Annotated in this window: 45 protein-coding genes, 3 rRNA genes and 5 pseudogenes (1 of these 53 cut by a window edge); 30 read left to right on the top strand and 23 right to left on the bottom strand. The window is 72.8% G+C overall.

The annotated features are described in order from the left end of the window. Positions 1–40: 40 nt before the first annotated feature. The 4 genes and pseudogenes from DMP15_RS00005 to DMP15_RS00020 all read left to right on the top strand — a co-directional run. A pseudogene (locus tag DMP15_RS00005) lies at positions 41–644 on the top strand (DUF3418 domain-containing protein); the annotation flags it as partial. 76 nt (positions 645–720) lie between these two features. Further along, positions 721–1,255: pseudogene (locus DMP15_RS00010) on the top strand (DUF3418 domain-containing protein). A gap of 36 nt (positions 1,256–1,291) precedes the next feature. Continuing rightward, positions 1,292–1,681 (top strand): VOC family protein, encoded by a 390-nt coding sequence (locus DMP15_RS00015; RefSeq protein ID WP_073577908.1) that lies wholly within the window; start codon positions 1,292–1,294, stop codon positions 1,679–1,681. 70 nt (positions 1,682–1,751) lie between these two features. Continuing rightward, entirely contained in the window at positions 1,752–2,954 is a 1,203-nt protein-coding gene (locus tag DMP15_RS00020; protein WP_073577909.1) for an acyl-CoA dehydrogenase family protein, read from the top strand. Positions 2,955–2,969: 15 nt separating this feature from the next. On the opposite strand, the gene DMP15_RS00025 is transcribed toward DMP15_RS00020, so the two are convergent. After that, positions 2,970–3,806 (bottom strand): oxygenase MpaB family protein, encoded by an 837-nt coding sequence (locus tag DMP15_RS00025; protein ID WP_337825313.1) that lies wholly within the window; start codon positions 3,804–3,806, stop codon positions 2,970–2,972. 512 nt (positions 3,807–4,318) lie between these two features. Here DMP15_RS00025 and DMP15_RS00030 point away from each other — a divergent pair. Next, positions 4,319–4,411, top strand: a pseudogene (locus tag DMP15_RS00030) (TetR family transcriptional regulator); the annotation flags it as partial. 453 nt (positions 4,412–4,864) lie between these two features. Here DMP15_RS00030 and DMP15_RS00035 read toward each other — a convergent pair. The 6 genes and pseudogenes from DMP15_RS00035 to DMP15_RS00055 form a co-directional block, all read right to left on the bottom strand. Continuing rightward, positions 4,865–5,299, bottom strand: coding sequence for a rhodanese-like domain-containing protein (locus DMP15_RS00035; protein WP_073577912.1), 435 nt, complete (start codon positions 5,297–5,299; stop codon positions 4,865–4,867). A 288-nt stretch (positions 5,300–5,587) separates the two neighbouring features. Continuing rightward, positions 5,588–5,860 (bottom strand): annotated as a pseudogene (locus DMP15_RS00040) (cysteine dioxygenase); the annotation flags it as partial. Continuing rightward, entirely contained in the window at positions 5,749–7,293 is a 1,545-nt protein-coding gene (locus DMP15_RS30235; RefSeq protein WP_443217687.1) for a SpoIIE family protein phosphatase, read from the bottom strand. The pseudogene DMP15_RS00040 and the gene DMP15_RS30235, both read right to left, overlap by 112 nt. 58 nt (positions 7,294–7,351) lie before the next feature. Beyond that, positions 7,352–11,416: pseudogene (locus tag DMP15_RS00045) on the bottom strand (GAF domain-containing protein); the annotation flags it as partial. Positions 11,417–11,748: 332 nt separating this feature from the next. Beyond that, positions 11,749–12,609, bottom strand: coding sequence for an alpha/beta hydrolase (locus tag DMP15_RS00050; RefSeq protein ID WP_073577915.1), 861 nt, complete (start codon positions 12,607–12,609; stop codon positions 11,749–11,751). Further along, the gene (locus tag DMP15_RS00055; RefSeq protein WP_337825315.1) at positions 12,606–14,891 is read right to left on the bottom strand and encodes a carboxypeptidase-like regulatory domain-containing protein; all 2,286 of its coding nucleotides are present in this window, start codon (positions 14,889–14,891) and stop codon (positions 12,606–12,608) included. The genes DMP15_RS00050 and DMP15_RS00055 overlap by 4 nt, the downstream gene beginning before the upstream one ends. Positions 14,892–15,144: 253 nt before the next feature. On the opposite strand from DMP15_RS00055, the gene malQ reads away from it, so the two are divergent. Together malQ and DMP15_RS00065 are read left to right on the top strand one after the other, a co-directional pair. Further along, a complete protein-coding gene (gene malQ / locus DMP15_RS00060; protein ID WP_161151222.1) occupies positions 15,145–17,145 on the top strand; it encodes a 4-alpha-glucanotransferase in 2,001 nt (666 codons plus the stop codon). Between the two features lie 28 nt (positions 17,146–17,173). Further along, a complete protein-coding gene (locus tag DMP15_RS00065) occupies positions 17,174–17,989 on the top strand; it encodes a 2-keto-4-pentenoate hydratase (protein ID WP_237453419.1) in 816 nt (271 codons plus the stop codon). An 11-nt stretch (positions 17,990–18,000) separates the two neighbouring features. Here the strand turns inward: DMP15_RS00065 and DMP15_RS00070 are convergent, their stop codons facing one another. Beyond that, positions 18,001–18,879 carry a diacylglycerol/lipid kinase family protein gene (locus DMP15_RS00070; protein ID WP_073577949.1) on the bottom strand — a complete coding sequence of 293 codons (879 nt, stop codon included), beginning with the start codon at positions 18,877–18,879 and terminating at the stop codon, positions 18,001–18,003. A gap of 53 nt (positions 18,880–18,932) precedes the next feature. Between DMP15_RS00070 and DMP15_RS00075 the strand changes: the two genes are divergently transcribed. From DMP15_RS00075 to DMP15_RS00085, 3 genes are read left to right on the top strand one after another with little or no spacing between them, the layout of a single operon-like run. Further along, positions 18,933–19,733, top strand: coding sequence for an SDR family NAD(P)-dependent oxidoreductase (locus DMP15_RS00075; RefSeq protein WP_073577918.1), 801 nt, complete (start codon positions 18,933–18,935; stop codon positions 19,731–19,733). Between the two features lie 36 nt (positions 19,734–19,769). Beyond that, the gene (locus DMP15_RS00080; RefSeq protein WP_161151880.1) at positions 19,770–20,144 is read left to right on the top strand and encodes an RNA-binding S4 domain-containing protein; all 375 of its coding nucleotides are present in this window, start codon (positions 19,770–19,772) and stop codon (positions 20,142–20,144) included. Positions 20,145–20,164: 20 nt separating this feature from the next. Beyond that, entirely contained in the window at positions 20,165–21,268 is a 1,104-nt protein-coding gene (locus tag DMP15_RS00085) for a quinone-dependent dihydroorotate dehydrogenase (RefSeq protein WP_073577920.1), read from the top strand. A 326-nt stretch (positions 21,269–21,594) separates the two neighbouring features. Here the strand turns inward: DMP15_RS00085 and rrf are convergent. The 5 genes from rrf to DMP15_RS00110 all read right to left on the bottom strand — a co-directional run bounded on the left by rrf (position 21,595) and on the right by DMP15_RS00110 (position 29,277). Next, positions 21,595–21,711 (bottom strand): 5S ribosomal RNA (gene rrf / locus DMP15_RS00090). 143 nt (positions 21,712–21,854) lie between these two features. Further along, positions 21,855–24,937, bottom strand: a 23S ribosomal RNA gene (locus DMP15_RS00095). Between the two features lie 315 nt (positions 24,938–25,252). After that, a 16S ribosomal RNA gene (locus tag DMP15_RS00100) occupies positions 25,253–26,772 on the bottom strand. The 16S, 23S and 5S rRNA genes sit together here, the layout of an rRNA operon. Before the next feature lie 1,221 nt (positions 26,773–27,993). Then, positions 27,994–28,671, bottom strand: a complete 678-nt coding sequence (locus tag DMP15_RS00105) for a hypothetical protein (RefSeq protein ID WP_337825316.1) — start codon at positions 28,669–28,671, stop codon at positions 27,994–27,996. Between the two features lie 87 nt (positions 28,672–28,758). Then, a complete protein-coding gene (locus DMP15_RS00110) occupies positions 28,759–29,277 on the bottom strand; it encodes a CvpA family protein (protein ID WP_062399769.1) in 519 nt (172 codons plus the stop codon). A gap of 136 nt (positions 29,278–29,413) precedes the next feature. Here DMP15_RS00110 and DMP15_RS00115 point away from each other — a divergent pair, with 136 nt between their 5' ends. From DMP15_RS00115 to DMP15_RS00150, 8 genes are all read left to right on the top strand, one after another. Further along, complete coding sequence (locus DMP15_RS00115) at positions 29,414–30,118, top strand: response regulator transcription factor (RefSeq protein ID WP_073575899.1); 705 nt, start codon at positions 29,414–29,416, stop codon at positions 30,116–30,118. Next, the gene (locus DMP15_RS00120; protein ID WP_073575898.1) at positions 30,115–31,584 is read left to right on the top strand and encodes a HAMP domain-containing sensor histidine kinase; all 1,470 of its coding nucleotides are present in this window, start codon (positions 30,115–30,117) and stop codon (positions 31,582–31,584) included. Before DMP15_RS00115 ends, DMP15_RS00120 begins: the two co-directional genes overlap by 4 nt. A gap of 46 nt (positions 31,585–31,630) precedes the next feature. Beyond that, positions 31,631–32,785, top strand: coding sequence for an AI-2E family transporter (locus tag DMP15_RS00125; protein WP_337825317.1), 1,155 nt, complete (start codon positions 31,631–31,633; stop codon positions 32,783–32,785). Positions 32,786–32,903: 118 nt separating this feature from the next. After that, positions 32,904–33,578, top strand: a complete 675-nt coding sequence (locus DMP15_RS00130) for a DUF4383 domain-containing protein (protein WP_073575896.1) — start codon at positions 32,904–32,906, stop codon at positions 33,576–33,578. After that, the gene (locus DMP15_RS00135; protein ID WP_217266899.1) at positions 33,575–34,381 is read left to right on the top strand and encodes a YqjF family protein; all 807 of its coding nucleotides are present in this window, start codon (positions 33,575–33,577) and stop codon (positions 34,379–34,381) included. Before DMP15_RS00130 ends, DMP15_RS00135 begins: the two co-directional genes overlap by 4 nt. A 131-nt stretch (positions 34,382–34,512) precedes the next feature. After that, positions 34,513–36,162, top strand: a complete 1,650-nt coding sequence (locus tag DMP15_RS00140; RefSeq protein ID WP_083658662.1) for a PP2C family protein-serine/threonine phosphatase — start codon at positions 34,513–34,515, stop codon at positions 36,160–36,162. Further along, positions 36,159–37,271: a cobalamin B12-binding domain-containing protein gene (locus DMP15_RS00145; RefSeq protein ID WP_083658661.1), complete on the top strand. Its 1,113-nt coding sequence runs from the start codon at positions 36,159–36,161 to the stop codon at positions 37,269–37,271. The genes DMP15_RS00140 and DMP15_RS00145 overlap by 4 nt, the downstream gene beginning before the upstream one ends. After that, on the top strand, positions 37,268–37,630 hold the full coding sequence (locus DMP15_RS00150) for an STAS domain-containing protein (protein WP_073575895.1): 363 nt from the start codon (positions 37,268–37,270) through the stop codon (positions 37,628–37,630). The genes DMP15_RS00145 and DMP15_RS00150 overlap by 4 nt, the downstream gene beginning before the upstream one ends. 18 nt (positions 37,631–37,648) lie before the next feature. Here DMP15_RS00150 and DMP15_RS00155 read toward each other — a convergent pair whose 3' ends face one another. After that, entirely contained in the window at positions 37,649–38,608 is a 960-nt protein-coding gene (locus DMP15_RS00155; protein WP_073575894.1) for a ring-cleaving dioxygenase, read from the bottom strand. A gap of 98 nt (positions 38,609–38,706) precedes the next feature. Between DMP15_RS00155 and DMP15_RS00160 the strand changes: the two genes are divergently transcribed. The 3 genes from DMP15_RS00160 (at position 38,707) to DMP15_RS00170 (ending at position 41,518) form a co-directional block, all read left to right on the top strand. Beyond that, positions 38,707–38,871 carry a hypothetical protein gene (locus tag DMP15_RS00160; protein ID WP_161152807.1) on the top strand — a complete coding sequence of 55 codons (165 nt, stop codon included), beginning with the start codon at positions 38,707–38,709 and terminating at the stop codon, positions 38,869–38,871. Positions 38,872–38,906: 35 nt separating this feature from the next. Further along, positions 38,907–39,452, top strand: a complete 546-nt coding sequence (locus DMP15_RS00165) for a Dps family protein (protein WP_073575892.1) — start codon at positions 38,907–38,909, stop codon at positions 39,450–39,452. A 341-nt stretch (positions 39,453–39,793) separates the two neighbouring features. Continuing rightward, positions 39,794–41,518, top strand: coding sequence for a BCCT family transporter (locus DMP15_RS00170; RefSeq protein WP_434094282.1), 1,725 nt, complete (start codon positions 39,794–39,796; stop codon positions 41,516–41,518). A gap of 36 nt (positions 41,519–41,554) precedes the next feature. Here DMP15_RS00170 and DMP15_RS00175 read toward each other — a convergent pair whose 3' ends face one another. From DMP15_RS00175 to DMP15_RS00185, 3 genes are read right to left on the bottom strand one after another with little or no spacing between them, the layout of a single operon-like run. Continuing rightward, entirely contained in the window at positions 41,555–42,271 is a 717-nt protein-coding gene (locus tag DMP15_RS00175) for a metal-dependent transcriptional regulator (protein ID WP_073575890.1), read from the bottom strand. A gap of 29 nt (positions 42,272–42,300) precedes the next feature. Further along, positions 42,301–42,855, bottom strand: coding sequence for a TetR/AcrR family transcriptional regulator (locus tag DMP15_RS00180; RefSeq protein WP_073575889.1), 555 nt, complete (start codon positions 42,853–42,855; stop codon positions 42,301–42,303). Then, positions 42,848–43,177: a DMT family transporter gene (locus tag DMP15_RS00185; RefSeq protein ID WP_062399751.1), complete on the bottom strand. Its 330-nt coding sequence runs from the start codon at positions 43,175–43,177 to the stop codon at positions 42,848–42,850. Before DMP15_RS00185 ends, DMP15_RS00180 begins: the two co-directional genes overlap by 8 nt. A gap of 117 nt (positions 43,178–43,294) precedes the next feature. Between DMP15_RS00185 and DMP15_RS00190 the strand changes: the two genes are divergently transcribed. The 5 genes from DMP15_RS00190 (at position 43,295) to DMP15_RS00210 (ending at position 47,354) form a co-directional block, all read left to right on the top strand. Then, positions 43,295–44,182: a nicotianamine synthase family protein gene (locus tag DMP15_RS00190; RefSeq protein WP_337825319.1), complete on the top strand. Its 888-nt coding sequence runs from the start codon at positions 43,295–43,297 to the stop codon at positions 44,180–44,182. A gap of 103 nt (positions 44,183–44,285) precedes the next feature. Then, positions 44,286–44,711 (top strand): DUF4383 domain-containing protein, encoded by a 426-nt coding sequence (locus DMP15_RS00195; protein WP_083658659.1) that lies wholly within the window; start codon positions 44,286–44,288, stop codon positions 44,709–44,711. A gap of 317 nt (positions 44,712–45,028) precedes the next feature. Next, positions 45,029–45,775: a response regulator transcription factor gene (locus tag DMP15_RS00200; protein WP_073575886.1), complete on the top strand. Its 747-nt coding sequence runs from the start codon at positions 45,029–45,031 to the stop codon at positions 45,773–45,775. Positions 45,776–45,789: 14 nt separating this feature from the next. Beyond that, on the top strand, positions 45,790–47,169 hold the full coding sequence (locus DMP15_RS00205; protein WP_161152810.1) for a sensor histidine kinase: 1,380 nt from the start codon (positions 45,790–45,792) through the stop codon (positions 47,167–47,169). Then, on the top strand, positions 47,166–47,354 hold the full coding sequence (locus DMP15_RS00210) for a hypothetical protein (protein WP_161152811.1): 189 nt from the start codon (positions 47,166–47,168) through the stop codon (positions 47,352–47,354). Before DMP15_RS00205 ends, DMP15_RS00210 begins: the two co-directional genes overlap by 4 nt. On the opposite strand, the gene DMP15_RS00215 is transcribed toward DMP15_RS00210, so the two are convergent. Continuing rightward, a complete protein-coding gene (locus tag DMP15_RS00215; RefSeq protein WP_161152812.1) occupies positions 47,317–47,667 on the bottom strand; it encodes a TraR/DksA family transcriptional regulator in 351 nt (116 codons plus the stop codon). The two genes, DMP15_RS00210 and DMP15_RS00215, sit on opposite strands and share 38 nt — an antisense overlap. A gap of 32 nt (positions 47,668–47,699) precedes the next feature. On the opposite strand from DMP15_RS00215, the gene DMP15_RS00220 reads away from it, so the two are divergent. Then, on the top strand, positions 47,700–48,140 hold the full coding sequence (locus DMP15_RS00220; protein ID WP_157818432.1) for an NUDIX domain-containing protein: 441 nt from the start codon (positions 47,700–47,702) through the stop codon (positions 48,138–48,140). Between the two features lie 5 nt (positions 48,141–48,145). Here the strand turns inward: DMP15_RS00220 and DMP15_RS00225 are convergent, their stop codons facing one another. The 3 genes from DMP15_RS00225 to DMP15_RS00235 all read right to left on the bottom strand — a co-directional run bounded on the left by DMP15_RS00225 (position 48,146) and on the right by DMP15_RS00235 (position 50,844). Next, positions 48,146–49,090 carry an acetyltransferase gene (locus tag DMP15_RS00225; RefSeq protein ID WP_337825320.1) on the bottom strand — a complete coding sequence of 315 codons (945 nt, stop codon included), beginning with the start codon at positions 49,088–49,090 and terminating at the stop codon, positions 48,146–48,148. Positions 49,091–49,316: 226 nt separating this feature from the next. Then, positions 49,317–50,327: a BtrH N-terminal domain-containing protein gene (locus DMP15_RS00230; protein ID WP_161152813.1), complete on the bottom strand. Its 1,011-nt coding sequence runs from the start codon at positions 50,325–50,327 to the stop codon at positions 49,317–49,319. Then, complete coding sequence (locus DMP15_RS00235) at positions 50,320–50,844, bottom strand: PadR family transcriptional regulator (protein WP_179761251.1); 525 nt, start codon at positions 50,842–50,844, stop codon at positions 50,320–50,322. Before DMP15_RS00235 ends, DMP15_RS00230 begins: the two co-directional genes overlap by 8 nt. Positions 50,845–51,007: 163 nt before the next feature. Here DMP15_RS00235 and DMP15_RS00240 point away from each other — a divergent pair, with 163 nt between their 5' ends. From DMP15_RS00240 to DMP15_RS00250, 3 genes are all read left to right on the top strand, one after another. Further along, positions 51,008–51,745 carry a GntR family transcriptional regulator gene (locus DMP15_RS00240; RefSeq protein ID WP_337825321.1) on the top strand — a complete coding sequence of 246 codons (738 nt, stop codon included), beginning with the start codon at positions 51,008–51,010 and terminating at the stop codon, positions 51,743–51,745. Positions 51,746–51,756: 11 nt separating this feature from the next. Continuing rightward, a complete protein-coding gene (locus DMP15_RS00245; RefSeq protein ID WP_337825322.1) occupies positions 51,757–53,019 on the top strand; it encodes a dicarboxylate/amino acid:cation symporter in 1,263 nt (420 codons plus the stop codon). 1,489 nt (positions 53,020–54,508) lie between these two features. Further along, positions 54,509–55,552, top strand: a complete 1,044-nt coding sequence (locus DMP15_RS00250; protein WP_073575876.1) for a Gfo/Idh/MocA family oxidoreductase — start codon at positions 54,509–54,511, stop codon at positions 55,550–55,552. Between the two features lie 339 nt (positions 55,553–55,891). On the opposite strand, the gene DMP15_RS00255 is transcribed toward DMP15_RS00250, so the two are convergent. Both DMP15_RS00255 and DMP15_RS00260 read right to left on the bottom strand, forming a co-directional pair. Continuing rightward, a complete protein-coding gene (locus tag DMP15_RS00255) occupies positions 55,892–56,254 on the bottom strand; it encodes a DUF1330 domain-containing protein (protein WP_337825323.1) in 363 nt (120 codons plus the stop codon). Positions 56,255–56,607: 353 nt separating this feature from the next. Further along, on the bottom strand, positions 56,608–57,448 hold the 3' portion of the coding sequence (locus DMP15_RS00260; protein WP_337825324.1) for a hypothetical protein. 734 nt of this gene lie beyond the right edge of the window; the window shows 841 of its 1,575 coding nt (coding positions 735–1,575); its start codon lies beyond the right edge, outside the window; its stop codon occupies positions 56,608–56,610.

Below are 57,448 nucleotides of genomic sequence, written 5' to 3' on the forward strand. Positions count from 1 at the left end.
GGCACTGAACCAGGTAGACCCGACGCCGTTCACCTGGCAGGTGCCCGGGCTGCGCGAGGAGCTCGTCACCGCGCTGATCCGGACGCTGCCGCGGAACCTGCGGCGCAACTTCTCCCCCGCCCCGGACCACGCGAAGGCGGTGCTGGCCCGGCTGCGGCGAGACCGGCCGGCGGCCGCTGCTCGACGTCCTGGAGGACGAGCTCGGCCGGATGCGCGACGTGGAGATCCGGCGCGAGGACTGGGAGCTGGAGCGGCTGCCCGAGCACCTCACGGTGACCTTCCGGGTGCTCGACGAGTCCGGTGCCGAGCTGGCCCGCGACACCGACCTGGACAGGCTGCGCCGCGCCCTCGCCCCGAAGGTGCGGGAGGAGCTGGCCGCCGCGGGCAGCGACGTCGAGGCGACCGGGCTGACGTCGTGGACGATCGGCGAGCTCCCCCGCGAGCTGCCGATCCGGCGTGGCGCGCACACGGTCACCGGCTACCCGGGCCTGCGCGACCGCGGCACGAGCGCCGACGTCCGGGTGTACGCGACGGCGCCCGAGCGCGACCCCGCCCACCACCGCGGGGCCCGGCGGCTCCTGCTCCTCAACACCACCCACCCGGGGAAGCAGGTGCAGCGCGGCCTGGACAACCGGGCGCGGCTGGCCCTGTCGCGCAACCCGCACGGCTCGCTCGACGCCCTGCTCGACGACTGCACCACCGCCGGCGGCCGATCACCTGATGGCCCGGGGCGGCGGCGACCCGTTCGACGGGGCGCAGTACGCACGACTCGCGGAGCTGCTGCGGATGCGGCTGCCGTCGACGACGTTGCAGGTCCTCGACGCCGTACGCGGCGTGCTGGAGGTCTGGCACCGGGTCGGTGCGGCGCTGGCGGACCTGCGCGGTCCCGCCACCCGCGACGGCGTCGCCGACGTGACGGCGGTCGTGGGCCGGCTGACCGCGCCGGGCTTCGTCACCGCCGCCGGGGCGACCCGGCTCGGCGACGTGAAGCGCTACCTGCAGGGCTGCGAGCTGCGGCTGGAGAAGCTGCGCGCCGACCCCGCCCGCGACGCCCGGTGGACCGCCGAGATCGCGCCGGTCGAGGCGGAGTACCGCGGGCTGCTGGCCGCCCTGCCCGAGCACACGCCGCCGTCGCCCGCGCTGCGCGAGAGGGTGGATGCTCGAGGAGCTGCGCATCTCGCTGTACGCGCACCCGATGAAGACCCGCCATCCGGTGTCGGTGCAGCGGATCGAGCGGGCGATCGACGCGCTCTGAGGCGTGACCGTCGGGGGTCGCAGGCACACTGCCGCCATGACCGATGCACCCGTTGCCAGGTTCGCACTGTTCGCGCTCGACTGCCCGGACCCGCTGGAGCTCGCCCGGTTCTACTCGGCGATCACCGGCTGGCCGGTCCAGGGGCCGACCGACACCGACCCCGACTGGGTCGAGCTCGACCCGGGCGGCGCGGGCGCGACCCTGGCGTTCCAGCAGATCTCCGAGGGAGAGTTCACCCCGCCGGAGTGGCCCGGGCAGGTGCGGCCGCAGCGCGGGCACGTCGACTTCGACGTGCCCGACCTGGACGCCGGGGAGGCCGCGGTGCTGGCGCTCGGCGCCACCCGGCACGAGGTCCAGCCCGCGCCGGACAGCTTCCGGGTCTTCCTCGACCCGATCGGGCACCCGTTCTGCCTGGTGCGGGCCTGAGTTCCGCCCGGCGGAACCCCGGTGATTCTGTGAGGATCAGGTCTCCGTCGACGGCGAGGGGCCCGCGATCATGACCGCACCGACCACTCCGTACACCGAGCTGGGCGAGGCTCTGGGCACCGACTTCTTCTCGGTGCGCGACCAGTTCACCGACGAGCAGTGGCAGCGCTTCGCCGACACCCGCACGTTCGTCGACGCCGAGGTCCTCCCCGGCATCAACGACTACTGGGAGCGCGCCGAGCTGCCCTGGCACCTGTTCCGGCGCCTCCCCGAGCTCGGGATCGTCGGCGAGGACATCCGGGGCTACGGGGCGGCCGGGATGAGCCCGCTCGCGCTCGGCCTCGTGCACATGGAGCTGCACCGCGGGGACGGCTCGCTCGGCACGTTCCTCGGGGTGCACGCGGGCCTGGCGATGAAGGCGATCGCGATGTGCGGCTCGGAGGAGCAGAAGCAACGCTGGCTGCCGTCGATGTCCACCATGGACAAGTTGGGCGCGTTCGCGCTGACCGAGCCGATGCACGGTTCGGACTCGGTCGCGCTGGAGACCACCGCGACCCGCGACGGGGACCACTGGGTGCTGCGCGGGTCGAAGCGCTGGATCGGTAACGGCAGCGTCGCGGACCTGGTGGTCGTGTGGGCGCGCGACACCGACTCCGGCGAGGTGCTCGGGTTCGTCGTCGAGACCCCGGCGGAGGGCTACGAGGCCACCGTCATCCCGGGCAAGGTGTCGCTGCGGGCACTCTGGCAGGCCGACATCGAGCTGGACGGGGTCCGGGTGCCGGAGGAGAACCGGCTGACCGAGGCGCGGACGTTCGCCGACTGCGCCGCGGTGCTGGCCACCACCCGGGGCACCTGCGCCTGGATGGCACTGGGCCACGCGACCGCCGGCTACGACGCCGCCCTGCGCTACGCGCTGGAGCGCGAGCAGTTCGGCAAGCCGCTGGCGAGCTTCCAGATCGTGCAGCAGCGGCTCGTCGCGATGCTCGCCGACCTGACCGGCATGCAGCTCTACTGCATGCAGTCCGCCCGGCTCGCCGAGGTGGGCAAGCTGTCGCCGACCGTCGCGGGGCTGGCGAAGATGCACAACACCCGGACCGCCCGCAAGATCCTCTCCGAGGCGCGGGACCTGCTCGGCGGCAACGGGATCCTGCTGGAGCACCACGTCGTGCGGCACTGGGCCGACATCGAGGCCATCCACACCTTCGAGGGCACCGAGACGATCCAGACCCTCATCGTGGGCCGGGACGTGACCGGGATCAGCGCGTTCACCTGATCCCGGCGGGCGGGGTCAGGCTGCCAGGTCGCGGGGGCCGGGCGTCTCCCGGCCGAAGCGACGGGCCAGGTCGGCCTCGACGCGGCGGTCCGAGCGGCGCTCCAGCCACCGCCGCCCCCGTGCGGTCCGCGCGACGAGCAGCGACTCGACCAGGTTGCGCAGCACCTGCGACGGCCACATCCACGCCGCGGTCACCGGCAGGTCCAGGTCGCGCAGGCCCTCGGCGCGCAGGAACACCCGCAGCAGCGACAGCAGCCGTCGTCGCTCCCAGGCGCCGCGGAACCGGTCGGCGGGGCCACCGGTCCGCTCGCTGCGCAGCCCCTCGACGAGCGCGCCCGCGAGCAGCGGGCCTGCCGGGGTGACGTCGCCCTGGGCCAGCACGACGTGGTGGTTGAACGCGTTCTGGGCGCGCTCGGTGTCGAACAGCCAGTCGTCGTCGACCCCCATCAGCCACCCGACGTAGCGCCACAGGTGCATGATCGCGTCGCCGTCGGCGCGCGGGACGTGGCGTCCGAGCAGGCGGCAGCCGAGGATCGCGGTGCTGTTGAACAGCCCGAGCGTGGCCGCGGCGTCGGCCTGGTTGATCGGCAGCCCGTGGCCGGCGACGTCGTAGCGGTCGCCCCGCTCGAACCGCTCAGCGACGAGGGCGTGCATGGCGCGCACGTGCAGCGTCGCCGCCCAGCCCGCACCACCGGGCACCATCCCGCCGGGACGGCTCACGGCGAACGCCCACGCCTGGGTCTCGCCGAGGCGGCGCATCGCGCCGGCGCCGGTGAGCCCACCGGTGCGGACGAGCAGCTCGGTGGGGCCGCCGTAGCGGTAGCCGCCGATCAGCGAGAGTCCCAGCAGCACGTCGTCGCGGGCTGCGGCCGAGCCTGCGGTAGGCGCGGGCGCCGCGCTCGAGCAGGTCCCGGTCCAGCCAGTCCGGGTCCGGGGTGACCGCGGCGAGGAAGTCCCGCAGCGCGGGCGGGGCGTCGGCCGGCGCGGCGCCCGCGGCCAGCGCGGTGTGCAACGCCCGCATGGTCACACGGCCGGTCCCGGCGCGGCCGGCCTCGTCGCGGTCGCGTCCCATCGCGCGGGCCAGCGCGGCGCCGGTCTCGTCGCGGGTGAGCATCCGGCGGCCGATCTCGGCGAGCAGCGCGGGATCGTGGTCGCGGACCCCGGCGACCAGGCCGAGCGGACGGGCGATGCGCGCGCCGCACGCTCGGGCGCACTGCGGAAGCGTCGCGGGGCGACGGGCGGCTCTGCCAGCATGGACCGATGCTGACACGAGCGAATGCTCGCCTTCAACGCGCGTTCCGGGGCGCCCGGTGAGCGGGCGCGGGGCCCGGCGGCGCGAGCCGCGCCAGGAGCGGTCCCGGGCGATGGTGGAGCGGATCGTCGCGGCGGGCCGGGACGTGCTGGTCACCCGTGGATACGACGGCGCGTCGACGAACCGGATCGCGGCCGCCGCCGGGGTGTCGCCCGGGTCGCTCTACCAGTACTTCCCGGACAAGGACGCGGTGCTGACCGAGGTGCTGGACCGCTACCTCGACGCGATGGAGGCTCGCGTCTCGCGCGCGTTCCTCGACTCGGTCGCCGCGGCCGGGCCGGGGGCGGGCACCGCTCCGGCGGTGCGCGCGACCCTGGAGGCGCTGCTCGACACCTTCGGCGAGGAGCCGGACCTGCTACGGGTGATCGTCGAGCAGCTGCCGCGCTCCCCCGGCGGGCGCCGGGCCGCGTTCGCCGGCCGGATCGACGACCTGGTCACCACGGTGCTGCTCACCCGCGGCGCCGGGGACACCGACGCGGCGCGGGCCGCGGCGTGGACGGTCGTGGACCGTCGAGCACCTGACCACCGGGTTCGTGCTGGAGCGGCCCGGGTTCGCGCGGGCGGTCGTCGTCGACGAGCTGACCGCGCTGGTCGCGGGCTACCTCGACGCGCGCCTGTCCGGCGGACGGGTGGCGTCGGACGGGCCGTCCTGACCGGCCTCGACCGGGAGCCCGGCCGCGGCCCAGGCGCGGAAGCCGCCGTCGAGGTCGGTGGCCCGGTGCAGCCCGATGTCCTGCAGCGACGCGGCGGCCAGGCTGGAGCTGTAGCCCTCCGAGCAGAACAGCACCCAGGCGACGTCGTGGTCGACGGCCTCGGGGACCCGGGCGTCGGAGGTCGGGTCGAGGCGCCACTCCAGGTGGTTGCGCTCGATCACCAGCGCGCCCGGGATCTGCCCCTCCTCGCGGCGCTGCCACCCCGGCCGGGTGTCGACCAGGTGCGCCCCGGCGGCGGTGAGCTCCGCGGCACGCCGCGGGCCGGGCCGGTCGAGCCGGGCGCGGGCGGCGGCGAGCAGATCGGCGACGGTGCGGCTCATCCGACACCCCGGCCGGGTTCGACGAGCTCGGTGCGGGTGCGGCGCAGCCGCTGGTGGCCGGTGGTGCCCGCGACGTCCTCGACGTCGTAGTAGGACATCGCCGACAGCGGCGGGGAGTAGGCGTGCACGCTCACCGCGGGGGTCGTCGGCGGTGTTGGCGACGTCGTGCACGTGGCCCAGCGGGAAGCCGGCGCCGCGGCCGTGACGCAGTGTACGGGTGCGCAGCCCGGACGGCCCGCTCCAGCGGCGCTCGGTCAGCGAGCCCGACACCACGGTGAGGGCACCGAGGGAGCCCGCGTGGTCGTGCAGATCCGCGATCTGCTCGGTGGACCAGCTGATCAGCCAGACGTCGACGAAGCCGTCGCTGCGCAGCAGCCGGTACCAGCGGCGCTCCCGGTCGACGACGACCTCGTGCCGTCCGGAGCGCACCTCGGCGGCGGTCTCACGGGTCAGCTCCTGCAGGTCCGCGAGGCCGTACGGGGTGGGCGCGGTGACGGGTCGTGCGTGCGGGACGCGCAGGCGGGCGGGGCGGGACGCGGGCGGGGAGGCAGGCGCGGACACGGTGGTGCTCCAGGGGACGATCGGGCGAGCGTGGTCGGGGGACTCAGCTCGGGCGACAGCCCTGGTCGAAGTGGTCGGCGCGACGGGTACCCCACAGGGGTCCGAGGGTCGCTGCCTGACTCATGCCGGAGATGGCAACACAGCGGTGGGCACGGTTTCAACCCGCCGTCCGGCCCGCGGGAGGACCCCGCGCGTGTCCGGACAGGTCGGCGGGTCAGGCACCCGTCGTCGTCGGACATGCCGATGACGGTGTCGAGCCCCGACAGCACCAGCGAGCGGCGGGCCTGGCTGCCCGCGGGTGCGACGAGGGTGAGCGCCGCGCCGTTGGTCCGCATCCGGCGCGCGACCTCCGACAGCAGGGCCATCCCGGCGCTGCTGACGAACGCCTCCCCCGGCAGGTTCAGGGTGATCGGCAGCCCGCGGTCGACGTGCTCCATCAGCGGGGCCCGGATCGCCGAGACCCCACCGAGGTCGAGGTCGCCGACGATCCCGATCCGCACACCGTGCGCGTCCGGGACGGCACGCAGCCGGGCCCGGACGGTGCCGTCGTCGCCGTCACCGGACGGGGTGTCGATCCGGTCGCGGTCCGGTTCGGGTTCCCCGGCGACGAACTCCACCGGCGGTCCCGCGCCCGGGGTGCCCACCTCGACCGGGATCGCGGGCAGCAGGAACCGCACGGTGGTGCCGGAGTCCGACGGATCGATGTGCACGTCCCCGGCGAGCTCGCGGATGAGCGCGATGCCGCGGCCGCGGTAGCCGGGGTCGGGCGGCGGGGGCCGCCAGCGTCCGCCGTCGGTGACGCGCACCGCGACCGAGCCGTCCGCGGTCAGCGCCAGGTCGAGGTCGACCCCGGCGCGCCCGTCGGTGTCCTCGGGCAGGTAGGCGTGCTCGATGGAGTTGGTGGCGGCCTCGCCGACGGTCAGCTGCAGGTCGCTGACCGCGTCCGGGCCCATCCCGCACTGCGCGGCCCAGGCGGCCACCGCGCGACGCAGCGGGGCGAGCCGTTTCGGGTCGGCCTCGATCGCGATCCGCAGCGGCGGCGGCATGAGCCGCGCGACGACGACGACCGTGTCGTCGGGGATGACCGTCCCCTCGGACATGCGGTGCAGCAGCGTGTCCGCCATGTCGCGGGGCTGGGCGGCGGACAGCTCGTCGAACGCGGCGGACAGCCGGGCCAGGCCGTCGTCGATGACCTCGTTGCGGCGTTCGAACAGGCCGTCCGAGCAGAGCAGGATCGTCTCGCCGGGCTCCATCCGGTCCACGGCCTCGGGGAACGGGGGCCGCCCGGAGATCCCCAGCGGCACGCCGCGGCCCTCGGACAGGGTCCGCACCCCCTCCGGGCCCGCGACCAGCGGCGGCGGGTGGCCGGCGCTGGCGTAGCGCATCTCGCCGGTGCCGGTGTCGATCGTCGCGATGGCCACGGTACTGGCCATCGCGCCGCGCACCCGCAGCGCGTACTGGTCGAGCTGCTCCAGCGCCCCGCGCCGGGGGCTGGCCGTTGACCAGGTTCGACGCGACCGCGGACCGCAGCTGACCCATCACCGCGGCCGCCGCCGGGCCGCGGCCGACGACGTCGCCGACGACGAGTGCCACCAGGTCGTCGCCGAGGTCCAGGACGTCGAACCAGTCCCCCCCGGCCTCGGTGCCCTGGGTGCCGGGGCGGTAGCGGGTGGCCAGCGACAGCCGTTCGATGTCGGGCAGGCGCTGGGGCAGCAGGCTGCGCTGCAGGGTGACCGCGACCTCGTGCTCGGCCTGGTGCAGCTGGGCGCGGACGATCGCCTGCGCGCACTGGTTGGCCAGGGTCAGCACGAAGCTGCGCTGCTCGGGGGTGAACACCGGTTCGGTCTCGAAACGCAGCCCGATGACGCCGATCGGGCGGGCCGCGACCATCAGCGGTACCGCGGTATGGACCGGGTAGCGCAGCACCTCGCCGTCGGCGGGCCCGCCGGCGTTCCAGATCGGCTCGCCACTGCTCACCGCGCGGCTCAGCGGGTGCGCGCGGCCGGGGGTGCGCATCGGCGGGCCGTCGGCGGGCCAGCCGGTCTCGCGGAGCAGCGAGAGCGCGCCGCCCTCGTCGACGACGAGCACCGCGACCGCGTCGGCCCCGACCGAGATCCGGCCGTGCTCGACGACGACCTCGGCGACCGACTCCAGGTCGGTGGCCCGGGCCAGCCCGGTCGCGACCGCGCCGAGGCGTTCGGCCAGCCGGCGGGCTTCGGTCTCGGCTTCCAGCATCGAAGCCCGGTCCAGCGCCTGTGCGGCGAGCTCGGCGACGGCGACGGCCGCCTCCTTGTCCGCGTCGGACAGTCGTCGCTCGGTCAGCATGGCGACGGCGAGGACCCCCAGCGAGCGCCCGCCGGCGACGAGCGGCAGGTAGCCGATGGTCTGGGCGTGGTCCGGTTCGATGCCGATGGCCGCGGGGTAGCGCGTCGCCCACTCGTGCGCGGTGGTGAACCACATCGGCTCGTGCCCGGACAGCACCTCGGTGAACGCCAGCGGCGCGTCGACCCGGATCCGCGCGGCGCGCTGCCACATGTCGCGGTCCCACCCGTGGCCGGTGAGCGCCTGCAGCCACTCCCCGCGGATCTCCCAGAGCCCGGCGTGGTCGGCGTCGAGCAGGTCGACGATGTGGTCCGCGGCGATCGCGGCGACCTCGCCGGGGGTCGCCGCGGCCGACATCTTGGCGGTGGCGCGGTGCAGCAGGCCCAGGCGCTGGGCCGAGGCTCGTTCCTGCTCCAGCAGGCGGGCGTTGTCGACGGCCAGCCCGGCCCGGCGCCCGATCTCGGACAGGAGGTCCAGGTCGTCGTCGGTGTAGGGGTCGCCCGACTCGGTGCGGACGACGGTCAGCACGGCGCTGGTGCGTCCGCGGGCGGGCAGCGGCACGACCATCGCCGAGGTCATGCGCAGCCGGGTCCAGGCCCGGCGCTGGGTGGGCGCGAGCCGGCTCAGGACCTCGTCGAGGTGGGCGGCGTCGAGGATCTCGGGGCGGCCGTCGTCGTCGGCGGGGACCAGCGGGGCGAGCCGCCACAGCGAGGGCTCCAGCGCCGAGCGCTCCGCGGAGACGGCGAGGGTGCCGATGCCGGTGACCGCGTCGGCGTCGTGGACGACGGCGATGTCGGCGAGCCGGTCCTCGACGACGGCGCGGACGAGCTGGTCGGTGCGCCCGGTGCGGGTGATCTCCCGTTCCAGGGACTCGGCGACCTCGGAGTAGATACGGTGCCTGCGCTGCTCACGGTGCTGGACGTCGATGTCGAGGCATCCGCCGACGTAGCCCGCGGAGCGTTCGCCGTCGCGGACGGGGGCGCCGCGGTCGAGCACCCAGCGGTAGCGGCCCGCCCGGTCCAGCAGCCGGTACTCGACCTCGAACGGCGCGTGCGCGCGGGCGGCGGCGGAGGTCACCGAGCGGTAGCGCTCGCGGTCGTCGGGGTGGATGCGGCGGCGCCAGTCGTGGCCCAGCTCCTGCGCCGCGTCCTCGACGCCGGTGAAGTCCAGCCAGCCCCGGTTGACGAACAACCGGTGCCCGCCCGGGTCGTCGACCCAGATCAGCGCCGGGGTGGAGTCGGCCATGGCCCGGAACTGCAGCTCGGCGGCCCGGCGGACACGGCCGAGCTGCAGGTGGTTCGCGACCCGGGCGAGCAGCTCGCGGGCGGAGAACGGGCGGACCAGGTAGTCGTCGGCGCCGGCGGCGAAGCCCTCGACGGCGGCCTCCTCCCCGGCCCGCGACGACAGCAGCACGACCGGCACCCCGACCGTGCGGGGGTCCGACCGCAGCGCCCGCAGGAGCTCGATGCCGCCGTTGCCGGGCAGCGCCGCGTCGACGACGACCAGGTCCGGCGGGTCGGTGCGGGCGGACTCCAGTGCGGCCGCACCATCCGCGACGACCCGGACGGTCCAGCGTTCGACGAGCAGGTCGCGCAGGTAGCCGCGCATCTCGCGGTCGTCGTCGACGACGAGCACCCGGTCGCGGTGGTCGACCTCCAGCCCGTCGACGACCGACCCGTCCACCGAGCGGCCGCGGGCGAGGACCGGTGGGGCGCCCGCGGGCTCGGGGGCGTCGGGCAGCCAGCGCAGCGCCTCCGCCACGTAGGGCGCGGCGAGCTGCGGGGCGGTGCGGGACCCGACCCGGGCCCGGACGAGGCGTTCGGGGGGCAGGTGGGCGAAGCCCAGCGGCAGCCGCACGGTGAACGTGCTGCCCGCGCCGGGCTCGCTGGTCACCCCGATGGTGCCGCCGTGCAGACGGACCAGCTGGCGGATCAGCGGCAGGCCGAGGCCGCTGCCGTCGCCGCTGCGGCCGTGCCGCCGGGAGGGACGGTGGAAGCGGTCGAACACCGCGTCGAGCTCGCCGTCGACGATGCCGGCGCCGGTGTCGGAGACCCGCAGCACGACCTGCTCGCCGTCCTGGGCGAGGTCGACGGCGATCGTGCCCTCGCGGGTGTACTTGACCGCGTTGCTGAGCAGGTTGAGGACGACCTTCTCCCAGGCGTCGCGGTCCACCCAGACCGGCCGGGCCTGCGGAGGGCAGGACACCGACAGCTCCAGCCCGGCCCGGGCGACGACGGGTGCGAACGCCTCGACCAGGGCGGTGGTGGTCTTCCCGATCTCGGTCGGGGCGAACAGGCCGTCGTGCTTGCCGGTCTGCAGCGCGGAGACGTCCAGCAGCCCGTCGACGAGCTTGAGCATCCGCTGCGCGTTGCGCTGCGCGAGCTCCACCTGGGCGCGGACGGCGGCGTCGTCGTGGTCGCGCAGCCGCTCCAGCGGTCCGAGGACGAGGGTCAGCGGGTCGCGGAACTCGTCGCCGAGGCCGGCGTAGTACTCGGCGCGGGCCTGCTCGATCAGCCCGGCGTCGTCGCGCCGGTCGCGCTCGCGGTCGCGGGCGAGCGCGGCGGTCAGCAGGCCGCCGACGGTGCCCGCGATCAGCCGCAGGAACGAGCGGTGGTCCTCGTCGAGCGGCAGCAACGGCGGCGCCCCGATGACGACGGCGATGCCGGCCGACCCGTCGGGGGTGCGCACCGTCGCCCGGACGACGTCGGTGACCGGGACGCCGTCATCGCCGTGGACCGCGACCGGGTCGACGGCGAGGAACTCGACGTCGGTGGCGTGGTCGGGGTCGAGGTCGTCGCGGAGCCAGCCCGCGGGCGGCGCGTCGATGCGGACGGTGGCCAGCGGGCCGGGGTCGGCGCCGACCGTCGTCACCACGGCGCAGCCGACGTCGTCGGGCAGGTCGGTCAGGACCGTGGTGAGCCGTTCGACCGCGATGTCCAGCGTCGGTGCGTCCCGGGCCACCTCGCCGAGCGCGGCCAGGAGCGCCATCCGCCGGCCTCCGACGACCTGCGGGGTGGTCTCGGCCGTGAAGACGATCAGGCCGAGTACGCCGCCGTCGGGACCGCGGACCGGGGTGGCGGAGTAGGTCCACCATGTGACCTCCGGGGTGTCCCAGCGCCACAGCACGATCCGGTGGTCGCTGCGGTAGATGCCCTCGCGGTCCCCGGAGAGCAGCTCGTGGAGACGGCTCCCGAGATGCGCGGTGATCTCCGGCCAGCCCTCCCTCAGGGGCATGCCGAAGGACCCGGGGTGGCGCAGCCCGCAGTGCCCGGCGAACTCGTCGTTGTAGAACAGGACGAGCTCGGGTCCCCACCACGCGACGAGCGGCTGGCGGCTCTCCAGGATGAACCGGATGGTGTCCTCGAGCTCGCGGTCCCAGGTGTCGCGCACGCCGAGCGGGGTCGCCGACCAGTCGATCGTCGCCAGCAGGTCGCGGACGGGGACGTACTCGTCCTCCGTCCGCCGGTCGATCCGCTCCACCGTGCGAGCCACCCCTGTTCCGCCGTACCGGCCCCAGGATCGCACCACCGGGCGGGTCCGGCGCGGTGAGGCGGGGATCGGTCGGGTCAGGTCACCGGGCGGGCCGCGTCGCGGTGCCGGTCGAGCCAGTCGCGCAGGTCCGCGAGCGGGGTCGCCCGGCCCGGTTCGTGATAGATCTCGTGCCAGAAGCCGTCGTACCAGAGCACGGTGGTGTCGGCGGACCCGGAGCGCTCGTCGAGCAACCGGGTGCCCGCCGGGTCGGTCAGCCGGTCCGCGGTCCCGTGCTGCACGAGCAGCGGGACCCGCAGCTCGGCGGCCCGGACGGGCAGCTCGGCCATCTGCCGGTAGATCTCCGCGCCGAGGGCCAGGGTGGGGCGGCCGTGGTGCACGAGCGGGTCGGCGTCGTAGTCGGCGACGACAGCCGGGTCCGAGCTGATCGCGGAGGTGTCGATCCCGACCGGGCGGACCGTGGGCAGGACCTTCGCGACGACCGACAGCAGCGGCACGAGCGCGGCCGGGACGGCGTCGGAGGCCAGTGCGGGCGCGGACAGGACGAGCCCGTCGAGGCGGTTCTGGTGGCGCAGCGCGTAGGCGAGCGCGATCTGGCCGCCGAGGCTGTGCCCGAGCAGGAACACCGGGACGCCGGGGTGGCGGGCGATCGTCTCGCGGCGGAACGTCTCGAAGTCGGTGAGCAGGTCGTCGTAGCGGCGGACGTGCACCCGGGTGCCGCCGGAGCGGCCGTGGCCGCGGTGGTCGAGGCCGTACACGGCCCAGCCGTCCGGGACCAGCGTGTCGACGACGGCGTCGTAGCGGCCGGAGTGCTCACCGATGCCGTGGCTGACCAGCAGGACGCCGCTCGGGTCGCCCTCGGGGAGGCGGCCCTGCCAGAACAGCTCGACACCGCCGACGCCGGGGAGCCGGCCGTGGACCTCCGTGGTGCCGGTCACGAGCCCGCCAGGTCCCGCCGCTCGTCGGCGCCGGGGACGAGGTCGACCTCCACGCCCGGGCCGTCGCCCGCGGCCAGCAGGTGGCGACCGGGGTCGAGGTCGGCGAGGCGGTAGGTCCCGTCCGCCGCGGCGGTCGTCGAGGCGACCGGTTCGCCGTCCTGCGAGAGCACGACGCCGGTGCCCGCGGGCGCCGAGCCGTGGACGGCGGCGGCAGCGGCCAGGCGCAGGGTGGTGTCGGCGGCGTCGTCGCCGACGGTGCAGGTGGCGACGCCGGGCAGGTATCCGTCGGCGCGGGCGACGACGACGAACGCCCCGGCGCCCGGCGCCGTGACGTGCGCCGTGCCGTCGGCGTCGGTGGTGGCGGAGCCCATCGGCCCGCCGGAGCGGTCGCGCAGCGCGACCTCGACGCCGGGCAGCGGGGCGTCGGTGGCGTCGACGACGCGGACCTCGATCTCCTGTGGTGCCGTGTCGGGCACGATCGCCGACGGCGCGGGCCCGGTCCGGAGCACGGACAGGGAGACGTCCTCGGCGCGGTCGGGGCGGGTGGCGGTGGTCGGGCCGGCGTGCACGGGTGTCTCCTCGGCCTCCGGCGCGGTGGTGGCCCGCTCCGGGGTGGTGGGGTCCGGGACGTCGTCCGTCGTGGCCTCGTCCGACGTGGCGTCGTCGGTCGTCTCGGCTCCGGCCGCACCCCCGGTCGGGGCCTCGCGCTCGCCGGTGTCCGGCACGGAGGCGTCGGTGTGCCCGGCCGGACCACGGACGTCGACGGCGTCGACCGCACCGGCGGTGCGGTCGGTGGTCACCGTGCCGCCGGAGCCCGTCGGAGAACCGGCGTCCCCGGTCCTGCCGGACCCGACGGTGTCCTCGGGAGAAGCGGTGTCCTCGGGGGAAGCGGTGTCCTCGTGGGGCCCGCTGTCGCTCCCGGACGTCCCGCGCAGCGGCGGGGCGAGGTGCCGCGGTCCGCTCCCGGGATGCGCCGACCGCAGGACCCGCGGGGCGGGACGGGGCGGCGGCTCGGGGTTGTCACCGGTCTCGCGGGCGGCTCGGGCGCCGGTGGCGGCGAGCCCGATCGACGGGATCCGGCTCACCGGCGGGGTGTCGCCGGCCGTCTCGGGGGCGCCGGCCTGCTCGGGGACGCGGCCCGCCCAGGTGTGCGGGGTCGAGATGCGGTCCCGGGCCTCGCGGAACTCCCGCTCGGTGTCCGGGTCGGCCGGGGCGCGGACCGACGTGCGCTCCGACGGCAGCGCCGTGACCCGCCGGACCAGGTCCGGGTCGAAGGGCGCGCGGGAGTGGGTCGTGGCGGCGGGCGGGGCCTCGTCGACCGACTCGTCCGCCTCCTCCCCGGCGGAGGCGGTGTCCCCGGCGGAGGCGGTGTCCCCGGCGGAGGCGGTGTCCCCGGCGGAGGCGGTGTCCCCGGCGGAGGCGGTGGCGGAGGCGGTGTCCCCGACGGACGCGACGTCCCCGGTGACGCCGGTGGACCCGGTGACGCCGGTCGAGGCGGCGGCGGGCGCCTCGGACGCGGTCGTCGACGCATCGCCCACGACCGCGGTCCCGGAGGTGGGCGTGCTGATGTCGGGCGCCGAGCTGTCCGGGCCGGTACCGGTGGCCGCGGTCGCCTCGTCGGCGGTACGGGCAGCGGGGTCCGCGACCGGCCGTCGTCGCACGAAGGGCGTCGGGGCCGGGGTCGGCCGGGCCGGCGACGCCTCGACGGGCTCGAGCGGTTTACCGTCCTTGAACCCGCGCGACCAGGGCGGGCCGACCGGACCCGCGCTCACGTCGGGCGTGACCCGTGGGACCGCCGGCAGCTCGTCGGTGGGATCGGCCGCGCCGACCGCATCGGTGATGTCGGGCGCCGACGACGACGGCCCGACGTCCGGGGCGGTGTCCTCCGCGGCGGGGGGCCGCGGGCGCTCCTGCTGCGGACGGACCGCGGCGACGGGCGTGGTCGCGGAGACCGTGTCGTCGGGACCGTCGTCCACCGCGGCGTCGGACCCGACGACCTCAGGGTCAGCGGCCGGATCCTCGTCGACCACGGGCTCCGGGGCATCGTCGACCGGAAGCGTCGGAGAAGCCGGGGGCGCAGACGGGTCGGGCGCGGGCCTGCCGGGCCCGTCGTCGAGGCCGCGGGCGCGGCGGTCGACGAGATCGGCGACGGTGCGCGGACGGTCCCCTTCGGACGACGCGACGTCGTCCTCCCGGCCCCGCCCCCACCGCAGGAACCCGGCGATCCCGACGGCCACCAGCACCACCACCACAACCAGCCCGAGCAGGGCCCACGTCGACATCTGGAAGTCCTCCTGCCGGAGCTGCGCGAACCGTCGACCACGACAGGGTGCGGTCCGGGAGGAGGTGCCCGTCGCCGGGCCCCGCTGCCCGGCCGGCCACAGTGACCCGGTCGGCGCATCCGGCGACGCACCGTAGCACCGTGGACCCCCTGACCGGGGGCGATCGGAGGCGTCCCGCGTGTCGGTCGCGGCGGTTGCCCGTATCACCCCGGGCGGCCGGGCCGGGCGGCCGCTCATCCGCCAGGATCGACCCATGACCAGCGACCCGGTGACCCCCGAGCTCGCCGAGATCGCCGACGCGTACGGCGTCGCGACCTCGTACCTCGACGGCAGCAGGACCGAGCAGCCGATCGACGCGGAGGTGGTCCGCACCGTCCTCGGGTTGCTGGAGGTCGACGTCGCCTCCCCCGAGGCGCAACGGGTGTCGCTCGCCGGGGCCCGCGAGCGCGCCGGCGCCGGGGCGCTGCCGCCGACGATCGGACTGCGCAGCGACCGTTCCCGCGCCGTGCCCGGCCGCGGTCGCCTCACCGCCGTCGACGGTGCGCGTGGCGACGAGGGATGGGCCTGCGACGTCGACGGCGAGCTCCCCGCCGGCCTGGAGCCGGGCCGCTACGCGTGCGAGACGACAGCCGGGCGTGCCCACGTCGTCGTCGCGCCGCCCACGCTGCCCGACCCGCCGCGGACGTGGGGCTGGATGCTGCAGCTCTACGCCCTGCACTCGCGCGACTCGTGGGGCATCGGCGACCTGGGCGACCTGACCACGCTGATCCGCGGCGGGCACGGCGCGGGCGCGGTGCTGCTCAACCCGCTGCACGCGATCACCCCGGTGCCGCCGGTGCAGCCGTCGCCGTACACACCGTCGTCGCGCCGCTACGCCACCCCGCTGAGCCTGCGGGTCACCGACCTCCCGGCCTACGCCGCCGCGGACGCGGCCACCCGCGCCGAGGTCGACGCCCTGCGCCCGGAGACGACCGGCGACCGGATCGCGCACGACCGGGTCTGGGCGGCGAAGCGGTCCGCGCTGGAGGCGCTGTGGCGCAGCGCCGGGTACCCCGACGGCGCCCCGGATACCGACCTGCGCGACTTCGCGACCTACTGCGCGCTGGCCGAGCGCTACGGCGGCCGCTGGTCGCTGTGGCCCGACGACCTGCGTCGTCCCGACGCCCCCGGCGTCGCCGCCGCCCGTGCCGAACTGGCGCCGCGCGTCGCGTTCCACGCCTGGGTGCAGCGCCAGGCCGAGGCGCAGCTGGCCGGGGTCCGGGCCGCGGCGAAGGACGCGGGGATGCCGGTCGGTGTCATCCACGACCTCGCCGTGGGCTGCGACCCCGAGGGCGCCGACGCGTGGATGCTGCAGGACGTGCTCGCGCTCGGCGCGACGGTCGGTGCCCCGCCGGACGCGTTCAACCAGCGCGGCCAGACGTGGGGCCTGCCGCCGTGGCGCCCGGACCGCCTCGCCGACACCGGCTACGCCGCGTTCGGCGACATGGTCCGCGCGCTGCTCGCGCACGCCGACGGCCTGCGGATCGACCACGTCATGGGGCTGTGGCGGCTGTGGTGGGTGCCGGCGGGGCAGACGGCCGACCGCGGCACCTACGTCCACTACGACGCCGACGCGATGCTCGCGGTGCTGCTGCTGGAGGCCCACCGCGCGGGCGCGCTGGTCGTCGGCGAGGACCTGGGCACGGTGATCCCGCGGATCCGCGAGGACATGGCCGAGCGGAACCTGCTGGGCTCGACGGTGCTGTGGTTCTCCCGCGACCCCGATCCGGTGACCGGAGGCGACGACGGCCCGCTCCGCCCGCCGCGTCGCTGGCCCGAGCGGTCGGTCGCGACGATCTCCACCCACGACCTGCCGACCGCGCCCGGGTTCCTGGCCGGTGAGCAGGTGCGGGTGCGCGCCGAGCTGGGGCTCCTCGACGACCCGACGACCGAGGAGGCCAGGGCCGGAGCCGAACGGGACGAGCTGCTGGCGTTGCTGACCTCGGAGGGGCTGCTCGACTCCCCGGACGAGACCGACGAGGACACGATCGTCGTCGCGTTGCACGCGCTGCTGGCGTCGGCACCGTCGCGGCTGGTCCTGGCCTCCCTCTACGACGTGCTGGGCGAGACGCGGCAGCCGAACCTGCCCGGCACCGTCGACGAGTACCCGAACTGGCGGATCCCGCTGCCGGTGTCGCTGGAGGACGCGCTCGCCGACGACCGGGTCCGCCGCGTCGCCGAGGTGCTGCGCGCCCGGACCGGCGACGACGGCTGACCCGCGGCCCTGGCAGGATGCCGCCCCGATGAGTGCCGAGAACAGCTCCGCGGGCATGGACCCGACCGCCGTCGACCTCGTGCGGGCCGACGGCACCGCCGGTGCGTTGTGGCAGGCCTGGACCACCGGCGAACGGATGGCCGCACTGCCGGAGCTGCTACGTCCGCGCAGCCTGGCCGAGGGATTCACCGCGCAGAGCAGGTTGTCGGAGCGGGCCGGGCCGTCCTACGGCTGGAAGCTCGCGGCGACCGCGCCCGCCGGGCAGGCCCACATCGGGGTGGACACCCCGCTGCCGGGGGCGCTGTTCGAGCGGTTCCGGCACTCCCCCGGTGACGTGGTGCCCTCCGACGACCTGCACATGGCCGTCGCCGAGGCGGAGTTCGCGTTCGTGATGGGTGCGCCGGTGGGTGCCGACGCGACCCGTGAGGAGCTGCGTGCCGCGGTCGCGGCCGTGCACGGGGCGGTGGAGCTGCCCGAGTCGCGGTTCACCGACTTCGTCGCGGCGGGGGCGCCGTCGCTGATGGCCGACGCCGCGTGCGCCGGCCGGTTCGTGCTGGGCCCGGAGCTCCCCGGCGCCCTCGATCTCGACCTCGCCGCGACCCCGACCGCCCTGCAGGTCGACGACGAGCAGGCGGCCGGATCCGGCGCGGCCGTCCTCGGGGACCCGTGGGTCGCGCTGGCGTGGCTCGCCGACGTCCTGCCCGGCTACGGCCTGCGGCTCGAGGCGGGCGCGGTCGTCACCACCGGGACGACGACCGTCCCGATGCCCGTGCACCGCGGCGCCCGGGTGCGGGCGAGCTTCGGCGACTACCTCGGCGCGGTGGAGTTCACGCTCGCCCCGTGAGCACGGCGGGGTCAGCGCACGACGTTGAGTGCCCCGGCCGCGCAGCGGACGCGGATCGCGGTGCCGCCGGCGACCTCGTCGACCTCGCCGTCGATCTGCACCGGCATCGGCCCGCACGCGGTGAACCGGAAGTCCGAGGTCGCGGGCTGACGGCCGAGCCCGGAGAACGCCGCCCGGGCCGCCACCCACAGCTGCTTCCACTTCGGACGGTGCTCCAGCAGCACGACCTCGAACCGGCCGTCGTCGGGACGGCTCGTGGCCGACAGCTCGGCGACCTTGGCCATCTCACCGATGTTGGCGAAGACCAGGTTGTCGATCCGGCGCCGGTCGCCGCGGGAGAACTCGACCTCGAACGGGGTGAACGCCCAGAACGCTCGCACCGTGGTGATCACCTCGCGGATGCTGCCCTTGCCGCCCTTCTCGATCTGCAGCGCGACGACGGGGGTGAGCCCGAACCCGATGTAGGAGTGCGCGTAGTGCGGCGGGTCGTCGTCGCGGTGCATCTCGAGCAGGTCCATCGGCTCGGGGCGGCCGTCGAGGATCGCCTCGACCAGCGGACGGCGTGCGGTGACGCGGTCGTGGTCGTTGGCGTTCCCGGCGGCGAGGACGGCGGCCGAGGCGTCGGTGCCCGGGACGTCCATGATCCCGTTGACGACCTCGTTGTAGCCGCCGTCGCCGGACGCCGACACGATGAGCGGGCGCCCGCCGGCGGACGCGGCCTCGCGGGCGATGACGCGGGCGTGCCCGGCGTACTCGGTGGGCACCAGCCGCACGGCCAGCTCGGGCCGGGCGGAGCCGAGCTCGTCGCGCAGCTGTTCGGCGAGCACGTCGGCGTCCCCCGTACTACCAGGGTTGAAGACCACCAGCACGGAGTCGATCGGCTCAGCCACCCGCACACCGTAGACGCCTGCGGTCCCGCCATCGTTGCGGCACGGTGGGAATCATGGATCTGCAACTGAACGGGCGCCGGGCGATCGTCACCGGTGGGAGCCGCGGCATCGGGCTGGCGACCGCGCAGGCCCTCGCGGGCGAGGGCGTCCGGGTGGCGTTGTTCGCGCGCGACGCCGGCGCCCTGGAGGCCGCGGCGGCCGGACTGCGCGCCGCGGGTGCGCCGGAGGCGCTGGCCGTCGCCGTCGACACCACCGACGACGACGCGGTCCGCCGTGGTGTCGCCGCCGTCGCCGACCGGTTCGGTGGGGTGGACGTGCTGGTGAACGCCGCCGCGCGGCCGGCGAGCGCGGGCCCGCCGACCGACCTGGCCTCGATCACCGACGACGCGGTGCGGGTCGAGCTGGAGACGAAGGTCCTCGGCTACCTGCGGTGCGCCCGGGCGGTCGCGCCGCTGATGCGGGCGCAGGGGTGGGGGCGCATCGTGAACGTCAGCGGCCTGAACGCGCGGAGGTCGTCGTCGTTGGTGGGGTCGGTGCGCAACGTGGCGGTGGCCTCGATGACGGCGGCGCTCGCGCAGGAGCTGGGTCCGCACGGCATCAACGTGACGGTCGTGCACCCCGGTGTCACCGAGACCGAGCGGACGACCGACGCCGTCGCCGCGCGGGCGGAGTCGGCCGGGATCACCGGCGCCGAGGCCCGCGCGGAGCTGGACGCGACGACGACGATCGGCCGCATCACGACCGCCGCGGAGGTCGCCGACGTCATCACGTTCCTGTGCTCGCCCCGTTCGGTCGCGATCACCGGCGACGCCGTCGCCGCGGGCGGGGGAACACCGGGCGTCGTGCACTACTGAGACCCGGACTGCCGTCCCGGATGGCACGATGGTCCGATGGAGGGGACCCGCGTGGACCGGTGGCTGTGGTCGGTGCGCCTGGCCAAGACCCGTGCCGACGCCGCGACGGCGTGCCGGGGCGGGCACGTGCGGATCAACGACCGGCCCGCGAAGCCGGCGGCGACGGTACAGGTCGGCGACCGGGTGCGGGTGCGGGTGTACGACCGGAACCGGATCGTCGAGGTCACCCGGGTGATCGAGAAGCGGGTCGGCGCTCCGATCGCGCAGGCGTGCTACATCGACCACACTCCGCCGGAGCCGAGCACCGGCGGGCAGCCGTTGTTCGCCCACCGCGACCGCGGCGCCGGCCGCCCGACGAAGCGCGACCGCCGCATGCTCGACCAGCTGGGGCTGTCCCGCCGGACCTCCTAGGCCGGTGTGAGGATGGGGGCATGTACGACGCCCTCATGCGCCACGTGCTCCGGCACGTCCCGTCCGAACCCGCGCACCGGATGGGGTTCGGTGTGGTCCGCACGCTCGGGACCGCACCCGTCGTGGGTGAGCGGGTCGCGGAGCGGTTCACCCCGTCGGACCCCGTGTTGCGCACCCGGGTGCTGGGTCTGGAGTTCGCGGGCCCGCTCGGTCTCGCCGCCGGTTTCGACAAGGACGCCGAGGGTGTGCTCGCGCTCGGCAGGCTCGGGTTCGGCGCGGTCGAGATCGGCACGGTGACCGGTCGGGCGCAGCCCGGCAACCCGCGGCCCCGCCTGTTCCGGCTCGTCGACGACGCCGCGCTGGTCAACCGGATGGGCTTCAACAACTCCGGGGCCGGGACCGTCGGGCCCCGTCTCGCAGCGCTGCGAGCCCGCTCCGGACCGGGGATGCCGGTGCTCGGGGTCAACATCGGCAAGAGCAAGGCGGTACCCGCCGAGGAGGCCGCCTCCGACTACCGTGCGAGCGCCGCCGCGCTGGGCGCCTACGCCGACTACGTCGTGGTCAACGTCAGCTCCCCGAACACCCCCGGTCTGCGGGACCTGCAGCAGGTCGACGTGCTGGAGCCGCTGCTCGTCGCGGTCCGCGAGGAACTGGACCGGGTGTCCCGGGACCGTCGTGTCCCGCTCCTGGTGAAGATCACGGTCGACCTCGCGCCGGAGGATCTCGACGCCGTCGCCGATCTGGCCCGCCGGATGCGGCTCGACGGGGTCGTCGCCACGAACACGACCGTCTCCCGCGACGGTCTGCGCACTGCCCCCGACGTCGTCGCCGCCACCGGTGCGGGTGGGCTGTCCGGCCGTCCGCTGACCGAGCGGGCCCGTGCCGTCGTGCGGCAGCTGCGGACCCGCCTCGACGACGACCAGGTCGTCGTCTCCGTCGGCGGGATCGCCGACGCCGAGGAGGCCTACCGCCGGATCCGTTCCGGCGCGGCACTGGTGCAGGCCTACACCGGTTTCGTCTACGGCGGTCTGCTCTGGCCGGCCCGGGTCCACCGCGAGCTCGCGGCGCTGTTGCGCGCCGACGGCTTCTCGTGTGTCGACGACGCCGTGGGCGCCGACCTCTGACGCCTGCGGCGGCCGGTGTTCCCGCCGGCCCCCTCCTCGCAGCCCACGTCGCACACCTTTCTGCGACCTCGCAGCCCCTGCAGAGGGTGCGAGGTCACAGGAAGGCATGCCAGGTGCGCCGACCCCACCGGCACGACAGGACCGGATGCGACTCCCCCCAGAGAGCTCCACGGCCCCGACCACCAGCCCCGAGGGACCCGCGCCAGGGACCCAAAACAGACACACTCATGCCCGGCCGGGCCGGCATCACGCATCGGACCGAAAACAATCCGGAAATGAGAAATGCCCCGGACTCGACAGTCCGGGGCACATCCCATGAAGTTGAATGTCGGCGACGACCTACTCTCCCACACCCTGGCGAGTGCAGTACCATCGGCGCTGGAAGGCTTAGCTACCGGGTTCGGAATGGGACCGGGCGTTTCCCTACCGCAATGACCACCGACAACACTATCCAACTATCACCCCACCCCCCAGAAAACCCCAAGAGGCGGGGGTCGAGCACACAAACCGACCCCACGATCCCCGGATCACCGGGAACATGGACGGTTGTGGACTCAGGGTCACACAGTGGATGCGAACAACTCGTTGTGGCAAGCCCTCGGCCTATTAGTACCGGTCAACTCCACCCCTCACAGGGCTTCCATCTCCGGCCTATCAACCCAGTCATCTACTGGGAGCCTTACCCACTCGAAGGTGGTGGGAGACCTCATCTTGGAACAGGCTTCCCGCTTAGATGCCTTCAGCGGTTATCCCTCCCGAACATAGCCAACCAGCCGTGCCCCTGGCGGGACAACTGGCACACCAGAGGTTCGTCCGTCCCGGTCCTCTCGTACTAGGGACAGCCTTCCTCAAGTCTCCAACGCGCGCGGCGGATAGGGACCGAACTGTCTCACGACGTTCTAAACCCAGCTCGCGTACCGCTTTAATGGGCGAACAGCCCAACCCTTGGGACCTACTCCAGCCCCAGGATGCGACGAGCCGACATCGAGGTGCCAAACCATGCCGTCGATATGGACTCTTGGGCAAGATCAGCCTGTTATCCCCGGGGTACCTTTTATCCGTTGAGCGACACCCCTTCCACAAGGTGGTGCCGGATCACTAGTCCCGACTTTCGTCCCTGCTCGACCCGTCAGTCTCACAGTCAAGCTCCCTTGTGCACTTACACTCAACACCTGATTGCCAACCAGGCTGAGGGAACCTTTGGGCGCCTCCGTTACTCTTTGGGAGGCAACCGCCCCAGTTAAACTACCCACCAGGCACTGTCCCTGAACCAGATCATGGCCCGAGGTTAAGACACCCAATTCGACCAGAGTGGTATTTCAACAACGACTCCACCACCACTGGCGTGATAGCTTCACAGTCTCCCACCTATCCTACACAAGCCGAACCAAGCATCAATACCAAGCTATAGTAAAGGTCCCGGGGTCTTTCCGTCCTGCCGCGCGTAACGAGCATCTTTACTCGTAGTGCAATTTCGCCGAGTCTGTGGTCGAGACAGCGCCCAAGTCGTTACGCCATTCGTGCAGGTCGGAACTTACCCGACAAGGAATTTCGCTACCTTAGGATGGTTATAGTTACCACCGCCGTTTACTGGCGCTTAAATTCTCCGCTTCGCCCCGAAGAGCTAACAGGTCCTCTTAACGTTCCAGCACCGGGCAGGCGTCAGTCCGTATACATCGTCTTGCGACTTCGCACGGACCTGTGTTTTTAGTAAACAGTCGCTTGGGCCTGGTCTCTGCGACCGGCCGTCCCTAGCCCGCAAGGAGCCTCAAGACAACCGGCCCTCCTTCTCCCGAAGTTACGGAGGTATTTTGCCGAATTCCTTAACCACAGTTCGCTCGATCGCCTCGGTATTCTCTACCTGACCACCTGTGTCGGTTTGGGGTACGGGCCGCAACAGCACTCGCTAGAGGCTTTTCTCGACAGCATGGGATCACTCTCTTCGCCTCAATCGGCTACGCATCACCTCTCACCCTTCGATGAGCCCCGGATTTACCTAGGACTCGGGCTACAGGCTTACACCACGACAACCACCGCGTGGCGGAGCTACCCTCCTGCGTCACCCCATCACTTGCCTACTACCAGATCGGATCCCACGCTCCCCCACAAACAACACTCCCGAAGGAGCGAAGGTGGGTTCGGATGGTTAGCATCACCAGCCTCGGCATGGACGCACTATCACGAGCACGGGAATATCAACCCGTTGTCCATCGACTACGCCTGACGGCCTCGCCTTAGGTCCCGGCTCACCCTGGGCGGAACAACCTGGCCCAGGAACCCTTGGTCATCCGGCGGCAGAGATTCTCACTCTGCATTCGCTACTCATGCCTGCATTCTCACTCCCACACCCTCCACCCGTAAATCACTCCCGGGCTTCACCAGATGCAGGACGCTCCCCTACCCAACAACACCTAAGTGTCATTGCCACGGCTTCGGCGGTGCGCTTGAGCCCCGCTACATTGTCGGCGCAGGACCACTTGACCAGTGAGCTATTACGCACTCTTTCAAGGGTGGCTGCTTCTAAGCCAACCTCCTGGTTGTCCGGGCGATCCCACATCCTTTCCCACTTAGCGCACGCTTAGGGGCCTTAGCCGGTGATCTGGGCTGTTTCCCTCTCGACCACGAAGCTTATCCCCCGCAGTCTCACTGCCGCGCTCTCACTCACCGGCATTCGGAGTTTGGCTGACTTCGGTAAGCTTGTCGGCCCCCTAGGCCATCCAGTGCTCTACCTCCGGTGAGAAACACACGACGCTGCACCTAAATGCATTTCGGGGAGAACCAGCTATCACGAAGTTTGATTGGCCTTTCACCCCTACCCACAGCTCATCCCCCAGGTTTTCAACCCTGGTGGGTTCGGGCCTCCACGACGTCTTACCGACGCTTCACCCTGGCCATGGGTAGATCACTCCGCTTCGGGTCTACACCCCGCGACTCACACGCCCTATTCGGACTCGCTTTCGCTACGGCTACCCCACACAGGTTAACCTCGCCACGAAGCATAACTCGCAGGCTCATTCTTCAAAAGGCACGCCATCACCCCGAAAGGCTCTGACGGCTTGTAAGCACACGGTTTCAGGTACTATTTCACTCCCCTCTCGGGGTACTTTTCACCTTTCCCTCACGGTACTTGTCCGCTATCGGTCATCAGGTAGTATTTAGGCTTGACGGGTGGTCCCGCCAGATTCACAGCGAATTTCACGGGCTCGCTGCTACTCGAGAACACGCCCACAACAGAACCCAGTGTTTTCGCGTACGGGGCTATCACCCACTACGGCCGACCATCCCAGAGTCGTTCCGCTAACACAGGCACTTGCTGTCCCACCCTCGGCAGAAGATGAACGACACGTCTCACAACCCCGCACCCGCAACGCCTGCCGGCTTGACACGGACACGGTTTAGCCTCTTCCGCTTTCGCTCGCCACTACTCACGGAATCACTATTGTTTTCTCTTCCTGTGGGTACTGAGATGTTTCACTTCCCCACGTTCCCTCCACGCACCCTATGAATTCAGGTACGGGTAACGCCCCATGACGGGCGCTGGGTTTCCCCATTCGGACACCCTCGGATCACAGCTCGGTTGACAGCTCCCCGAGGCCTATCGCGGCCTCCCACGTCCTTCATCGGCTCCTGATGCCCAGGCATCCACCATGTGCTCTTAACAACTTGACCACAACAAGATGCTCGCATCCACTATGCAACACTCAACCCACAACCACACCCGACCAAGAAACAACCACCACCACCCACACAAGGAAGCGTTAGGAAGCCCTCGACCAGAGCGGCCAAAGAAAACAACCCACAGTTCCGAAGAACCCAGGATGTCCTCTCAGGACCCAACAGTGTGCCAAGCCAGACGGTCCGACGTGCTGCGTTCCACCCAACGCACCCGACCCACGAACGGGGCCGCAAATGCGATTCAATGAAGGAACCACAGACACCCAATAAAGAGCGTGTGGTGCCCCATCACATGATGGGACTCCTTAGAAAGGAGGTGATCCAGCCGCACCTTCCGGTACGGCTACCTTGTTACGACTTCGTCCCAATCGCCAGTCCCACCTTCGACAGCTCCCTCCACAAGGGTTGGGCCGCCGGCTTCGGGTGTTACCAACTTTCGTGACGTGACGGGCGGTGTGTACAAGGCCCGGGAACGTATTCACCGCAGCGTTGCTGATCTGCGATTACTAGCGACTCCAACTTCACGGGGTCGAGTTGCAGACCCCGATCCGAACTGAGACTCACTTTAAGGGATTCGCTCCACCTCACGGTCTCGCAGCCCTCTGTATGAGCCATTGTAGCATGTGTGAAGCCCTGGACATAAGGGGCATGATGACTTGACGTCATCCCCACCTTCCTCCGAGTTGACCCCGGCAGTCTCCCATGAGTCCCCACCATTACGTGCTGGCAACATGGAACAAGGGTTGCGCTCGTTGCGGGACTTAACCCAACATCTCACGACACGAGCTGACGACAGCCATGCACCACCTGCACACCAACCACAAGGGAAGCCCTATCTCTAGGGATGTCTGGTGCATGTCAAACCCAGGTAAGGTTCTTCGCGTTGCATCGAATTAATCCACATGCTCCGCCGCTTGTGCGGGCCCCCGTCAATTCCTTTGAGTTTTAGCCTTGCGGCCGTACTCCCCAGGCGGGGCGCTTAATGCGTTAGCTGCGGCACAGAAACCGTGGAATGGTCCCCACACCTAGCGCCCAACGTTTACGGCGTGGACTACCAGGGTATCTAATCCTGTTCGCTCCCCACGCTTTCGCTCCTCAGCGTCAGTATCGGCCCAGAGACCCGCCTTCGCCACCGGTGTTCCTCCTGATATCTGCGCATTTCACCGCTACACCAGGAATTCCAGTCTCCCCTGCCGAACTCAAGTGATGCCCGTATCGACCGCACGCTCAGAGTTAAGCCCCAAGTTTTCACGGCCGACGCGACACACCGCCTACGAGCTCTTTACGCCCAATAATTCCGGACAACGCTCGCACCCTACGTGTTACCGCGGCTGCTGGCACGTAGTTGGCCGGTGCTTCTTCTCCAGGTACCGTCAATTGCTCTTCGTCCCTGGCGAAAGAGGTTTACAACCCGAAGGCCGTCATCCCCCACGCGGCGTCGCTGCGTCAGGCTTCCGCCCATTGCGCAATATTCCCCACTGCTGCCTCCCGTAGGAGTCTGGGCCGTGTCTCAGTCCCAGTGTGGCCGGTCGCCCTCTCAGGCCGGCTACCCGTCACCGCCTTGGTAGGCCATCACCCCACCAACAAGCTGATAGGCCGCGGGCCCATCCCCCACCGAAAAAACTTTCCACCACCAACCATGCGATCAGTGGTCCTATCCGGTATTAGACCCAGTTTCCCGGGCTTATCCCAGAGTGGAGGGCAGGTCACCCACGTGTTACTCACCCGTTCGCCGCTCGTGTACCCCCGAAAGGGCCTTACCGCTCGACTTGCATGTGTTAAGCACGCCGCCAGCGTTCGTCCTGAGCCAGGATCAAACTCTCCAACAAAACCCTGACTTGCAACAAACAACTGGCCACAACACCCGACGGGATCGAATGCTGCAACCAAACAAACAATTTGGCACAAAACGCCAAACCGAATCAAAATAGCTCGACACACTGTTGAGTTCTCAAAAGACACCCGCACCGCACTCACCCACCCCCACACAAGGAAGCAGGATCCTGAAGACGGATCGCCTTGACCCACCAAGACAATCACACCGAGAAACTCGATGAACCACCGGGGGTCGCCGTCCGCGGGGCCTGTTGACCGAACCCCTCAGGGCCCGTTCTGTCCGGCTCACTCGCTGACAGGGAGAAAGTTACGGCACGGTGTCCGGGGCCGTCAAACCGGGGGGTCCCCGGGGCGAACACCAGGCGTCGTCGCAGGTCACCGCGGTGGTCGGAAACGAACTCCTGGTTACCGACACCCTCTCACCGAGCGATACCGGCGATCACCGATCTGTGTGACGCCGACCACGGTCTCTTCGCGATGGGTTGTCCACGTGGTCTTCTCGGTGGTCGGGCCACCATCCGTTCAGGTCTCGAATCGGCCCGTGACCTGCGCTGTCAGGGTGCGGTCGGGGTGCGCCGTCGGGTGGCCGTCCGGTACCGCCATGGTCCGGTTCCGGCCGTCGGCCGGAACCCCGTCCCGCACGACGGCCCGTAGTCACGGTGCAGGTGCCCCGCTTCCGGCCCACCGTCGGATCCGACCCGTCCTCCGCCGTCGCGAGGCAGGACGTCCACAGCGGAGCGCCGGGGACGGCCTGGGCGATCGCCGGGACGGTCCTCTCGCGGGCGACCACGGAGCGGCCTCGGCCCCTCCGATCCCGGGACGCGTGGGGCTCGGCCGCGTCGCTCCGGCCCCCCACCGTCCCGGGTGGAGGGGGCTCCGTCCCGCCGTTCCGGCTCCCGGAGCCCCACCACGGACGGCGGGTGTTCCCCCGGATCAGCGCTCGACGGGCCGGACCACTCACCGATTTCTTGTCACGGGGACATGACGACGGCCCGTCTGACCTGCGGGGACGACCGATGGTGGTGTCCGGGCCCACGTCGTCACCGCATCAGGGGGGTATCCGTGCCCGTTCCGGCGCGTTGGTCCGTCGAGTGCTCCTCGTCGGGTCCTGCAGCGCGTCGGGGGCGAATGCGCGACGCGATCCGACGAGGAGCACTCCCTTCACCCCTCTTCCACGCGCGGCGACACCGGTCGGTGTCGCCGCGCGTACGGGCTCACGGAGCGGCGGGAGCGGCTGGCGCCGCGGGAGCGGCGGACGACCCCGGGGCCGCGGGGGCAGCAGGGGCCGCGGGAGCGGCGCCGCCCTGGCGCGGAGCCGTGACACCCGGAGCCGTCGCACCCGGGGCCGTCGCACCCGGGGCGGCCGGGGCGGCGCCCGGAGCGGGCGGCGTCGGGGCCCCGGCCGGCGGCGCGGGCGGAGTCGCGCCGTCACGACCCGGCCCACCGGCCGGACCGCACGCACCAGGACCGGCACCGTGGGGGCCGCGGCCCGGACCACCGGTCTCACCACCGGGACCACCGGAGCCGTCGGGTCCACCGGGTCCGCCGGGGCCGCGGCCGTCGGCGGCGACCGCCGTGCGGGCGGGGCCGTCGCCCGGCCCGGCGAACGCGGTCCCGACGATCAGACCGCTCGCGGTGGCCCCGACGACCAGGCCGATCACGCCGGCCGCGACCGCGGGCAGCGCGGACCGGCGTCGCAGGGCGGCGAACCGGCGTCGTCGCGGAGGGTCACCCGCGTCGGAGGCGGCGGCCACCGTCCCCCCGCCGTGCACGCCGTCCCGGACGTGCGGTGTCGGGGTGTGGGCGGTGGGGGTCTCGTCGGCGGGGACCGGGGGCTGCCGGTCGGTGGGGCGGTCGTCGTCGTCGCGCGGGGTGCGGTTCTCGTCGTTCATGGTTCTCCTCGGACGGTGCCGTGCCCGGAAGAGGGCAGCGGCGGGTCGCGGACCGCCGGACGGCGGACCGCTGGGGGTCGGGTGGGATCAGCCGGCGGGAGGCCGCGCGGCGTCGACGACGTCGCGGGCGGCGGACGTCGTCGCGGGCAGCAGCTCCGACACCGAGTCGACGATCCGGCTGCCGCCCAGTGACTGCGCGAGCGTCGTCACGGGGGCGAGCGCCTCGGCGCTCACGACCGCGGGGACCACCCACGAGACCAGCCAGATCACCAGCAGTGCGGTCACGGCACCGGTGACGGCGCCGACGATGCGGTCCAGGAAGGACAACCTGCCGCGGGCGAGCACCCGGCTGACCAGTCCGCCGAGGAACCCGCCGACCAGCGAGCCCAGCAGCAGACCGGCGATCACCCCGACCAGGCCCCACAACCAGGCCGAGTCGGGGGTGTCGCCGTAGCGGGCCAGGTTCGAGCCCCAGGCCGCGCCGACGCCGGCACCGACCACGAGACCGAGCAGGCGCCCGGCCCGGGCCACGCCGCCGAGCCGGCGGAACCCGCCGATCGCGGCGGCCACCACGATGATCAGGACGATCACGTCGAGCAGGGTCATCTCTTCCTCTCCGCGCCGCGGGCCGGGCGGCCCGTCGTCTCGGTGTCTGCCACGACAGTGCCCGCGGTACCTGAGACGGACCTGAAACCGGCGGGTCCTTCAGGTCCCCCTCAGCCTCGCGGCGCACCCTTGTGCCGTGAGCACACGCCAGGACGACGACAGCCGCGGCCCCACGACCCGGGTCCTGGTGCTCGAGGACTCCGACGCCATCCGCGAGTCCGTCGTGGACGCGCTGGCCGATGCCGGGCACGTGACCGAGGGCGTCGTCGACGGCGTCGCGTTCGAGGAGCGGCTCGCCGCGTTCCGGCCGGACCTCGTCGTCCTGGACGTGATGCTCCCCGGCGGGCGCGACGGGTTCGAGCTGATCGACGTCGTGCGTGGGCACGGGGACGCCGGGATCGTCATGCTCACCGCGCGCGACGCGCTGGCCGACCGGCTCCGCGGGCTCGACTCGGGCGCCGACGACTACGTCCTCAAGCCCTTCGCGCTCGACGAGCTCGTGGCCCGGGTCGCGGCGGTGCTGCGCCGCCGGGGCAGGCTGCCGTCCGCGGTGCAGGTGGGCGACCTCGTCCTCGACCCCGACGCCGCCGTCGCCTCCCGCGGGGGGACGGTGCTGGAGCTGTCCGCGACCGAGCTGCGGCTGCTCACCTACCTCGCCGAGCAGCGCGGACGCACCGTGTCCAAGGCGCAGATCCTGCGCTCGGTCTGGGGCTACGACGCCTACGACCCCAACCTCGTCGAGGTCCACGTGTCGGCGCTGCGCCGCAAGCTGGAGGCACACGGTCCGCGGTTGCTGCACACCGTGCGGGGCCTCGGCTACTCGCTGCGCGGGCCGTCGTGAGCTCGGCCGCGCAGGCCCGCACCGCCACCCCGTCGCTGCGCCGCCGGGTCACCGCGGCGGTGCTCGGGGTGGTGGCGGTGCTGCTGGTCCTGGTGGTGGTGCTCGTCGACGTCCTGCTCGGGGCCCGCCTGGAGTCCGATCTCGACTCCCGGCTGCGGGACCGTGTGGTGCAGGCCCAGCAGCTGATCGCGGCGGGAGCCACCCCGGAGGAGCTGGTCACCGGGCTGTCCGGCCAGCAGATCCGGATCAAGGTGAGCACCGCCGACGGGGAGGTCATGGGCGACCCCGGACTGAACGCGCCCGGTACCCCACCGCCGGCCGGCCGGCCGGACCGCGGCCCCGGTGGTGACCGCACCGACGACCCGAGCAGGCCGCCGTCCGCCCCGGTCCCGGCCGGACGGCCACCCGTCCCGCCGGACACCGGCAGCCGCACCGTGACCCTCGACGCCGGTGGCGGGGCGACGGTCGAGCTCGTCGCCGACGCCTCCGACGTCGCCCAGGTCCGCAACGGTCTGCGCGCGGTGCTGGCCGGATCGGTGCTGCTGACCCTGCTCGTCGCGCTCGGTGCGGTGTCGTTCGTCGTGCGGACGGCGCTGCGCCCGCTGGACCGGATGACCGCGCTCGCCGGGCGGATCACCGCGGGCGAGCGCGACGCGCGGCTCCGGCCCGATCGCCCGCACACCGACCTCGGTACCGCGGCGGCGGCGATGGACGGCATGCTCGACGCCCTCACCGACGCCGAGCGGCGCTCCCGGGAGGAGGCCGAGCGGACCCGGGTGTTCCTGGCCGACGCCGCGCACGAGCTGCGGACACCGCTGTCCGGGATCACCGCCGTCGCCGAGACGCTGGAGCGGTCCGGGCCCGACGCCGACCCCGCCCGCCGCACCCGGCGCCTGGAGCTGCTGCTCGGCGAGACGCGCCGGGCCGGGCGGCTGGTCACCGACATGCTCGACCTGGCCCGCATCGACGGCGGCACCGCGGTGGCGCCACGGGAGGTCGACGTCGCCGGGATCGCGCGCGCCGAGACCCGGCGGGCCGCGGTGCTCGCGCCAGGGCTGACCGTCGACGGCCACGGGGAGCCCGCCGCGGTGCGCGCCGACCCGCAGGCGGTGTCGCGCATCCTCGCCAACCTGCTGGACAACGCCCGCCGGCACACCCCCGACGGCGGGCGGATCGAGGTCGTCACCCGGACCGACCGGGCGGCCGGGACCGTGTCGGTCTCGGTGCGCAACACCGGCACCCCGATCGCCGACGGCGACCGCGAGCGCGTCTTCGACCGGCTCGTCCGGCTCCAGGACGCCCGCGACCGGGACAGCGGCGGCGCCGGGCTCGGCCTCGCGATCGCCCGCGGCCTGGCCCGCGCGCACGGTGGCGACCTCACCTGCCCACCCGACGACGACGGCGCGACCTTCGTCCTCACCCTGCCCGTGACGGGCCCCGACGGCCCCGGCGGACTACCGTCGTGACGTCACGCAACCGTCAGTCCGACCCCGTCCGATCCGGGAGGCCGCGGTGACCGAGGAACCGCGGATCCCCCGGGGTCTGGTGATCGCGTCGAGCCTGGCCTGGCGCGGTCTTCTCGTCGCGACCGCCGTCGCCGTCGTGCTGTGGCTGATCGCGCAGCTCGCGGTGCTGGTCGTGCCGGTGGTTCTCGCGCTGATCCTGGCCGCGCTGCTCGCACCGGTGGCCCGGATCGTGAACCGGGTCCCGCTGGTTCCCCGCGGTCTGGCGACGGGTGTCGTCGTCGCGGGCGGGCTGGCGGTGGCGGTCGGGGTGCTGTGGTGGGCGGTCGCGGCGTTCCTCGACGGGCTGCCGAGCCTGTCGGCGAGCATCGGGGAGACGGTCGTCGCGCTGCGGGACCGGCTGGCCGGGCCGCCGTTCCGGCTCGACGACACCCAGCTCTCGGCCGTCTTCCAGTCGCTGCTCGACACCTTGGCGCGCAACCAGGCCGCGCTGGCGAACAACGTGATCGGCGCCCTGGGGACCGCGGGCGAGCTGGCCGCCGAGACCCTGCTGATGCTGTTCGTGTTGATCTTCCTGATCCACGACGGTGCGCGTATCTGGCGGTTCGTCCTCGGCGCGGTCCCGCAGCACGTACGGCGGAGGGCCGACGTCGCGGGCCGGCGGGCGTTCGCGTCGCTGGTCGGCTACACCCGGGCGACGGTCGTCGTGGCCGCCGTCGACGCGGTGACCGCGGCGGTCGGCCTGTGGGTGATCGGGGTTCCGCTGGTCGTCCCGTTGGCCACGCTGATCTTCTGCGGCGCGTTCGTCCCGACCGTCGGCGCCGTCGTCACCGGGATCGTGGCGGTGCTCGTCGCGCTCGCCTCCGGGGGCTGGGTGGACGCGCTGCTCGTGATCGGCCTGCTCCTGATCGTGCAGAACGTCGAGGGCTACATCCTGCAGCCGCTGTTGCTGGGCCGGTCGGTACGGCTGCACCCGCTCGCGGTGGTGCTGCCGATCAGCGCCGGGCTGATCGTCGGCGGGGTGCCCGGGGCACTGCTCGCGGTGCCGCTGGTCACCCTCGCCGACGCCGGTGTCCGCTCACTGCGCCGGCCCGGCGACGGGACGCTGCGCGACGCGGGCACCGTCGACCCGCTGGACCCGCGTTCGGCGCGGCCGCTGCGCGGCGAGGGCCCCGGGCCCGTCGCGCTCCCCGGTCCCGTCTGATCCGCAACCCGGATCCGGGTTTCGAGACACGGCACACCTTCGCAGGTCAGCGCGGTTTGTCCGGGAAGGCGATCGGCTATCCCCGGAGTGCCTCGCTCGACGAACGGAGGACGACGTCATGTCATCGATCGGGTCCGACGCACGCCGGCTGAACGGGTTGCACCGGATCAGCAGCCTGCTCGTCGGGATCATGCTCCTGGTGTTCGGGGTGCTGGGCTTCACGAACAACCTCGACTTCTTCTCCACCACCGGGTCGCCGGTGCTGGGGCTGTCCACGAACCTGCTGCTGTCGACCGTGTCGGTGGTCGTCGGCGCGGTGCTGGTCGGCGCCGCCGTCCGGGGCGGCCGGTTCGCCTCGACGGTCAGTGTGACCGTCGGCGCGCTGTTCCTGCTGTCCGGTGTGGTCAACGTGCTGCTCATCGGCACGCCGTACAACCTGCTGGCGTTCCGGATGCCGAACGTCGTGTTCAGCCTGCTCGTGGGCCTGGTGATGCTGGTCCTCGGCGCGTACGGGCGGTTCAGCGGCCGGCTGCCGTCGGACAACCCCTACGCGGCGGAGCAGAAGCACGTCGTCGACGCCGAGGGTGGCGACGACCGCGACCAGCGGCTGCCCGCCGGCGCCGCCGACATCGCCGCGGCCCGCTCCCTGGCCGACACCGAGCGGCTCGTCGCGAACGGTGGCGGGACCGAGGAGCAGCGCCGCATGCTCGCCGAGGTCGATGCCATCCGCGACACCGGTGAGCGCCGCGACGCGTGGAGGGCCCGCACCGAGCGCGGCGGCGCACCGGCGTGACCGGCCGCCGCACGGCACCGGGCCGGGACACCGCACCGGTGCCGCCCGGCGTCGCGCCCGAGCCGGTCACCCCGGACCCGCCCGCCCCGGTCCGGCACCCGCTGCTGCACCAGTACTGGGCCGACGTGGTGTTCCTGCACTGGCGGGCCGACCCCGCCGCGGTGGCGCCGCTGCTGCCGCCCCGCACCCGTCCGGACACCCACGACGGCGTCACCTGGGTCGGGCTCGTCCACTTCCGGATGCGGCGGCTGAGCTTCGGCCCGCTGCCCGGCCTGCCCTGGCTCGGCAGCTTCGCCGAGACCAACGTCCGGCTGTACTCGGTGGACGACGAGGGTCGCCGGGGCGTGGTGTTCCGTTCGCTCGACGCCGACCGGATGCTGCCCGTGCTCGCCGCGCGGGGTGTCGCGGCCCTGCCCTACGACTGGTCGCCGTCGACGGTGTCCGGGCGGGTCGCCGAGGGCGAGGAGATCGCCTATTCCTGCACACGCCGCTTCCCGGGCCCGCGCGGTGTCTCCGCACGGACCCGGGTCCGCACCGGCGCCCCGCTGGCCGTCCCCGGGGAACTCGAGCACTTCCTCACCGCACGCTGGGCGCTGCACACCCGGCGTCCGCTGGGCACCGTCCGCTGGCGCAACGACCACCCGCGCTGGCCGCTCCACCACGCCGAGCTGCTCGACCTCGACGAGAACCTGGTCGCGGCGGCCGGTGCCGCGCCGTCGTCGGGCCCCCCGGACAGCGTCCTCGCCTCGCCCGGTCTGCCCGTCCGGTTCGGCGGCTGGCGCCGGGTCTGCGAGCACCGGTGAGGGGCACGCATCGCCGCCCCCGCGCCGCGCGCCCCGGATGAGGGCCTGTCGCCTACGCGGTACGGTAGGGCGTTCCGCGCCCCGGCCTCCCCGGGCGCCGACGACCGGCCCGCCAGGGGCCAGGAGCTGATGTGACCGAACTGGAGCCGACGACCGGCGACGCGACCGTGCTACCGGACGCGACGCCCGTGGTCGACCGGCGCTGGGCCGATGCGCCGTGCGCCGCGCTCACCGTCGGCGCCGACGGCACCGTGCTGCAGGCAAACGGAGCAGCACGCGCGCTGCTCCCCCGGGCCCGTACCGGGGATCTGCTGTCCCGGGTCGCCCCGTGGCTGGCCACCGCGGGTGGCGCCGACCGCGGCGTCCCCACCGCGTTCTCCGACATCGTCGACGGTCGCGCGCTGGAGGCCCAGCCCGTCCGGCACGAGGACGGCTCGGTCACCTGGTGGCTGATCGACGTCACCGACGTCCGGTCCATCCGCGACGAGCTGCACCTGGAGCAGGCCCGCGCCGCTTTCCTGTCCGAGGCCTCGGCCGCGCTCCTGGGCTCGCTGAACCTGGGTCGCTGCATGGAGGTCACCGCCCAGCTCGCCGTGAGCAGACTGGCCGACGGGGCGCTCGTGATGACCCCGGGCACCCGCGGGCAGTTCCAGGTCGTCGACGCCGTCACCGACGGCCCCGTCCGGCACCGGACACTGCGCATCGACCCGGACGAGGTCCCCGGCCTGGCCGAGGCCCTGCAGGGCTTCCCGCCGGTCCCGTCGCGCTGGATCGACCCCGCCGTCGCCCCCGCCTGGGTGACGCCGGACGGGTTCGGCGAGGTCGGCTCGATCGTCGTCACCCCGCTGCCGGGGCACGGCATCCCGGCCGGCGCCATCGTGCTCCTGCGCCGCGCCGACACCGGGCCGTTCAGCGAGGGTGAGGAGGCGACCGCCCGCGAGTTCGCCGCCCGGTCCGGTCTCGCGATGTCCGCGGCCCGCATGTTCGCCCAGCAGGCCTCGATCACCGAGACCCTGATGCGCGACCTGCTGCCGCCGTCGCTGCAGCACGTCTCCGGGGTCGAGTTCGCCGGCGGCTACCGGCCCGCGCAGGACTCCGAGCGGGTCGGCGGCGACTTCTACGACGTCCACCCCGGCGCGGAGGGCTCCGACGAGACCCTCGCCGTGCTCGGGGACGTGTGCGGTAAGGGCCTCGAGGCCGCCGTGCTCACCGGCAAGATCCGCAGCGCGGTGCACGCGCTGCTGCCGATGGCCGACGACCACCTGCGGCTGCTGCACCTGCTCAACAACGCGCTGCTCTCCGACGACCACGCCCGCTTCGTGACGCTGGTGCTGGCGTCGGTGTCGCGCAGCGGGGCCGACGTGCGCCTGCGGATCACCTGCGCCGGCCATCCGCCGCCGCTGATCATCCGCGCCGACGGCCGCGTCGAGGAGGCCGCGACGCTCGGCACGCTGATCGGGGCGCTGCCCGAGATCCACGCGTCGACCTGGGAGACCCGGCTCGGGCCCGGCGAGACCTGCCTGATGTTCACCGACGGCATCACCGAGGCCCAGGGCGGCCCGCTCGGGCGCGACCAGTTCGGCGAGGAACGCCTGCGCCGCGCGGCCGCCGAGTGCGCCGGGATGCCGGCCGAGGCCGTCGTCGAACGGGTGCAGATGCTCGCCACCGAGTGGGTGGGGCGCAACTTCCACGACGACATGGCCGTCCTCGCGGTCACCGCTCCGCGCGGCCGGCACCTCACCGCGGTGGGTGGTTCGGGCCGGGGCAGGTACACCGCATGACGGCCGGGCGCTACACCGACCTCCTCTGGGGCGCGGTGCTGCGCGGCGACGAGTACAGCGCGGTCGACGTCGTCGTCGACGCGCTGCGGGACGGCCTGGAGCCGGAGGCCGTGCTGCTCGAGGTGATCGGCGCGGTGCAGCAGCGGGTCGGGCTCGAGTGGGCGGCCAACCGCCTCTCCGTCGCCCAGGAGCACGCCGCGACCGCGATCAACGAGCGCGTGATCAGCACGCTGTCGCTGACCAGCGGGCGGCACGGCGGAGGGCGCGGGCGGGTGACCGTGGCCTGCGTCGACGGCGAGTGGCACGCGCTGCCCGCCCGGCTGCTGGCCGAGGTGCTGCGGCTGCGCGGGTTCACCGTCGACTACCTGGGCGCGCAGGTCCCCGCGGCGCACCTGGTCACCCACCTGCACCGGACCGGCCCGGACGCGGTGGCGCTGTCGTCGTCGATCGCGACCCGGCTGCCGACCGCGCACGCGACGATCACGGCCTGCCAGGCCGCGGGTGTCCCGGTGATCGTCGGCGGCCGGGCGTTCGGCACGGACGGCCGCTACGCCCGCCTGCTCGGCGCCGACGCCTGGGCCCCGGACGCGCGGACCGCCGCCGAGACCCTCGCCGACGGGCTGCCCGCCCCGGCGCACCCGCACGCCCAGCCGATGGACGACCTGCCGCACCTGGCCGACCAGGAGTACACGCTGGTCACCCGCAGTGCCCCGCGGCTGGTCGCCACGGTGCTGGACCGCCTGCCCGAGCGTGTCCCGGCGATGGCCGGATACGACGACGACCAGCGCCGGCACACCGCCGAGGACGTCCGGCACATCGTCGACTTCCTGTCCGTGGCGCTCTACACCGGTGACGCGGAGCTGTTCGAGCAGTTCCTCGGCTGGACCGCCGAGGTGCTCGAGGCCCGGTCGGTGCCGGTGGCCGTCCTGCGGCCCGTCCTGGATCTGCTCGGCGACGAGCTGCGCGACTTCACCCGGGCGTCGGAGCTGCTGCGGCGCGCGACCACGTCCCCGGCGCTCACCGGAGGCGCGGGCACCCCCGTCCCGGCCGGCGCCGTCACCGAGGGCGCCGACTCCACGACACTGCACCGAACCGGAAGGCCCGCATGAGCGACCCGCGAGAGCTGTCCCTCACCTGGACCAGCCCCGCGCCGGACCTCGCGACGGTCGCGCCGGCCGGTGACCTCGACTACGCCACCTCCGACGCGCTCGCCGACGCCGTCGCCGTGCTGCTGACGGACCGGCCCGGCCTGCGTGAACTGCGGATCGACTGCGCCGGGATCGGGTACTGCGACTCCTACGGTCTGTCGTCGCTGCTGATGATCCGCAGGCGGACCCGGGCCGCAGGCGTCGAGCTCCACCTCGACAACCGTGTCGGTGCGCTGGAGCGGCTGCTGCGCGTCACCAACACCCTGGAGCATCTCACCGGAGTCGACGGGCCGGCCCGCGAGCAGCGGCTCGACACCTGAGCCGACCGGCCGCCGCGGTCACCCCCGGTCGCGCAGCGCGGGCAGGTTCGCCTCGATCGTCGCCCGGTCCGGCTCCAGCCACGGCGGCAGCTTCAGCGCGCGGCCGAGTTCGAGCAGCGGCTCGTCGACGGTGAAGCCGGGCTCGTCGGTGGCGATCTCGAACAGCACACCGCCGGGCTCGCGGAAGTAGATCGAGGTGAAGTACTGCCGGTCGAGGATCTCGGTGACCTCCAGGCCGCGGGCCACCAGCTCGGTGCGCCACTGCTGCTGGGTCGCCCGGTCCGCCACCCGGAACGCGATGTGGTGCACCGTGCCGCCGGCCTGCACCCCGTGCCCGTCGACGCCGCCGAGCACGTCCACGGCCGTCGCGGTGTCCCCCGTGGTACGGAAGCGGCTGCGGGCGCCGTCGTCGCCGGCGTGGGTCATGCCGAGGTCGGTGAGCATCCGCTGGGTCGGTTCGAGGTCCGCCTCGGACAGCGTCACCGCGTGCAGGCCGCGTACCGCGTGCTCGGCGGGCACGTTGCCGGCGCCGTCCCAGCCCGAGCGGGTGTCGCCGGGCGCGGCGACGAGGTCGATCACCAGCCCGTCGGGATCGCGCAGAGTCAGGACCTCCTCGGCACCCGACGACGCGTCCCGGGTGCGGGGGTCGTCGGCGTCCACGCCGAGCGCGGCGAGGTGGGTCTGCCACCAGCCCAGCGACTCCGGCGGCACGCCGAACGCCGTGGCGGTCGTCAGGCCGGCGCCCTGGCGGCCGGGCTCGACGTCGGGCCACGGGAAGAACGTGAGGATGGTGGCGGGACGGCCCGCCTCGTCGCCGTAGTAGAGGTGGTGGACCTGGGGCGCGTCGAAGTTCACCGTCCGCTTCACCAGTCGCAGGCCGAGCACGGTGGTGTAGAAGTCCACGTTGCGCTGCGGGTCCCCGGCGATCGCCGTGACGTGGTGCAGCCCGTGCGGGGTGACGGTCGTGCCGGGGGTCATCGCATCGCTCCTCGGTGTGGTTGCTCCCCACCGGCTACCCGTTCCCGGGACCGCCGACGCCGGACATGAAACCCGCCCGACCGGGGTACCCGGGTGTCATGACGACGCCCGAGAAGGACCAGCGCGAGCAGGACGAGCGCACGAGCCACCCGGTCCCGACCGAGCAGAGCGACACCCCGGTCGACGAGACCCCCGACGGCGACGGCGTCCACCTCGACGCCCAGCCCGTCGCGGACGACGACCCGCGCACTGCGGCGTCCTGAACCACGCACCCGTCACGGAAGGACTGCACAGAACCATGGCCACGATCCGTTACACCGTCCCCGGCCTCGAGCGCGGAGACGCCGAGCAGGTCGTCGACATCCTGCAGCACCGTCTGCACGCCCTGAACGACCTCCAGCTCACGCTCAAGCACGTGCACTGGAACGTCGTCGGCCCGAACTTCATCGCGGTGCACGAGATGCTCGACCCGCAGGTCGACGCGGTCCGCGGGTTCGTCGACGACGTCGCCGAGCGCATCGCGACCCTGGGCGGCTCGCCCAACGGCACCCCCGGCGCGCTGGTCAAGGACCGCACCTGGGACGACTACTCGATCGGCCGCGACCAGGCGATCGCCCACCTCGGCGCGCTCGACGTGGTCTACACCGGGGTCATCTCCGACCACCGCACCCAGATCGAGAAGGTCGGCGCGCTCGACCCCGTGACCGAGGACATGCTCATCGCCCAGGCCGGCGAGCTGGAGCAGTACCAGTGGTTCGTCCGGGCGCACCTGGAGAACGCCGACGGCTCGCTGAACACCCAGGGCAAGGCCGGTGAGCAGGGCGCAGCTGACGCCTCCCGCTGACCCTCCTCCACGACGCGACACCGACCCGGGCCCGGTATCCACACGGATACCGGGCCCGGGTCGTGTCGTGCTCCGGACCGGCCGTGACCGAATCGTTCTCCTCGAGCCCAGGGACGGCCGCCCCGGGCATCCGCCCTGCTCACACCGCGGAGCGACTGCGGGACGGCGTCGACGACCCCGTCTTCCGGCCTCGGATGTCCTGCCCCGTGCGGCCACTCGACCTACAGTCGCGTGCCGGACATTCCACCCGAATCGACGCGTAAACCCCCAACCGGAGGTACACGGTGATCGCCCGCTATCTCAGGGAGCACACGAGCCCTCCCGTCTTCGTGTCATCGGCGGTGCTCGCACTCGCCTTCGTACTGTGGGGCGCAGTCGCCCCCGCCTCGCTCGGCTCCGTCGCCGACTCCGTGAACTCGGTCGTGACCGGCAACCTCGGCTGGCTCTACATCTTCACCGCGAGCGCCTTCGTCGTGTTCGTCGTCGTGCTCATGGCCTCGCGCTTCGGCCGGGTCAAACTCGGGCCGTCGGACTCGACGCCGGAGTACAAGACCGTCTCGTGGTTCGCGATGCTGTTCACGGCGGGCATGGGCATCGGACTGGTCTTCTACGCCGTCGCCGAACCGCTGACGCATTTCACGAGTCCCCCGACCGGCGAGGCCGGGACGGCGGAGGCGGCGGAGAACGCCATGCTCTACACCTTCTATCACTGGGGCCTGCACCCGTGGGCGATCTACATCGTCCTCGGGCTCTCGCTGGGCTACTTCTCCTTCCGCAAGGGATTGCCGCTCCGCCCGGCCGCGGCGCTCTACCCGCTGATCGGGCATCGCATCAACTCCTGGCCGGGCTACCTGGTCGACGTCGTCGCGGTGTTCGGCACGCTGTTCGGACTCGCGACCTCGCTGGGGATCGGGGCGCAGCAGGTCGGCGCGGGGCTGGAGACCCTGTTCGGGCTGGAGAACAGCACGCCGCTGCAGGTCGTGCTGATCCTGCTCATCACCTCGGTCGCGGCCGTGTCGGTCCTGCTGGGGATCGACAAGGGCATCCGGAACCTGTCGCTGATCAACCTGTGGCTGGCGCTGGCGCTGATGCTGTTCGTGTTCTTCTTCGGACCCACCCGGGACCTGCTGAACTCGACGGCGGCCAACGTGGGCACCTACGTCCAGCAACTGCCGGGGTTGAGCTTCCAGACCTTCCCCGGTGACGCCGACGCCCAGAGCTGGCAGTCCGGTTGGACGCTGTTCTACTGGGGGTGGTGGATCTCGTGGTCGCCGTTCGTCGGCATGTTCCTGGCCCGCATCTCCTACGGCCGCACGATCCGCCAGTTCGTCGCCGGTGCACTGTTCGCCCCGGTCGGCGCGTCCATGGTGTGGATGACGGTCTTCGGCGACACCGCCCTGGACATCCTGCGGGCCGACCCGGCGAACCCGCTGGCGGGCGCCCCGGACTCGCCGGAGACCTCGATGTTCCTGCTCCTGCAGCAGCTGCCGGTCCCGGAGATCCTCACCCTGCTCGCGTCGGTGCTGTCGATCGTGGTGGTGGTGCTGTTCTTCGCGACATCGTCGGACTCGGGTTCCCTCGTGATCGACATCCTGACCAACGGAGGAGACCCGAACCCCCGTTGGCAGCAGCGCCTGTTCTGGGCCGTACTCGAAGGCGTCATCGCCGCCGTACTGCTCGGGGCCGGGGCGGCCGCGGGCGCGGATGCGCTCTCCGCCCTGCAGACCGCCTCCATCCTCGCCGGGTTGCCGCTGTGCATCGTGCTGATCCTCATGGCTGTCGGTCTCATGAGGGGCCTGCGCAGTGAGCGGTTCGTCGTCGCGCTGCCGGTCGAGGCATCGCCAGCTCTGGCTCTGAGGAGCAGCACCGCACGAACGGACGACCTCACGACCGAGCGGGCGGAGGTCGACGGCGGCCGGGCCACCATCGACCCCAACGGGGCCCTCTACTCCGAGACCGCGGTCGCCACCATGGCGACCTCGGACGAGGTCGAGCCGGACTCCGGCGACGACGTCCTCGACCACGCGGGGGACGTCGCGCTCGAGCGGCGCCAGGGCTCGACCTGACGGATCCCGGGGCCCGGACACCCGGGCCCCGGGACCTCACGGGTGCCCGTGCTCGTCGCCGCCCACCCACAGGGCCGTCGCGAGCGCCGGGCCCCACTCGTGCTCGGCCTCGCCCGGGGCGGGGTGTGCCTGCTCGCGGGAGCGGCGCAGCCGCACCACGAACGGCCCCTCGAAGGGCTTGCGGGTCAGCAGGTCCACCCGGTCGCCGAGCCGGACGTCGTGCGCGTCGAGGAAACGGAGCACCTCGGGGTCGGTGTCGTCGACGCGTACCAGGGTGCCACCCTCGCCGTAGCGCAGGTCCGGCAGCCGGCGGGCGTGGACCACGGGCATCGTGCCGTCCCGGGCCGGGATGGGGTCGCCGTGCGGGTCGAACCGCGGGTGCCCGAGTCGGGTGTCGATCCGGTCGAGCAGCCGGTCGGAGACGGCGTGCTCGAGCGCCTCGGCCTCCTCGTGCACCTCGTCCCACGCCAGGTCCAGCTCGGTGACCAGGAACATCTCCAGCAGCCGGTGCCTGCGCACCACGGCGAGCGCGGACACCCGCCCGGCGGCGGTGAGCGTGATCCCGGCGTAGCGGGCGTGGTCGACCAGTCCGGCGTCGACGAGCTTGCGCACCATCCCCGACGCCGACGGCGACGAGACCCGCAGCCGCTCGGCCAGCGCGGAGACCCCGACCGACCCCTCCCACCGCTCCGAGAGCAGGAAGATGGTCTTCAGGTAGTTCTCCACGGACTCCGAGAGGCGCTCCGCGCTCATGCCCACCACGGTATCCCGGCGACGGCGGCTCAGGCGGTCCCGGCCGCGCAGAGCCGGGCCAGGAGGGCGGGGTCGACCGGCGAGCCGAGGGCACCGCTCAGGGTGAGCCCGTTGACCGCGGCGGTCAGCAGCGCACGCCGGTCGGCGTCGTCGGGCAGGAGCCGGGCGGCGGCCGCGGCGAGCGCGACGTCCCAGCGGTCCAGCTCACCGCGTAGGTCCGGGCGCCGCGCGGCCAGCAGGAACAGCTCGTACTCGGCGATCGCGGTGACCCGTTCCTGACGGACGCAGTCCTCGACCAGCGCGACGAGGTCGCCCGGGACGGTGACCGCGTCGAGCCGGGCGATCCAGCGGTCGTTGACCGCGGTGAGCGTCGCGACCAGCAGCGCGTCGACACTGGGGTGGTAGTAGAAGACCGCGCTGGGCGGCACGCCGGCCTCCGCGGCGACCGCGCGCTGGCTGACCGCGGCGACCCCGCCGGCGCCGACCAGCCGCAGCGTGGCCCCGACCAGCTCGCGGCGGCGCCGGTCCCCGCGGCGGCGGCGACCGTCGGCCTCGGAGGTGTCCTGTCCGATCGCATCAGGCATGCGCGGTCGCGCCGCCCAGCTCCAGGGCGAGCACCCCGGCGATGACGAGCGCGATCCCGCCGAGCTGGACCCAGGTCAACGACTCACCGAGGAAGAACACCCCGATCAGCGCGACCAGCGCCACCCCGGCCGCGGCCCAGGTTCCGTAGGCGATCCCGAGCGCCATCCCCCGGCCGAGCGCCTGGGACAGCGACCAGAACGCCAGCCCGTAGCCCACCACCGTGATCATCGACGGCACCAGCCTGCTGAAACCCTGCGAGAACCGCAGCGCCACCGTTCCGGTGACCTCGGCGCCGATCGCGAGCGCGAGCCAACCCCACATCGCCGGACTCCTCCCCCTCTGTCCGCTCCTTGCCATATTGTAGAGCGTTCGCTCAAGTTTCCCGCCACCCGGACGACCGAGCACGAAATGGTTGTCATTGGCTTACGGTGGATCATCGTGACCACGCAGAGCAGTCGGACGACCGCGCCCGGTTCTCCCGCACCCCGCCGTCCCCGCGGCGACGGCTCCGTCGCCGCCGTCGCGACACGACTCGTGGACCTGCGACGACGCCTGGAGCGCACCGACCTGCGCCCCGCCCCGGACACCGACGCCGCGTTCGGCGAGCTCGTCGGACTCTGCTGCTTCCCGCCCGCCGGCTGCACCGAGGGCGTCCTGGCACAGGTCGCCCCGCACTCGGACGCCCTGCGGACCCTCGCCGCGACCGGCGAGGGCCACATGGAGAACCACTGGGCGGGCCGGATCGCCGCCGCCCCCGACCCGCGGGCCGAGCTGGACCGGTTCCCCTACCTGGGCAACTACCACGACCTCGTCCGGCTGGAGCTCGCCGCGCTGACCGCCGTCGGACTGCCCGCGCCGCGGCGCGTCGTCGTGCTCGGGTCGGGGCCCCTGCCGCTGACCGGCCTGGTGCTGGCCACCGGGCACGGCGCGCAGGTGCTGCACGTCGACCGGGACCGGGCGGCCGTCGCCGCGGGGGACGCGGTCACCGCCGCCCTCGGGGCGGACGGGCGGGTCCGCAGCCTGGTCGCCGATCTCGACGACCCGCAGCTGTCCCCCGCGCTCGCCGACGAACTGGGCAGGGCCGACCTCGTGCTCGTCGGGGCCCTGGTCGGTCCGGACGCCGCCACCAAGGCCGCGATCACCGCCCGGCTGACCACCGCGACCGGGCCCGGCACGACCCTGCTCGTGCGGTCCGCCGCCGGGCTGCGGACCCTGCTCTACCCGGAGATCGTCCCAGCCGACCTGCCTGCACTCGACGTACTCCTCGAGGTGCACCCGCGCACCGACGTCGTCAACTCCGTCCTGGTGGCCCGCGCCGCCACGTGAGGTGCGTCGCTACCGCGGTTCGGAGCGCCTCCGGCCGGGCAACCGGACCCCGACGAGGGGCGCAGCGACGCGCCGGAGGACGACGGACCGAGGAGGTCGGGACATGATGCGGACGACGGGCGGGTTCTCCCGGCCCTACACCCCGGTACAGCCGGTCGCGGCGGCGTTCGCCGCGGCGTTCCTGCTGGTCGGAGCCCTGGGCTTCGTCCCGGGCGTGACCTCCGGTGAGCTCGCCGTGCTGCCCGGTGCGGGTACCGCGGCGCTTGCCGGGCTGCTGCCGGTGTCGGTGCTGCAGAACGTGCTGCACCTCGTCATCGGCGTGGCCGGGCTGGCCTCGGCGCGCTCCGGTGCCGCGTCGCGGGTGGTGCTCGTGGCCGGTGGCGCCGTCGCGCTGCTGAGCGCCGCCGTCGCCCTGGACGCCGTGGGCGCGGCCCTGGTGGTCGTCGCCGTCGCGATGGTCGGCTGCGCGACGCTGCTGCGCGGCCGTCCCGTGGTGCGTCCGGGCCGCCGCGGAGCCGCCGCGGCCTGAGACCTGGACGGGGCGTGACCCCCGTGGTCCGATGGCGGTGTGTCCGACACACCGTCCGCCGGGACCCCGGTCACCGGACGACACCCCGACCACGGCCACGAGGCCGAGGTCGGCGACCCGGTGTGCTGGCTGGACCGGCTCTGCCCGGACTGCGGGGCGATGCCCTCGCCCACCGACGACGGCGGGCCGCCGCAGACCTGCTGGCGCTGCGGCGCCGCCGTCACGCCCCCGTCGGGCTTGCGATCGCCTGACGATCGTGCCGGGCCCGACGCCGGGATCGACGGAACCGGCCCGGATCCGGTGGAATCGCCGTCATCATGAGCGAACACGGCCGGACCCGGGTGCTGCTGGTCGACGACGACGTCCGGATCGGGCGCGCGCTCGGCCTCGCCCTGGGCGACGAGGGCGTCGACGTCGACGCGGTCCACACCGGCGAGCAGGCCCTGGTCAGTGCCGCCCGCCCGGGCGTCGACCTCGTGCTGCTGGACCTCATGCTGCCGGGCATCGACGGCCTCACCGTCTGCCGGCGGCTGCGCGAGACCGGTGACCTGCCGATCATCATGGTGACCGCGCGCTCCGACTCCGCCGACGTCATCGCCGGCCTGGAGGCGGGCGCCGACGACTACGTCACCAAGCCCCTGGTGGCCGGGGAGCTGGCCGCCCGCATCCGGGCGCTGCTGCGCCGGCGACGTCCGACTCCGGCGGCACCGCGCCGGATCACCGTCGGCGACGTCGAGCTGCGCCCGGACGAGGGCACCGTGCTCCGCGACGGCGCCCCGGTGCACCTGACCCGCACCGAGTTCCGGCTGTTCGCCGAGCTCGCCGCGGCGGGCGGGCGGATCGTGACCCGCGACGAGCTGCTGTCGCGGGTGTGGGGCTACGAGTACCACGGCGACACCCGGCTGCTGGACGTCCACGTGCGACGGCTGCGGCGCAAGGTCGAGCTCGACCCGGACCGGCCGGTCCTCGTGTTGACCGTGCGCGGCGCCGGGTACAAGGTCGGCGACGCCGGACCGGACGCCGCGCTGCCGGGCGCCGCCCCCGCCTCGGGCCGCGGCGGGTGAGCGGGCGCGGCAGGATGCGGTCCGTGCTGGACCGACTGCCGCTGGGCCGGCTTCCGCTGCGTCACCGGATCGGCGTCGCGTTCGCCGGGGTGTCGCTGGTGGTGACCGGGCTGTTCGCGACGGTCACCTGGAACCTCGCGTCGTACTACCTGGTGGAGCAGCGGGTGGAGAGCGCGACCCGGCAGCTCGCGGTGAACCTCCAGCTCGTCGAGCGGGCGATGGCCGACACCGCCGACGTCGGCGGGCTCGACGACCTGTTGACCGGCCTCGCGGGCACCCCGGACACCACGGTCGCGCTGCGCCGCGACGGCGCCTGGACGACCAGCGGCCGCGAGGTCGAACCCGACCTGCTGCCGGCGGGTGTGCTGGCGCTGGCGGAGAACGGGACCGGGGCGCGGCAGCGGGTGATGGTGGCGGGGATGCCGAGCGTCGTCGTCGCGGCGCCGATGCCGGGCGGCGACGTGTTCGTCGAGGTCTTCCCGATGCAGCGGCTCGACGCCAACCTGAGGTTCCTCAGCGTCGTGCTGTTCACCGGGGTCGCGGTGAGCGCGCTGCTCGGGCTCGCGCTGGGCCAGTGGGCCGGGCGGCGCGCGCTGCTGCCGCTCACCGCCGTGACCCGGGCCGCGGCACGGATCGCCGGGGGTGACCTGACCGCGCGGCTGCCGTCGAGCACCGACGCCGAGCTCGCCCCGCTCGTCGCGACCTTCAACCGGACCGCCGACGACCTGGAGCAGCGGGTGTCGCGCGACGCCCGGTTCGCCGCGGACGTCTCGCACGAGCTGCGGTCGCCGCTGACGACACTGGTGAACGCGGCCGCGGTGCTGACCCGGCGGCGCGACGAGCTCGCACCGACCGCGCGGGAGGCGGTCGAGCTGCTCGACGGCGAGATCCAGCGCTTCCGCCGGATGGTCCTGGACCTGCTGGAGATCTCCCGCAGCGACACCCTGCAGCGCGAGGACGGCGAGCTCGGTGCACTGGTCCACGGTCTCGTCGCGGTCCGCGGCGGGGAGCACGTCCCCGAGGTCGACGCCCCGGAGCCGGTGACCGTGCGGGTCGACCGCCGCCGCCTCGACCAGATCCTGGGCAACCTCCTGGACAACGCCGACGCGCACGGCGGCGGCGCGCGGCGGATCGGCGTCGCGCCCCGGGACCGGTACGCCCGGATCGAGGTCGACGACGCGGGCCCCGGCATCCCGCCCGAACAGCGGCTGGCGGTGTTCGAGCGGTTCGCCCGTGGCACCCTGGCCGGCAGCCGCGGCGACGGCGGCGGCACCGGTCTCGGCCTGTCCCTGGTCGCCGCGCACGTGCGCCGGCACGACGGCCGGGTGTGGGTGGAGGAACGACCCGGCGGCGGGACCCGGGTCGTCGTCGAGCTGCCGGGGGTGGACAGGTGAGGACGCGGCTGTGCACCGCCGTGCTGGGGCTGCTGCTCGTCGCCGGGTGCGGGGTGACCCTCGACGACGAGCCGGAGCCGATCGACCTGCCCAGCGGCACGACCTCCCCCACCCCGACGGTGACGGTGCTCCCACCCCCGACAGCGACTACCGGCGACGGCGGCGCGGGTCCGACGCGCAGCTGATGCAGGTCGTCGCGGCGGGCAGCGCCTCCAGCCGTTCCGGCGCGATCGGTCCGCCGCAGACGGCGCAACGCCCGTAGCCGCCCGTGGCCAGGCGGTCGGCCGCCCGGTCGAGCTCGTCGCGCTCCTGCTCGGCGGCGGCGAGCAGCCCCTGCAGCTGGGCACGCTGCACCGCGATCGTGACGCCCTCCGGGTCGTGCTCGTCGTCGTGGCTGGTCAGGGCCTGCTGATCGGCGAGCGCGTCGAGCTCGCGGCGCAGCGAGCCGACCCACTCCTGTGCGCGGGCGCGGGCGGCGGCGAGGGTGGTGGGGTCCACCACCCCAGGATGCGCCCCGGCAGACTGCGGTGGTGAGCCTTTTTCGTCCGGTGTCCGGTGTCGGGGTCGTCCTGGAACGCGCCGACGGCACCGTCGCCGTCGGTCACCGGATCACCGCCGGGGAGAGCCCGAGCTGGTCGTTCCCGGGCGGGCACCTGGAGGGCGGGGAGCCGGTCGTCGCCGCGGCGCTGCGCGAGCTCGCCGAGGAGACCGGTGTCGTCGCGGCCTCCGGCACGCTGGTCGCGGTGTGCGTGCGGCTCGACGGCCCGGGCGTCACGTTCGCGGTGCACGTGCCCGCGCCCGCCGGCGCCGTGCTGCGGGTGACCGAGCCGCACGCGACCGACTCCTGGACCTGGACCGACCCGGACGCCCTGCCCGGACCGGTGTTCGCCCACACCGCCGCCGTCCGGCACGCCTGGCGCCGCCCCGGCGTCGCACTCGACGGGTGGGACCTGCACCGCGTCGCGACCTGACGCGGCTACTCGCCGGTGGAGCCGGTGGCGAGCTCGACGACGACGTCCAGGTGGCCGAGGTGGCGGGCGTACTCCTGGACGACGTGCAGCAGGGTCCGTTCGATCGTCGCGGGCGGTGCACCGGCCCAGCGCCCGCTCGGCAACCCCGCGGCTCCGGGCCCCACCGACTCCGCGATCTCGCGGGTACGCAGGCCCTGCGCGGAGAGCGCGGCGACGACGTCGTCCGCGCCGACCCCGGGCGGCAGCGCCCACCGCCCGTCGACGTGGTCGGCCCAGGGGTCCGGGAGGTCGGCGTCGACGAAGCCCCACTCCAGCCAGCGGCGCTCCATGCAGCTCAGGTGGTGCAGCAGCTCCGCGGGAGACCAGCCCGACGGCAGCCGTCCGGTCGTGCAGTCGGCCACCGGCAGCGTGGCGTACCTGGCGAGGACGCGCTCGCGGTAGAAGTCGACGTAGCCGAGCAGCAGCGCGGTCGTCGACGACGCCGGGTCGGACGGCTCGGGGAGCCGGTCGCGGCGCAGGTGCAGCAGCGGGAACGGCCTGCCCTGCCCGTCGCGCCCGGAGCGCCCGGTCCGGACGAAGCCGAGGTGCTCGTAGAACCCGACCGCGCCCGGGTTCTGCTCGTTCACGTCGAGCTCCACCCGCGGCATCCCGGTGGTGGCCGCGGCCAGCAGGGCCGATCCGACGCCCCCGCCGTGCGCGGACGGGTCGACGAACAGCGCCTCCACCCGGTGGCCGTCGGTGCCGACCCAGCCGACCGGGGTGCCGTCGTCGCGCTGCGCGACCAGGACCGTCAGACCCGGCAGGGCCGCCGTGCGGACCTCGGTCTCGATCGCGTCGACGTCGGCCGCGGTGAGGAAGGTGTGCGTGGCCTCGACGGCGCGGCGCCAGATGCGGACCAGCCCGGGGTGGTCGGCGGGGGTGGCCGGGCGGACGGTCGGGAAGCTGCTCACCGGGCCAGGATCGCAGCGGTGTCGACCGGGTTCGCCCGGCACCGGCCGGTGTCCCACCACGGGACGGGTGGGCCGGACCGCGGTCGACACCGGGCCCGGAACCGTCGACGATCGTCCCGTGACCGTCCTGGACGTCCTCCTGCCGCAGCTCGTCGCTGCGCCCGGGGCGCTCGCCGTGCCGGCGGGCGGCGGCCGGGCCCGGGGCACCGACTGACCCCGGCCCGGCTCAGAGCGACCGGAGCGTGCCCATGGCCGCGGTCTCCAGGTCCGCGATCCGTAGCAGCAGCCCTGCGGCCTCGGTCAGGCCGGCCGGGTCCCCGTCGAGCCCGGCGCGCTCGACGAGGCCGGCGACGCGGGTCCAGAGCGTCGCCGACTCGGCGAACAGGTCCCGGCCCCGTTCGACCGCCGCGGCGCGTCCGCCCGGCCCGTCGCCGTCGTCGAGCAGCGGCAGGCAGGCGGTGAGGAAGTCGCGGTAGAGGGTCCGGAACAGTGCCCCGCCGGTACCGGCCCGTTCCATGAGCATCGCCATCTGGGGCAGGTCCCGGGGCGGGTCCTCGACGCGGTCGAGCCAGGACGGGGCGCGCTTCGCCGTCGTCCGGATGCCGCGGTGCCCGATGTTGGCGATCGGCGGGTGCAGGAACGCCTCGGCGCACTCGACGATCGCGGGCGCGATCGCGGGGACGGGGTCGACCGGCTCCCGGAGCGGTCCGAGGGTGAACGAGCGGTGCGGCGCCGACATGGGTCCGCGCGCCGCGCGCGCCCGGGCCAGACTCTCCAGGCTCGTGCTGACCCGGCCGCCCTGCTGCGCGGTGTCGAGGAGGTACGCGGACTCCTCGTCGTAGCCGAGGAGGGCCACGACGTGACCCGCGAAGTGGACCCGGGAGCCGAAGTAGTCCAGGTCGTGGCTGTCGAGCTGCAGCCCGACGGGCACGCCGTCGTCGACGAGGGTGCGCACCTGGTCCCACCCCCGGCGGGCGGACGAGGTCTCCTGGACGCGCAGGTCGAGGCCGAGGCGGCGGGCGAGGGTGCGGGTCAGCTCGAAGGGCTTGACCCGCCCGCCCAGGAACGGCACCGGCTGCCGCTTCGAGTCCCAGTACACGAACGACAGCCCGGAGCCGAGCCCGAACAGCACCGGTTCGGCGAGGTGGACGCCGGCGTGCCCGAGGAGCGCGCCGAGCGCCGTCGTCTCGCAGTGGACGCCTCCCGTGGCCGGGACGCCGGTGGATGCATCACTCATCGGGCACCTGGACCCGCTCGGCGAGCCACGACCTCTCCGCACGCAGCTGGGACAGGGAGAACGAGAAGACGTCGCGCGCCTCCGGCGGGAGGGGCTCCTGCGCCGTGCGGGCGGCGACGACCGCGTCGATGCGGGCGTCGAGGCCGACGAGCCGGGTCCGGAGCGCCTCGTCGACCTCGTGCGCGGGGAGCAGGCCCGCGTGGGCGAGGCCGGCGACGAAGGAGCGGGCGGGGACCCCGGCGTCGGCGAGCAGCTCGCGGACGCCGGCGGCCGCGGTGCGGCGCCCCCGGTCGGTGATGCGCACGACGCGGCGGGCCTTCGGGGAGGGGCGGTCGTCGTCGGCCTCGGCCAGGCCGCGGGCGGTCAGCTTGTCGAGCAGGTAGTAGATCGAGGAGAAGCCGATGTCGGTCCAGCGGCGGACGCCGCGCTGCTCGACGACCTGTTCGATGTCGTAGCCGTGGCGCGGACGCTCGGCCAGGGTCCCGAGGACGACGAGCTCGCCGAGGGTCAGCTCCACGGTTGTATTCTAGCACTGGAATAGCGCTACAGACCGCCCCGCATGCGACCTCCCCCGCGCGAAACACGACGACACCGGCGCGAGACGCCGACGCAACGTGCCGCTCCTAGCGTCTCCGCCTGCTGTATCCAGCCCTGGACACAGCAGATGAGGAGGCTTGTCGATGTCGAGTGCCGTCGACGAGGCGGGGACACCGCCGCTGCGCGAACGCGTCTACGCCGTGCTGCGGGACGACGTCGTCAACGGCGACATCGGCGCCGGCACCCGCCTCACCGAACCGAAGCTCGCCGCGCGGTTCGGCATCTCCCGCACCCCGGTCCGCGAGGCCCTCGGCCGGCTCGTCGCCGACGGCCTCCTGCAGCGCGAGGAGGACTACGGCTACTCGGTCGTCGTCCCCGACCTGGCGGGGGTGCGTGACCTCTGGGAGGTCCGCATCGCGGTCGAGCTGCGCGGGATCGACCGGTGCCGGGAGAACCCGGGCACCGTGCACGACGCCGGAGCGCTCCGGGCGGAGCTGGCCCGCTGGCACCGGATGATCGAGGAGCCGCCCGCGGCCGGCCCGGGCTTCGTGCTGGAGGACGAACGGTTCCACAGCACGCTGCTCGCGGCGTCGGGCAACCCCGAGCTCGTCGCGGTGCTGGCCGACGTGCACCGCCGGATCCGGCGGGTGCGGATGAACGACTACGTGCTCCCCGGCCGCGTCGAGGCGGCCGTGTCCGAGCACGTCGCCGTCGCCGAGGCGGTCCTCGCCGGCCGGCTCGACACCGCGCGCCACCTGCTGCACCAGCACATGGGCGCCTCGCTGGAGATCGTCACCGAACGCGCCGGCCGCGCCCTGCTCGCCACCGACACCCGGGACCGCCGCCGCGGCCCGACCACCCTCGACGTGAGGACCTCATGAGACTCGCCGCGATGAAGCATCCCGCCGTCCTGATCGCGCTCGCCGCGGTCGCCGGGATCGTGTTCGGTCTGGTCGTCGGCGAGTGGGCCGGCAACCTGAAGGTCGTCGGCGACGCCTTCATCCGGCTCGTCCAGATGGCGATCGTGCCGCTGGTCATGACCTCGGTGATCGCGGCCTGCGGGTCGATGACCGGGTCCGGCACCGGCCGGCTCGCACTACGGACATTCGCCTGGATGATCGGTCTGTCGGTCGTGGCCGCGGTGGTCGCGGTGGTGCTCGGACTGCTGTTCCGTCCGGGCGCCGGAATGGTCGCGACGGCCGCGCCGGACGCCGCGCCGCCGCCCGCGGCGGTCCCGGAGAGCTGGCAGGACACGGTCCTGGGCTTCTTCACCACCAACGTCGTCGAGTCGATGGCCGAGGCGGCGATGGTCCCGATCATCCTGTTCTCGCTGCTGTTCGGCGTCGCCCTCAACCGGCACGTCCACGCGACGGGCAACACACTCGTCCTCGACGTCGTCGGGCAGCTGCAGCAGGTCCTGCTCACCCTCATCCGGCTGGTCATGTACGTCGCACCGATCGGGGTCTTCGCACTGCTCGCCGACTTGTCCGGCCGGATCGGCTTCGCCGTGGTCGGGTCGGCGCTGGCCTACCTCGGAACCAACCTGCTGGGCGTCGTCGTGCTCACCGTGCTGTTCGTGGCGATCGTCGCCGCGCGCACCCGGCTCAACCCCGCGCGCCTGCCCCGCACGCTCGCGGAGCAGACCGCCGTCGCGGTCACGACGACGAGCTCGGCCGTCACCTACCCCACCGTCCTGCGCACCACGATCGAGAAGGTCGGCGTGAGCCCGCGGGTCGCCAACTTCACGCTGTCGGTGGGGCTGACCATGGGGTCCTACGGCGCCGTCCTCAACTACACGATCGTCGTGCTGTTCCTCGCCCAGGCCGGCGGCGTCGAGCTGTCGGCCGGGCAGATCGTGTTCGGGATGGTTCTCGCGATCCTGCTCAACATGGGCACCATCACCGTGCCGGGCGGGTTCCCCGTCGTGGCCCTGTTCCTCGCCACCACCCTCGGGCTGCCGCCGGCGGCCGCCGGGCTGCTCATCGCCGTCGACTGGTTCACCGGGATCCTGCGGACGTTCCTCAACGTCAACGCCGACACCCTGGTGGCGATGCTCGTCGCGCACCCCGACGGGGAGATCGACCGGGACGTCTACGACGGTGTGCGCGGCGAGGATCCGGTGGAGACAGCGGTCGGGAGCGGCCCGGGAGGCTGACCCCCGGAACCACGCGTTCGCGAGCCTCGGCAGTCATGTCGGTCAGGGGCCGGACCTGCTCCGCAGTCGGATACCCCCCGGCAGCGACCTCACCCGGGCCGGGACAACGCGGGCAGGCGTGGTCCGGTCCTTCAGGCGCAGCACAGAAGGGTCAGGCCCGATCAAGTCCCATGACGTGAAGCGGGGCCCAGCCTGACGGCTGGGCCCCGCATTCACAGAGACAGATTCTACTGATCCAGATGTCCGGAGGCTTCTCTAATGATCACCCTCCCGCTCGTCTCGATCCTTCGCCGTCCCTCTGGCGTTCAGGCCGTCCAAGTTCGAGTGAGAAGGTAGGTATCGCTCCCGCTCGCGTCAAGCCCCTCTTCCGCAGTCCGTCTCTGCGGTGATCCCGACGCCCTGATCGCAGTCGCCGAGCGGGCGCGCTCCCCGCTGCCCCTGAGGGTTCGCCATCCACTCTCGGACGTCCTCGACCACACGGCCGACCGGCTCCAGGGCGTCTGTACGGCGCCTCGTCGTTGTCGGGGTCGACACGACGTCGCCGCCGAGGCAAGGCCCCGGACGACGGACTCAACAAGGCGACGCCTCGGGGATGAGCAACCGCGTCGAGATGTGCCACGTCAACGACCGAGCCGCCGGGATCGTTCAGGGGTCCATCACGGAGCAGGGCCGGACAGCCTGCCCCGACACCGCGGACGGGCGGGAGGTGTGGTGAGCGAAGCGGCGTGGCCGGCGTGGCCGGCCTGCGCCGCCGCAGGCGGCGCCTTGACGACTCACACGTCCCTGTCCGAAAGATCAGCGACCAGCTCGGTCACGCGAAGATCAGCATGACCCAGGACCGCCATCTCGGGCGGCGGGCTCACCGACCGTCAGACCGCCGACGTCCTGGAGGACATGTTCGCCGAGGACACGAAAACTGTCCCAAAAGCGTACTCTGATCTTGAAGGCGAGCCGGACGCATCGCTCTCACCTGCGGATTGTGTGGGCCCCCGGGGGATCGAACCCCGAACCCGCGGAGACAAGATCCACTACTTCCGGCGATGCTCGACGTTCGCCGATACCCCTCGTGCGCTGCACGGACTCGCTGCCAAGTCTTCCACGGGCGACGGTCCGTCGTCGGTTCTTGCCGTTGAATCCCGGGGGTAGCCCGGGGGCGAGCCTGCTCCCCCGCGCCTTCCGAGTGCCATCCCGTCGACCTGTCGCCAGACCGACCGTGCGGGCGCCCGTGGGCGGCCCTCGACGCAACCGCGCCCGACCATGCCCGGCTCCGCCCACGGGTGTCCGTGCGGTACGCCCTCCGGGAGGTCGGCGGGATGGCACGGTGCCACCATCCCGGAGACCTGCCCGCCCGGCGAGGGCCTTGTAGACATTTGAAGGGAGGGGCGTTGCCTGCCACAACCGTACGTCCAGGGCTTACGATCGCCGGTGTCGCGTGGCCGCCCGGTAATCGAGTTGCTATCGCGTCCAGACTACGACCACAGTAGCCAGGGTGGGTCGGAGAATCGGTGTAGTCGGGCTCGGCGCGCAGGGTCGATACCTGGCCTGGTGGGCAGAACAGCTCGGGTTCGAGGTCGCAGTGGGGTGCGACGTCCGCGATCTCAGATATACTGAGCTGCCCTGCACGGGATTCACTCGAGACTGGACCGATCTGTTATCCATGGGGCTCGATGGAGTGGTCCTTTCCGAGGATTTCGACATGCATGCCCGTCGAGCGATCGCGTTTCTCGATGCGGGCATTCATGTGCTCTCCGAAACTGCAGCCTGTGCCAGTGTGGACGAGGCGCGACAGCTTGTCGCGGCGGCGGACAGCGCACGCGCGACCTACTCGTTCGCCGAGAATTACGTCGCCCTGCCGCATGTACGCATGATCACCGATGCGGTCTCGGCCGGTGAAGTCGGAGACGTCGAGTTAATCGAGAGCGAGTACCTGCACGGCCTGTCCCCCGATGCGCTGCGGGATTTGCTCGGTCCTGACGTTCACTGGCGCAACCGGATATCACCGACCGCGTACTGTACCCACACACTCAGTCCGGTGATCGCCATAACCGGTGGCCAGCCGATTTCGGTGGCAGCGCATGGCATCGGTACGGAGGAACGAGCTACCGCGGTCGTCATGGTCGTGCGGATGTCCACCGGCGCGGTGGCCGTCACCCGCCACGGGTTCCTGCAGGGCGAACCGGACAGCCACTGGAGTTGGGTCTCCGTGCGCGGTTCTCGCGGGCTCGTCGAGTCCCGTCGGATGCAGGGCGAGGACGCGTGGACGATCCGACTCCGGACCGAACCCTGGGCGAACCCGGCGGGCGCAGTCCGTGAGGAGGTGCGCGCGCCGGAGGGCCTCGTCGTCGCGGGCCAGAAGCTCGATCCCGGAGCCGAGGGCACTGTACGGGTCCTACTGGCCTTTCGCGCGACCCTCGATGAAGGTGCCCCGCCGTTGGTGCCAGTCCGTCCGGCCGTCGCAGCCTCCCTGGTCGGAGTCGTCGCCAGCCAGTCGCTGAACGATGGCGGCCGGCCAGTCGCCGTCCCTGAGATCTAGCATCCGGCGCCAGGAGTCAACTTCAGACGAGCAAGTGAACGAGACGCTCGACGACCTCACCAGCTCGTACCAGGTCTGACTGGAAGCCCTCCTACCGGCGGAACCCCGCCCTGGCCGGGACTCCGACCACCCGGTGCACCACTGATCCGGTCGCACCCACTCGCCGACCCATCGCGACACCGTCGTCGTGCTGCGATGGGTCGGCGCGCCCTCCTTCCTGGCTGGCCACGACAATGTGAGCCGCCCTGGCTGACCTCAGGCGTGAGGCTGGCTTGATCTTCGGCTCGGCATCCCAGCCCAGCGTTCGTCGCTTCATACGCCGGCCGGGGCCGCCTCCGTTCACATTCGGTGCATAGCCTTGAGCTTTGCGGCCGTCTCGGTCGCGCGGTAGCCGGCCGGCACACCTTCCACCAGAAGAATTACTGAGCGAGAATTTTCCGCCCGGAGCCGGATAAGCTCCTGGTACGCCACCGATTCATACCACGCTCGAGCGCACCGGGATGACGGGAAGCCGATGATGACGATGTTTGCTCCAAATTGGCCTTCCAGTACCGCAGGCTCAGATCCGTGCACCATCCACTCTCCCTGAAATGGCTGAAATGTGCTCTCGATCTGTTCGATGTAGCTGATCAGGTCTGGGCTCACCTCAACATCGCTCAGCAGCCCTACAGCGTAACACCGAACGCTCGGGTTTGAGCTCATCCCAGGCGCCTCATCCAGAAATTTGCAGACCAAGCTCCAACCAGGTCTTCTGATGACGACATCGAACGCAACGGAGACCCCCAGTGCGATTGAAAATGAAAGTTGTGGCACTTCACATCGACTCTTTCGACAACAGAGCGGCGTGACTCACCGCCACCAGTCTCGCTGCAGTAGAGAGCTAGTTCCCTGTGCGCGCATCCGCAATACTTGTGCACTAGTCCGTCCATTACATCTTTTCCAGTCTTTCACTGAATTCGGATACACGAACAAGCTCTATGGCAGAGGGTGCACACGCCACACCCTCAGCGCTGAGATCTAGCTCTTCCCGCGGCCGCCGGGCCGGAGGACCTCGACTACGCGCTCCGGCACTCGAAAGGCAGGCTGCCCTCCCTAGGGGCGAGCGCGGCGAGTCCGGCAACGGCGAGCAGGAGGCCACCGACGCTGCCACCGAGCTGAGCAATCCCCGCCACCCCGGGATCGGCCGGATAACCGGGGACCCCCACCGCAAGCAGAGTGGCGTAGAGACCCGAGCAGCACACCGCGGAACTACCGACCCAGCCCGCGACAATGGCCGAGCGACTCGGGCGACCGCCTGCGAGGGCGAGTACGCCCACGGTCCCGACCAGACCGAGCGCGGCGAGCGGGAGGTGCGGCAGCGGTGTCGTCACACCGGCGATCGAGTGCACCACAGCGCTGCCAATGGTGACGACCGCGCCACCAACCGCGAGAGGTCTCGCCTGCGCGAGAAGGCCGGGAACCCTGACCGCCCCGAGCCACCGGGAGCGGGCGTGCAGAAAGAACGCGATGGCGAGCATTCCGCCCTGCCAGGCGAAGCTGCCATAGACGAGCGGGCCGACCCAATCAGCCATGGACCCGTCACCTATTGATCCGCCCACCACGGCGGTGATCACTACCGTGGGCAGGATGGTCAGCGCGATCGGGACCAGCAGCCCGGTCCCAGCCCAGCCGGTGAGCAGCAGCATCCAAGCGGGGAGCCGGCGACCCCACGGACGTGTCAGAGCGACGACCACGACGACGAGGAGAACGTCCGCGATCACAGTGATCGCGTTTCCCGCCACCATCGTCGCCCCCTCGACGGCGGACGGGCTCACCATCCCGACGGAGCCGCCCCCGAGCCAGATGAGCTTCAGCACGAGATAGGGAAGTGTTCCTACGGCCGCTGCCCATCCGATC

This window comes from Pseudonocardia sp. UM4_GMWB1, from assembly GCF_017312155.1.
In the GTDB taxonomy this organism is placed as follows: domain Bacteria; phylum Actinomycetota; class Actinomycetes; order Mycobacteriales; family Pseudonocardiaceae; genus Pseudonocardia; species Pseudonocardia alni.

Coding starts and splice junctions, on each gene's coding strand:
- DMP15_RS00245 (WP_337825322.1), top strand. CDS start 51,757: ATGAAGCATCCCGCCGTCCTGATCGCGCTCGCCGCGGTCGCCGGGATC.
- DMP15_RS00160 (WP_161152807.1), top strand. CDS start 38,707: ATGACGACGCCCGAGAAGGACCAGCGCGAGCAGGACGAGCGCACGAGC.
- DMP15_RS00195 (WP_083658659.1), top strand. CDS start 44,286: ATGATGCGGACGACGGGCGGGTTCTCCCGGCCCTACACCCCGGTACAG.
- DMP15_RS00145 (WP_083658661.1), top strand. CDS start 36,159: ATGACGGCCGGGCGCTACACCGACCTCCTCTGGGGCGCGGTGCTGCGC.
- DMP15_RS00185 (WP_062399751.1), bottom strand. CDS start 43,177: ATGTGGGGTTGGCTCGCGCTCGCGATCGGCGCCGAGGTCACCGGAACG.
- DMP15_RS30235 (WP_443217687.1), bottom strand. CDS start 7,293: ATGGCCAGTACCGTGGCCATCGCGACGATCGACACCGGCACCGGCGAG.
- DMP15_RS00165 (WP_073575892.1), top strand. CDS start 38,907: ATGGCCACGATCCGTTACACCGTCCCCGGCCTCGAGCGCGGAGACGCC.
- DMP15_RS00055 (WP_337825315.1), bottom strand. CDS start 14,891: ATGTCGACGTGGGCCCTGCTCGGGCTGGTTGTGGTGGTGGTGCTGGTG.
- DMP15_RS00255 (WP_337825323.1), bottom strand. CDS start 56,254: ATGAGCTCAAACCCGAGCGTTCGGTGTTACGCTGTAGGGCTGCTGAGC.
- DMP15_RS00080 (WP_161151880.1), top strand. CDS start 19,770: ATGGAGGGGACCCGCGTGGACCGGTGGCTGTGGTCGGTGCGCCTGGCC.
- DMP15_RS00085 (WP_073577920.1), top strand. CDS start 20,165: ATGTACGACGCCCTCATGCGCCACGTGCTCCGGCACGTCCCGTCCGAA.
- DMP15_RS00205 (WP_161152810.1), top strand. CDS start 45,790: ATGCGGTCCGTGCTGGACCGACTGCCGCTGGGCCGGCTTCCGCTGCGT.
- DMP15_RS00065 (WP_237453419.1), top strand. CDS start 17,174: ATGAGTGCCGAGAACAGCTCCGCGGGCATGGACCCGACCGCCGTCGAC.
- DMP15_RS00130 (WP_073575896.1), top strand. CDS start 32,904: ATGTCATCGATCGGGTCCGACGCACGCCGGCTGAACGGGTTGCACCGG.
- malQ (WP_161151222.1), top strand. CDS start 15,145: ATGACCAGCGACCCGGTGACCCCCGAGCTCGCCGAGATCGCCGACGCG.
- DMP15_RS00105 (WP_337825316.1), bottom strand. CDS start 28,671: ATGAACGACGAGAACCGCACCCCGCGCGACGACGACGACCGCCCCACC.
- DMP15_RS00175 (WP_073575890.1), bottom strand. CDS start 42,271: ATGAGCGCGGAGCGCCTCTCGGAGTCCGTGGAGAACTACCTGAAGACC.
- DMP15_RS00180 (WP_073575889.1), bottom strand. CDS start 42,855: ATGCCTGATGCGATCGGACAGGACACCTCCGAGGCCGACGGTCGCCGC.
- DMP15_RS00230 (WP_161152813.1), bottom strand. CDS start 50,327: ATGAGTGATGCATCCACCGGCGTCCCGGCCACGGGAGGCGTCCACTGC.
- DMP15_RS00150 (WP_073575895.1), top strand. CDS start 37,268: ATGAGCGACCCGCGAGAGCTGTCCCTCACCTGGACCAGCCCCGCGCCG.
- DMP15_RS00020 (WP_073577909.1), top strand. CDS start 1,752: ATGACCGCACCGACCACTCCGTACACCGAGCTGGGCGAGGCTCTGGGC.
- DMP15_RS00075 (WP_073577918.1), top strand. CDS start 18,933: ATGGATCTGCAACTGAACGGGCGCCGGGCGATCGTCACCGGTGGGAGC.
- DMP15_RS00200 (WP_073575886.1), top strand. CDS start 45,029: ATGAGCGAACACGGCCGGACCCGGGTGCTGCTGGTCGACGACGACGTC.
- DMP15_RS00110 (WP_062399769.1), bottom strand. CDS start 29,277: ATGACCCTGCTCGACGTGATCGTCCTGATCATCGTGGTGGCCGCCGCG.
- DMP15_RS00155 (WP_073575894.1), bottom strand. CDS start 38,608: ATGACCCCCGGCACGACCGTCACCCCGCACGGGCTGCACCACGTCACG.
- DMP15_RS00035 (WP_073577912.1), bottom strand. CDS start 5,299: ATGAGCCGCACCGTCGCCGATCTGCTCGCCGCCGCCCGCGCCCGGCTC.
- DMP15_RS00240 (WP_337825321.1), top strand. CDS start 51,008: ATGTCGAGTGCCGTCGACGAGGCGGGGACACCGCCGCTGCGCGAACGC.
- DMP15_RS00015 (WP_073577908.1), top strand. CDS start 1,292: ATGACCGATGCACCCGTTGCCAGGTTCGCACTGTTCGCGCTCGACTGC.